The sequence below is a fragment of the Phytohabitans aurantiacus genome (assembly GCF_027923225.1).
Classification (GTDB): domain Bacteria; phylum Actinomycetota; class Actinomycetes; order Mycobacteriales; family Micromonosporaceae; genus Phytohabitans; species Phytohabitans aurantiacus.
Genome location: NZ_BSDI01000007.1, coordinates 1 through 56795 on the forward strand (window position 1 = coordinate 1; position 56795 = coordinate 56795).

Annotated in this window: 52 protein-coding genes and 1 pseudogene (1 of these 53 running past the window's edge); 25 read left to right on the top strand and 28 right to left on the bottom strand. The window is 70.5% G+C overall.

Annotated elements, in window-relative coordinates; all coding sequences use genetic code 11:
- Positions 1-507 (top strand): serine hydrolase (locus tag QMG73_RS07695; protein WP_281893389.1); only part of this gene is annotated, 507 nt, incomplete at its 5' end.
- A 67-nt stretch (positions 508-574) separates the two neighbouring features.
- Here QMG73_RS07695 and QMG73_RS07700 read toward each other — a convergent pair.
- Positions 575-895 (bottom strand): hypothetical protein, encoded by a 321-nt coding sequence (locus QMG73_RS07700; protein WP_281893391.1) that lies wholly within the window; start codon positions 893-895, stop codon positions 575-577.
- Between the two features lie 571 nt (positions 896-1466).
- Complete coding sequence (map, locus tag QMG73_RS07705; protein WP_281893393.1) at positions 1467-2240, bottom strand: type I methionyl aminopeptidase; 774 nt, start codon at positions 2238-2240, stop codon at positions 1467-1469.
- 35 nt (positions 2241-2275) lie between these two features.
- On the opposite strand from map, the gene QMG73_RS07710 reads away from it, so the two are divergent.
- The gene (locus tag QMG73_RS07710; RefSeq protein WP_281893395.1) at positions 2276-2545 is read left to right on the top strand and encodes a helix-turn-helix domain-containing protein; all 270 of its coding nucleotides are present in this window, start codon (positions 2276-2278) and stop codon (positions 2543-2545) included.
- 7 nt (positions 2546-2552) lie between these two features.
- Here QMG73_RS07710 and QMG73_RS07715 read toward each other — a convergent pair whose 3' ends face one another.
- From QMG73_RS07715 to QMG73_RS07730, 4 genes are read right to left on the bottom strand one after another with little or no spacing between them, the layout of a single operon-like run.
- On the bottom strand, positions 2553-3599 hold the full coding sequence (locus QMG73_RS07715; RefSeq protein WP_281893396.1) for an ABC transporter permease: 1047 nt from the start codon (positions 3597-3599) through the stop codon (positions 2553-2555).
- Complete coding sequence (locus tag QMG73_RS07720) at positions 3592-5124, bottom strand: sugar ABC transporter ATP-binding protein (RefSeq protein WP_281893397.1); 1533 nt, start codon at positions 5122-5124, stop codon at positions 3592-3594. The genes QMG73_RS07715 and QMG73_RS07720 overlap by 8 nt, the downstream gene beginning before the upstream one ends.
- 40 nt (positions 5125-5164) lie before the next feature.
- A complete protein-coding gene (locus QMG73_RS07725; RefSeq protein WP_281893398.1) occupies positions 5165-6229 on the bottom strand; it encodes a sugar ABC transporter substrate-binding protein in 1065 nt (354 codons plus the stop codon).
- Positions 6229-7536: an enolase C-terminal domain-like protein gene (locus QMG73_RS07730; protein WP_281893399.1), complete on the bottom strand. Its 1308-nt coding sequence runs from the start codon at positions 7534-7536 to the stop codon at positions 6229-6231. Before QMG73_RS07730 ends, QMG73_RS07725 begins: the two co-directional genes overlap by 1 nt.
- A gap of 230 nt (positions 7537-7766) precedes the next feature.
- Between QMG73_RS07730 and QMG73_RS07735 the strand changes: the two genes are divergently transcribed.
- Genes QMG73_RS07735 through QMG73_RS07750 form a run of 4 tightly spaced genes read left to right on the top strand, consistent with a single transcriptional unit; the run spans position 7767 to position 11247 of the window.
- Positions 7767-8471 (top strand): FadR/GntR family transcriptional regulator, encoded by a 705-nt coding sequence (locus tag QMG73_RS07735; RefSeq protein WP_281893400.1) that lies wholly within the window; start codon positions 7767-7769, stop codon positions 8469-8471.
- A gap of 15 nt (positions 8472-8486) precedes the next feature.
- A complete protein-coding gene (locus QMG73_RS07740; protein WP_281893401.1) occupies positions 8487-9512 on the top strand; it encodes a zinc-dependent alcohol dehydrogenase in 1026 nt (341 codons plus the stop codon).
- Complete coding sequence (locus tag QMG73_RS07745) at positions 9509-10270, top strand: SDR family oxidoreductase (RefSeq protein ID WP_281893402.1); 762 nt, start codon at positions 9509-9511, stop codon at positions 10268-10270. The genes QMG73_RS07740 and QMG73_RS07745 overlap by 4 nt, the downstream gene beginning before the upstream one ends.
- 2 nt (positions 10271-10272) lie before the next feature.
- The gene (locus tag QMG73_RS07750; RefSeq protein WP_281893403.1) at positions 10273-11247 is read left to right on the top strand and encodes an aldo/keto reductase; all 975 of its coding nucleotides are present in this window, start codon (positions 10273-10275) and stop codon (positions 11245-11247) included.
- Between the two features lie 3 nt (positions 11248-11250).
- Here the strand turns inward: QMG73_RS07750 and QMG73_RS07755 are convergent, their stop codons facing one another.
- Both QMG73_RS07755 and QMG73_RS07760 read right to left on the bottom strand, forming a co-directional pair.
- On the bottom strand, positions 11251-12819 hold the full coding sequence (locus tag QMG73_RS07755; RefSeq protein WP_281893404.1) for a sigma-70 family RNA polymerase sigma factor: 1569 nt from the start codon (positions 12817-12819) through the stop codon (positions 11251-11253).
- A gap of 38 nt (positions 12820-12857) precedes the next feature.
- Positions 12858-13553, bottom strand: a complete 696-nt coding sequence (locus QMG73_RS07760; RefSeq protein WP_281893406.1) for a FadR/GntR family transcriptional regulator — start codon at positions 13551-13553, stop codon at positions 12858-12860.
- Between the two features lie 117 nt (positions 13554-13670).
- Here QMG73_RS07760 and QMG73_RS07765 point away from each other — a divergent pair, with 117 nt between their 5' ends.
- Genes QMG73_RS07765 through QMG73_RS07780 form a run of 4 tightly spaced genes read left to right on the top strand, consistent with a single transcriptional unit; the run spans position 13671 to position 16887 of the window.
- The gene (locus QMG73_RS07765) at positions 13671-14339 is read left to right on the top strand and encodes a response regulator transcription factor (RefSeq protein ID WP_281893408.1); all 669 of its coding nucleotides are present in this window, start codon (positions 13671-13673) and stop codon (positions 14337-14339) included.
- On the top strand, positions 14332-15414 hold the full coding sequence (locus tag QMG73_RS07770) for a sensor histidine kinase (protein ID WP_281893410.1): 1083 nt from the start codon (positions 14332-14334) through the stop codon (positions 15412-15414). Before QMG73_RS07765 ends, QMG73_RS07770 begins: the two co-directional genes overlap by 8 nt.
- 2 nt (positions 15415-15416) lie before the next feature.
- Entirely contained in the window at positions 15417-15860 is a 444-nt protein-coding gene (locus tag QMG73_RS07775; protein ID WP_281893412.1) for a GNAT family N-acetyltransferase, read from the top strand.
- Positions 15861-15897: 37 nt separating this feature from the next.
- Positions 15898-16887 (top strand): hypothetical protein, encoded by a 990-nt coding sequence (locus QMG73_RS07780; protein WP_281893413.1) that lies wholly within the window; start codon positions 15898-15900, stop codon positions 16885-16887.
- On the opposite strand, the gene QMG73_RS07785 is transcribed toward QMG73_RS07780, so the two are convergent.
- Together QMG73_RS07785 and QMG73_RS07790 are read right to left on the bottom strand one after the other, a co-directional pair.
- Positions 16869-17603, bottom strand: coding sequence for a class I SAM-dependent methyltransferase (locus QMG73_RS07785; protein WP_281893414.1), 735 nt, complete (start codon positions 17601-17603; stop codon positions 16869-16871). The genes QMG73_RS07780 and QMG73_RS07785 overlap by 19 nt on opposite strands.
- Positions 17604-17622: 19 nt before the next feature.
- Positions 17623-17955: pseudogene (locus QMG73_RS07790) on the bottom strand (mycothiol transferase); the annotation flags it as partial.
- Positions 17956-17999: 44 nt separating this feature from the next.
- On the opposite strand from QMG73_RS07790, the gene QMG73_RS07795 reads away from it, so the two are divergent.
- Positions 18000-18659 carry a phosphatase PAP2 family protein gene (locus tag QMG73_RS07795; protein ID WP_281893416.1) on the top strand — a complete coding sequence of 220 codons (660 nt, stop codon included), beginning with the start codon at positions 18000-18002 and terminating at the stop codon, positions 18657-18659.
- Positions 18660-18711: 52 nt separating this feature from the next.
- On the opposite strand, the gene QMG73_RS07800 is transcribed toward QMG73_RS07795, so the two are convergent.
- Positions 18712-20472 carry a cellulose-binding domain-containing protein gene (locus QMG73_RS07800; protein WP_281893417.1) on the bottom strand — a complete coding sequence of 587 codons (1761 nt, stop codon included), beginning with the start codon at positions 20470-20472 and terminating at the stop codon, positions 18712-18714.
- A 134-nt stretch (positions 20473-20606) separates the two neighbouring features.
- On the opposite strand from QMG73_RS07800, the gene QMG73_RS07805 reads away from it, so the two are divergent.
- Both QMG73_RS07805 and QMG73_RS07810 read left to right on the top strand, forming a co-directional pair.
- Positions 20607-21260, top strand: a complete 654-nt coding sequence (locus QMG73_RS07805) for a rhamnogalacturonan acetylesterase (protein ID WP_281893418.1) — start codon at positions 20607-20609, stop codon at positions 21258-21260.
- Between the two features lie 20 nt (positions 21261-21280).
- Positions 21281-22036 (top strand): AbfB domain-containing protein, encoded by a 756-nt coding sequence (locus tag QMG73_RS07810; protein WP_281893420.1) that lies wholly within the window; start codon positions 21281-21283, stop codon positions 22034-22036.
- 4 nt (positions 22037-22040) lie between these two features.
- On the opposite strand, the gene QMG73_RS07815 is transcribed toward QMG73_RS07810, so the two are convergent.
- Complete coding sequence (locus QMG73_RS07815) at positions 22041-22448, bottom strand: hypothetical protein (protein ID WP_281893422.1); 408 nt, start codon at positions 22446-22448, stop codon at positions 22041-22043.
- Between the two features lie 39 nt (positions 22449-22487).
- Positions 22488-23510, bottom strand: a complete 1023-nt coding sequence (locus tag QMG73_RS07820) for a LacI family DNA-binding transcriptional regulator (RefSeq protein WP_281893424.1) — start codon at positions 23508-23510, stop codon at positions 22488-22490.
- 134 nt (positions 23511-23644) lie between these two features.
- Here QMG73_RS07820 and QMG73_RS07825 point away from each other — a divergent pair, with 134 nt between their 5' ends.
- The 4 genes from QMG73_RS07825 to QMG73_RS07840 are packed head-to-tail and all read left to right on the top strand — an operon-like array spanning position 23645 to position 28713.
- A complete protein-coding gene (locus QMG73_RS07825; protein WP_281893426.1) occupies positions 23645-25648 on the top strand; it encodes a beta-galactosidase in 2004 nt (667 codons plus the stop codon).
- Positions 25645-26526 carry a carbohydrate ABC transporter permease gene (locus tag QMG73_RS07830; protein WP_281893428.1) on the top strand — a complete coding sequence of 294 codons (882 nt, stop codon included), beginning with the start codon at positions 25645-25647 and terminating at the stop codon, positions 26524-26526. The genes QMG73_RS07825 and QMG73_RS07830 overlap by 4 nt, the downstream gene beginning before the upstream one ends.
- Positions 26523-27368: a carbohydrate ABC transporter permease gene (locus QMG73_RS07835; protein WP_309299443.1), complete on the top strand. Its 846-nt coding sequence runs from the start codon at positions 26523-26525 to the stop codon at positions 27366-27368. Before QMG73_RS07830 ends, QMG73_RS07835 begins: the two co-directional genes overlap by 4 nt.
- 46 nt (positions 27369-27414) lie before the next feature.
- Complete coding sequence (locus QMG73_RS07840) at positions 27415-28713, top strand: ABC transporter substrate-binding protein (protein WP_281893430.1); 1299 nt, start codon at positions 27415-27417, stop codon at positions 28711-28713.
- Here the strand turns inward: QMG73_RS07840 and QMG73_RS07845 are convergent.
- Genes QMG73_RS07845 through QMG73_RS07865 form a run of 5 tightly spaced genes read right to left on the bottom strand, consistent with a single transcriptional unit; the run spans position 28703 to position 33159 of the window.
- Positions 28703-29773 carry an amidohydrolase family protein gene (locus QMG73_RS07845; RefSeq protein WP_281893432.1) on the bottom strand — a complete coding sequence of 357 codons (1071 nt, stop codon included), beginning with the start codon at positions 29771-29773 and terminating at the stop codon, positions 28703-28705. The genes QMG73_RS07840 and QMG73_RS07845 overlap by 11 nt on opposite strands.
- Positions 29770-30585, bottom strand: coding sequence for an ABC transporter permease (locus QMG73_RS07850; protein WP_281893433.1), 816 nt, complete (start codon positions 30583-30585; stop codon positions 29770-29772). The genes QMG73_RS07845 and QMG73_RS07850 overlap by 4 nt, the downstream gene beginning before the upstream one ends.
- Positions 30582-31376, bottom strand: coding sequence for an ABC transporter ATP-binding protein (locus QMG73_RS07855; protein ID WP_281893435.1), 795 nt, complete (start codon positions 31374-31376; stop codon positions 30582-30584). Before QMG73_RS07855 ends, QMG73_RS07850 begins: the two co-directional genes overlap by 4 nt.
- Complete coding sequence (locus tag QMG73_RS07860; protein WP_281893436.1) at positions 31373-32176, bottom strand: ABC transporter permease; 804 nt, start codon at positions 32174-32176, stop codon at positions 31373-31375. The genes QMG73_RS07855 and QMG73_RS07860 overlap by 4 nt, the downstream gene beginning before the upstream one ends.
- Positions 32173-33159 carry an ABC transporter substrate-binding protein gene (locus QMG73_RS07865; RefSeq protein ID WP_281893438.1) on the bottom strand — a complete coding sequence of 329 codons (987 nt, stop codon included), beginning with the start codon at positions 33157-33159 and terminating at the stop codon, positions 32173-32175. The genes QMG73_RS07860 and QMG73_RS07865 overlap by 4 nt, the downstream gene beginning before the upstream one ends.
- A gap of 193 nt (positions 33160-33352) precedes the next feature.
- Between QMG73_RS07865 and QMG73_RS07870 the strand changes: the two genes are divergently transcribed.
- Positions 33353-34369 (top strand): LacI family DNA-binding transcriptional regulator, encoded by a 1017-nt coding sequence (locus QMG73_RS07870; protein WP_281893439.1) that lies wholly within the window; start codon positions 33353-33355, stop codon positions 34367-34369.
- 55 nt (positions 34370-34424) lie between these two features.
- The gene (locus tag QMG73_RS07875; RefSeq protein WP_281893440.1) at positions 34425-35030 is read left to right on the top strand and encodes a response regulator transcription factor; all 606 of its coding nucleotides are present in this window, start codon (positions 34425-34427) and stop codon (positions 35028-35030) included.
- Between the two features lie 10 nt (positions 35031-35040).
- Here QMG73_RS07875 and QMG73_RS07880 read toward each other — a convergent pair whose 3' ends face one another.
- The gene (locus QMG73_RS07880) at positions 35041-35682 is read right to left on the bottom strand and encodes an FMN-dependent NADH-azoreductase (protein WP_281893441.1); all 642 of its coding nucleotides are present in this window, start codon (positions 35680-35682) and stop codon (positions 35041-35043) included.
- A 95-nt stretch (positions 35683-35777) separates the two neighbouring features.
- On the opposite strand from QMG73_RS07880, the gene QMG73_RS07885 reads away from it, so the two are divergent.
- On the top strand, positions 35778-36305 hold the full coding sequence (locus QMG73_RS07885; protein WP_281893443.1) for a MarR family winged helix-turn-helix transcriptional regulator: 528 nt from the start codon (positions 35778-35780) through the stop codon (positions 36303-36305).
- Between the two features lie 7 nt (positions 36306-36312).
- Here the strand turns inward: QMG73_RS07885 and QMG73_RS07890 are convergent, their stop codons facing one another.
- On the bottom strand, positions 36313-38610 hold the full coding sequence (locus QMG73_RS07890; protein WP_281893446.1) for a sensor histidine kinase: 2298 nt from the start codon (positions 38608-38610) through the stop codon (positions 36313-36315).
- Positions 38611-38752: 142 nt separating this feature from the next.
- Between QMG73_RS07890 and QMG73_RS07895 the strand changes: the two genes are divergently transcribed.
- Positions 38753-39913, top strand: coding sequence for an epoxide hydrolase family protein (locus tag QMG73_RS07895; RefSeq protein ID WP_281893447.1), 1161 nt, complete (start codon positions 38753-38755; stop codon positions 39911-39913).
- Between the two features lie 19 nt (positions 39914-39932).
- Entirely contained in the window at positions 39933-40523 is a 591-nt protein-coding gene (locus QMG73_RS07900; protein WP_281893448.1) for a TIGR03086 family metal-binding protein, read from the top strand.
- A 36-nt stretch (positions 40524-40559) separates the two neighbouring features.
- Here the strand turns inward: QMG73_RS07900 and QMG73_RS07905 are convergent, their stop codons facing one another.
- The 5 genes from QMG73_RS07905 to QMG73_RS07925 all read right to left on the bottom strand — a co-directional run bounded on the left by QMG73_RS07905 (position 40560) and on the right by QMG73_RS07925 (position 50868).
- Positions 40560-42203, bottom strand: a complete 1644-nt coding sequence (locus QMG73_RS07905; RefSeq protein ID WP_281893449.1) for a glycoside hydrolase family 99-like domain-containing protein — start codon at positions 42201-42203, stop codon at positions 40560-40562.
- On the bottom strand, positions 42200-43360 hold the full coding sequence (locus QMG73_RS07910; RefSeq protein WP_281893451.1) for a hypothetical protein: 1161 nt from the start codon (positions 43358-43360) through the stop codon (positions 42200-42202). Before QMG73_RS07910 ends, QMG73_RS07905 begins: the two co-directional genes overlap by 4 nt.
- Positions 43361-43484: 124 nt before the next feature.
- Positions 43485-46493, bottom strand: coding sequence for a family 16 glycoside hydrolase (locus QMG73_RS07915; RefSeq protein WP_281893452.1), 3009 nt, complete (start codon positions 46491-46493; stop codon positions 43485-43487).
- A gap of 873 nt (positions 46494-47366) precedes the next feature.
- A complete protein-coding gene (locus tag QMG73_RS07920) occupies positions 47367-49454 on the bottom strand; it encodes a family 43 glycosylhydrolase (protein ID WP_281893453.1) in 2088 nt (695 codons plus the stop codon).
- Between the two features lie 25 nt (positions 49455-49479).
- Positions 49480-50868, bottom strand: coding sequence for an aminotransferase-like domain-containing protein (locus QMG73_RS07925; protein ID WP_281893454.1), 1389 nt, complete (start codon positions 50866-50868; stop codon positions 49480-49482).
- Between QMG73_RS07925 and QMG73_RS07930 the strand changes: the two genes are divergently transcribed.
- The gene (locus tag QMG73_RS07930; RefSeq protein ID WP_281893456.1) at positions 50867-52096 is read left to right on the top strand and encodes an aminotransferase class V-fold PLP-dependent enzyme; all 1230 of its coding nucleotides are present in this window, start codon (positions 50867-50869) and stop codon (positions 52094-52096) included. The two genes, QMG73_RS07925 and QMG73_RS07930, sit on opposite strands and share 2 nt — an antisense overlap.
- A 75-nt stretch (positions 52097-52171) precedes the next feature.
- Positions 52172-52882 (top strand): peptidylprolyl isomerase, encoded by a 711-nt coding sequence (locus tag QMG73_RS07935; RefSeq protein WP_281893457.1) that lies wholly within the window; start codon positions 52172-52174, stop codon positions 52880-52882.
- 429 nt (positions 52883-53311) lie between these two features.
- Here QMG73_RS07935 and QMG73_RS07940 read toward each other — a convergent pair whose 3' ends face one another.
- Positions 53312-54376, bottom strand: coding sequence for a bifunctional NAD(P)H-dependent oxidoreductase/GNAT family N-acetyltransferase (locus QMG73_RS07940; RefSeq protein WP_281893458.1), 1065 nt, complete (start codon positions 54374-54376; stop codon positions 53312-53314).
- A gap of 31 nt (positions 54377-54407) precedes the next feature.
- Between QMG73_RS07940 and QMG73_RS07945 the strand changes: the two genes are divergently transcribed.
- Positions 54408-54869, top strand: a complete 462-nt coding sequence (locus QMG73_RS07945; protein ID WP_281893460.1) for a MarR family winged helix-turn-helix transcriptional regulator — start codon at positions 54408-54410, stop codon at positions 54867-54869.
- On the opposite strand, the gene QMG73_RS07950 is transcribed toward QMG73_RS07945, so the two are convergent.
- Complete coding sequence (locus QMG73_RS07950) at positions 54811-56187, bottom strand: metallophosphoesterase (RefSeq protein WP_281893461.1); 1377 nt, start codon at positions 56185-56187, stop codon at positions 54811-54813. The genes QMG73_RS07945 and QMG73_RS07950 overlap by 59 nt on opposite strands.
- A gap of 34 nt (positions 56188-56221) precedes the next feature.
- On the bottom strand, positions 56222-56795 hold the 3' portion of the coding sequence (locus tag QMG73_RS07955) for a hypothetical protein (protein ID WP_281893462.1). It continues 20 nt past the right edge of the window; the window shows 574 of its 594 coding nt (coding positions 21-594); its start codon lies beyond the right edge, outside the window; the stop codon is at positions 56222-56224.

A 56795-nucleotide genomic window follows, 5' to 3' on the forward strand; every position in this document is an offset into this window, starting at 1 on the left:
GACCCGGCCACCGGCGAATACCACGTCTGGGACGAACCCGCCAACGGCCGCTGGAGCCTACAACCGCCACCATTCCCCGGCGGCGGCGGAGGACTCGTCTCCACAGTGGACGACTACCACGCCTACTTCCGCATGCTCCTGAGCGGCGGCACCCACAACGGCGAGCGGATCCTGTCCCGACCCGCCGTCGAACTGATGACCGCCAACAGCCTCACCCCGGAACAGACCGCGGCCCGCACCGCCATGGCCCGCGACAACGTCCACATCTCCCACGGCCAAGGCCAACACGGCGGCTGGGGCTACGGCATGGCCGTACGCACCTACCACGGCGACTACGCACCCATCGGCCAATACGGCTGGGACGGCGGCAGCGGCACCTCCACCTACGCCGACCCCCACCACCAACTCATCGGCATCCTGCTCACCCAGGTCGGCGCCTCCGCCCCCTACTCCATCCAAGTCATGCACGACTTCTGGACCACCATCTACCAAGCGATCGAAGACTGACACCAGCTAGGGCGGGCGTCCCTCAGGTCATCGCCACGACCTGAGGGACGCCAAACGCCGGCACAGGTCAGGCCGACGGGTCGCGCGTCTCGTCACCGGCGAGCCAGCGCCGCCACGGCTCGCCCTCCTCCGGGACAAGCACGTCAAAGATCGGATGCCAGCGGCCGTCCGGCCCGTACGACCCCAACGTGTAGAAGCCGTCATCGCTCGGTTCGATCACGATCTCGGTGGTCCCGGTCACCTGGCCGGCGACCCGGTCGGCCCGATTGAGTTCGTGCACGCGCTGCTGCGCCTCGCGCGGACTCGTGCAGTTGCCCTCGACGTGCCAGACCCCGTCCGTATCGACGTGCCCAACCTCGAGCCCGTCGGACCACCGGTAGACGTACATCAGCCGATCCTATGCAGAAACATCCGGGCTACCGCGACGTGCGTCGCGGTCGATACCGTCGCTCCCGCGGCCTCACCCGCCGCGTGTGGTCGCGCTCTGCGCCTGTCGGCGCCTCGCCGTCCGGCCGTGGCCGAGGCGGCAGGAACCCTGTTTTTGTTGCCTCGGCGGCAGCCGGAAGCCGCGATATCAGGGTTTTGTTGGCTCGCCCACGCTGGGTTGTGGGTGCGCGGTGGGTGAGGCCGCGGGAGCTGCGGTCTTGTGCGCGGCGGGCGTCGCGGTAGCTCGGATGTCGGTTCTGGTTTTGGGCTTGTCCTTGTTCCGCGAAGGGTCGTCGATCAAGGCCATGTGCGTGGATCAAGGGCGTATGCACGCGGTTTTGAGATCGAACCGCGTGTGTTTGCCCTTGATCGGCGCGGCCCGGCGCGGCCGGGCGCGGCCGGGCGCGGCCTCACCCGCCGCCGTCGCACGACCAAACCCGACCGGCGTGAGGTTGTGCGGACGCGCGGGGTGAGGCCGCGGGAGCAACGGGCATCGCGCACGGCGGGCGTCGCGGTAGCTCAAAATCTCCGAACTAGTTTTCGGCGCGGCGGGTGAGGACCAGCGGGCCGTCGTGGGTGATGGCGACCGTGTGCTCGGAGTGGGCGGTGCGCGAGCCGTCGGCCGACCGGATGGTCCAGCCGTCCTTGTCGTAGACGATCCGGTCGGTGGTGCGGGCGAGCCAGGGTTCGAGCGCGAGGGTCAGGCCCGGCCGGAGCGTGAGGCCGCGGCCCGGCCGGCCCTTGTTGGAGACGTGTGGCTCCTCGTGCATGGTGCGGCCGAGGCCGTGGCCGCCGAACTCGGTGTTGACCGGATAGCCGTAGCTGTCGGCCACCGCCCAGATGGCGGCCGAGATGTCACCCAGGCGGTTGCCCGGCCGCGCCACCGCGATCGCCGCCTCCAGCGCTTCCTCGGTGGCGCGGATGAGCCGCAGGTCCTCTTCGGCGGCGGTGCCGACGACGACGGTGCGCGCCGAGTCGGCCACCCAGCCGTCGATGCTGACCGCGAGGTCAGCGCTGAGCACGTCGCCGTCGCGCAGCGTGTAGTCGTGGGGCAGGCCGTGCAGGACGGCGTCGTTGACCGACAGGCAGATGACGTTGCGGAACGGGCCGCGCCCGAAGGACGGTTCGTAGTCCCAGTAGCACGACTCCGCGCCGCGTTGTTTGATCATCGCGCGCACGTGGTGTTCCAGGTCCAGGAGGTTGACGCCCACGTCGGCGAGCCGGCCGACCTCAGTGAGCGCCTCGGCGACGAAACGCCCGGCCACGTGCATGCGTTCGATCTCCGCAGGCGTCTTCAACTCGATCACCCCGGTATAGTAATACCAACCGTAAGCTGGGAGCCATGGTCCGCCAACCGCTCACACCCGAGCAGATCGAAGCCGGCAGGCGTCTCGGCGCGCTGCTGCGCCACGCGCGCGCGGGACGTGACCTGGCGGAGGTGGCGCACGCGGCCGGCATCTCGCCGGAGACCCTGCGCAAGATCGAGACCGGACGGCTACCCTCCCCCGGATTCGGCACGATCATCTGCCTGGGAGAGGCGCTCGGCCTGCCGCTGCAGGATCTGGCGGCCGCCTGGCGCGGCAGCGGCCTACCGCTGCGAGCGGTCTCCTAGCCCCTGGCTATTCCTGGGCCTTGCCTCCGGTGATGCGCGAGACGACGAGGGCGATGAGGATGATCGCGCCGTTGAGCGCGCCGATCCACTGTGCCGGTACGCCGGCGAGCGTGAGCACATTTTGGATCATGAAGAGCAGCAGGATGCCCGTGAACGCGCCGAACATCGTGCCCTTGCCGCCATTGAGGCTCACGCCACCGATGACGGCGGCCGCGAAGACGGTGAAGATGGCGCCGTTGCCCTGCGACGCGGCGACCGAGGCGAGCCGGCCGGAGAGCAGGAGCCCACCCAGCGCGGCGAGGACGCTGGCGCCGATGAGGGCCGTCCACAGTACACGGTCGGTACGGATACCCGCGGCCTTGGCGGCGTCGATGTTGCCGCCGATCGCGTACAGGGACCGCCCGAACGCGGTGTAGCCGAGCAGCACGATACCGGCCGCGAAGAGCGCGACGCAGATCCAGATCGACGCCGGGACACCGAGCCAGACCGCCGTGCCCAGGTACATCATCGACTCGGGCAGGTTGAAGAACGTCTGACCGCCGGAGATGCCGGTCAGCAGGCCGCGCAGGACGATGAGCATGCCCAGCGTCACGATGAACCCGTGCAGTCCAAACCGGACGATCAGTGCCGCGTTGGCGACGCCGATGAGGGCGCCGACCGCCAGCGTGATCGGTATCGCCCAGCCACCGGGTAACAGGCCGGTGCCGTGCCCCGCGCCCACGGCGACGGTCATCCAGGCGGCGACGCCTGGAGCGAGGCCGAAGGTCGACTCCAGCGACAGGTCCATCTTGCCGGCGACCAGCACGATGGTCTGTGCCAGCACGAGCAGCGCGACCTCCGCCATGGTCTGACCGATGTTGATGAGGTTGTCCGCCTGGAGGAAGACCGGGCTGATGATCTGCCCGACGATGGCGATGAGCACGATCGCGGGCACGAGGGCCAGATCGCGCAGCCGGGCGAGCGCCAGCCTCGCGGCCGGGCGGCGCGGCGCGGCGGTGGAGGTGACGGATGAGCCGTCGGGCGCCGCGTGCGCCGGTGTCATGATCTCAGGCATCGATGCTCAGTCCTTCCATCGCGGCCACGAGGTCGTGGTCACGCCAGCCGCTTGGCAGATCAGCGACGATCCGGCCCTGGAACATCACCAGGACGCGATCGCAGATTCGAAGGTCGTCGAGTTCGTCGGAGGCGACGATCACGCCGGTGCCACGCGCGGCGACCTGGTCGACCTTGTCGAGCAGGAACTCCTTGGAGCGCACGTCCACACCGGCCGTGGGTGTGATGAGGACGAGCACCTTGGGATCGTTGGCGAGCGCGCGTGCCATGACGACCTTCTGCTGGTTGCCTCCGGAGAGCCCGGATACCGGCAGGTCCGGACCGGGTGTCTTGATGGCCAGTTCGTCGATCATCGACCTGGCGACGGCGTCGCGGCGGCGGCCGCTGAGGAAACCGGCCGGCCCGAGCCGCTCCGGGATCGTCAGGGTCGCGTTGTCGGCGATCGACATGTTGGCGACCAGGCCCTGCTGATGACGGTCCTGGGGGACGAAACCGATCCCGCTGGCCAGTGCCGCGTTGACGTCTCCGGCGCGGGGGCGTGCGCCGGCCACCGTGATAGTGCCCGCGCCGGCGGTTCGCAGGCCGACGATGGTCTCGGCCACCTCGGTCTTGCCGCTGCCGCCGGAGCCGGCGAGTCCGACGATCTCGCCCGGCCGCACCCGCAGGGACACGTCGTCGAAGACGCCGCTGGTGGACAGGCCGGACACGTCGAGTACCAGATCGGTGGTGGCCGCGGGCGCGGTGCGTGAACGGGCGGCCGCGAGCGCGGTGGCCTCGCCGGTCATGGCGGCGATCAGCTCGCCGCGCGGCAGGTCGGCGACCCGGGCCGTGACGATGTGCCGGGCGTCGCGAAAGACCGTCACCATGTCGCAGATCTCATAGATCTCCTGCAGGTGGTGGCTGATGAACAGGAACGTCACGCCCTGGCCCTGCAGGTCGCGGATGTGGCCGAACAGCCGGGCGATCGCGCCGGCGTCCAGCTGGGCGGTGGGCTCGTCCAGGATGATGAACCGGGCGCCGAACGACAGCGCCCGGGCGATCTCGACGAACTGGCGCTGCTCGACGCTCAGTTCGTGCGCCTTGGCGTCGACGTCCACGTCGACGGACCAGTCGGCCAGCAGGCTCCGGGCCTCGCGCCGCAGCGAACGCCAGCTGATCAGCCCGCCACGGTTGCGGTGGTACCGGTTGAGCAGCAGGTTCTCGGCCACGGTCAACTCGGGGATGATGGTGGATTTCTGGTACACGCAGGCGACGTGCCGCCGCCACGCGTCCCGTTCCGATAACCGGGGCGCCGCCTGCCCGTTGAAAAGGACCTGCCCGGTGTCCGGTGCCTGTAGACCGGTCAGGATCGACACCAAGGTGGACTTGCCGGCACCGTTCCGGCCGACGAGAGCGTGGGTCTCCCCCGGCCGTACCTGGATGTGGGCCCGGTCGAGCGCCACCGTCGACCCGTACCGCTTGCTGATGTTGGTTGCCTCGGCCACGGGCGGGCCCGCCTGGGCCCACCCGTTCTCGTCGCCGCTCATGTGCCCGTGCTCTCCTGCCCGTGCTCTCCTTCGCGGCTGGTCAGCCGATGTTGTTGCCCCACAACGACTTGTCGTCCGGTTTGAGGCTCGCGACCCCGCCGTAGCTGCCGCCGTCGAGGGTCACCAGAGGGGCGGAGAGCTGGTCTTCGAGTACGCCGTCGCGGACCTGGATGATGGTGCTGTCATGGTCGGTCGGGCCGGGCTGGAACGTCTTGCCGTCGATGGCCGCCTTCAGGTAGAAGAGGGCGTACTTGGCGTACAGGTCGGCCGGCTGGGAGACGGTGGCGTCGATGTTGCCGCCGGCGATGTCCTGCAGTTCCTTGGGAATGCCGTCGTTGGAGACGACGAACACGTGCTTGGGGTCGTCCGGTGGCACGGCGAGGCCGCGCTGCTTGAGCAGCTGGAGCGTGCCGGCCAGGGCGAAGCTGGACTGCATGTAGACGCCCTTGATGTCGGGGTGCTCGGTCAGGCGGATCTGCAGCTTCTGCGAGGCGATCGCGCCGTCCCAGTTCGTGGCCTCGCCGAAGACGGTGATGCCCGGGTAGTTCTTCTTCATGCAGTCGTTGAACGCCTCGGTGCGGTCGCGGCCGTTGATGGAGGCCAGGTCGCCCTGGAGCATCACGACCTTCCCGGTGCCCTTGAGCTTGGTGCCGAGGAACTGGCACGCCTTCTCGCCGTAGGCGCGGTTGTCGGCGCGTACGACCATGAACACGTCACCCTGGTCGGGGCGGGTGTCGATGGTCACGACGGGGATCTTCTTGGACGCCAGGGTCTGCAGCGTGGGGGCGATCGCGGCGGTGTCCTGCGGTGCCATGGCGATGCCCTTGACGCCCTGGCTGATGAACGACTGGACGTTGGAGGTCAGCTTCGCCACGTCGTTCTGGGAGTTTGTCGTCTTCAGGTCCAGCCCGAGCTCGGTGGCGTACTGGGGCGTGTACTTGATGTACGAGTTCCAGAAGTCGGTGTCCGAACGCGGGTAGTCGACGCCGACCACCGCCGACTTGGCGCCACCGTCTCCGGTCGACGCGTCGTCGCCGCACGCGCTCAGCAGCGCGGCGGCGGAGATCAGGACAGCCGCTGCCGCGGCGATACGTCTTGGGTGCATCACGACTCCTCTGATGAGTTCCACTGTGGACCGTTGGGAAAGCTGTACGCGGCGACCGATTCCGGGTGCATGCGCGCACCGGTACCGGGCAGCTCGGGCGCGACGTAGCGCCCTTCGCGGATGACGACGGGATCGGCGAAGTGTTGGTGCAGGTGGTCGACGTACTCGATGAGCCGGTCGTCGGTGCTGCCACTGACCGCGACGTAGTCGAACATCGCCAGGTGCTGCACCATCTCGCACAGCCCCACACCACCGGCGTGCGGGCAGACCGGTACGCCGAACTTGGCCGCCAGGAGCAGGATCGCGATGTTCTCGTTGACACCCGCCACCCGAGTGGCGTCCATCTGCAGCACGTCGATCGCCTGCGCCTGGAGCAGTTGCTTGAACATGACCTGGTTGTGGCAGTGTTCGCCGGTGGCGACCTTGATCGGCGCGATGGCGCCCCGGATCGCGGCGTGTCCCAGTACGTCGTCCGGCGAGGTCGGTTCCTCGATCCAGTACGGGTCGTACTCGGCCAGCGGCCCCAGCCAGTCGATCGCCTGCCGCACTCCCCAGGCCTGGTTGGCGTCGATCGCGATCCGGATGTCCGGGCCCACCGCCTCGCGGGCCAGGGCCATCCGCCGGACGTCGGCGTCGTTGTCCGCGCCGACCTTGAGCTTGATCAGGTCGAAGCCGTCGGCGACTGCTTCCCTGGCCAGGCGGACCAATTTCTCGTCGGTGTAGCCCAGCCAGCCGGGTGTCGTGGTGTACGCCGGATAGCCGAGCGCCAGAAGGTCTTTCTGCCGCTGCTCGCGTCCGGGCTGCGCCCGCTGGAGGATGTCCAGCGCCTCTTCCGGTGTGAGCGCGTCGCGCAGGTACCGGAAGTCGACGAGGCCGACCAGTTGGGCCGGTGACATCTCGGCCAGCAGCCGCCACAGCGGCTTGCCCTCGCGCCGGGCGTACAGGTCCCAGGCGGCGTTGACGATCGCGCCGGCCGCCATGTGGATGGCGCCCTTGTGCGGGCCGAGCCAGCGCAGCTGGCTGTCGCCGGTCAGCGTCTGCGAGAACGATCCGAGGTCGGCCAGGACGTCCGCCACGGGCAACCCCACGACCAGCGGCGCGAGCGCGCGGATCGCGGCGACCTGGACCTCGTTGCCCCGCCCGACCGTGAAGGCGAGCCCGAACCCCTCCTCGCCGCCGCTGGTGCGGATCGTCACGTAGGCGGCCGAGTAGTCCGGCTCGGGGTTCATCGCGTCCGACCCGTCCAGCTCACGGGAGGTCGGGAATCGGACGTCGATCGCGTCGACCGCCGTGATCACCTCAGACATCGCCATCCGCCCCTGCCGCAACTCGCTCGAAACACCCCTGTGCCATGGGATGTCTTTATAGCCGCCGGCCACGCCGCCGTCTAGCCGCAGGCCGAAAAAGTTGTTGTCCAGCCGCATATTCGGATCCGGTCACCGCCCTGGCCAGCACTCGGGTGAGAACACAGGGTTACGAGACATGGGATCACCTGCTAGTGTTCGGGCTCGCGTAACCGAACCTCAGAGGGGCCCGAATGTCGCTGACCGACAAGGCGATGACACGCCTCCGCGAGATGATCCAATCCGGCGAACTGCCCGCCGGCTCGCGACTGCCACCCGAGCAGCAGCTCGCCGCGGAGCTGGGCGTAGGGCGCAACATCATGCGCGAGGCGGTACGGGCGCTGGTGGCCGGCCGGGTGCTCGAAGTACGGCGCGGCAACGGCACCTTCGTGACCAGCCTCGAACCGCGCGTGTTGCTGGAAGGCATCAGCGGCGCGGTCGAGTTGCTGCGCGGCGACACCCTGCTCGAGCTCACCGAGGTGCGGCGGCTGTTCGAGTCGGCGGCCACCGCACTGGCCGCCACCCGCATCTCCGCGCGGCAGCTCGCCGAGGTGAAGGACCACCTCGACGCCATGCGCGCGGCGGCCGACGACGTCGAGCTGCTCAACCAGCACGACGCGGCCTTCCACCGCGCGGTCGTGGCCGCCACCGGCAACGAGACCCTGTCGACGGTCCTCGAGGGCATCTCCAGCCGGACCCTGCGCGCACGCGTGTGGCGAGGGCTCGTCGACGCCGACGCCGCCGGACGGACACTGCGCGAGCACGAGGCGATCTACGCCGCACTGGCCACGGGCGACGCCATCCAGGCACAGGCCGCGGCCCTCATGCACATCACCACCACCGAGACGTGGCTGCGCGCCCACCTCCACGAAGACGAGGACGCGCCGGCCGCCGCCTGACCGAAGAGGGTTCCTATGCGTTCAGCCCTGTACACCGGCAACTCGACCATCGAGGTGGCGGACCGCCCGCCCGTCCCGCCGGCCTCCGGCGAGGTGCAGATCGAGGTCGCCTACACCGGCATCTGCGGCACCGACCTGCACATCCTGCACGGCACGATGGACCATCGCGTGCGGGTTCCCCAGACGATCGGGCACGAGATGTCCGGCCGCGTCGCCGCCGTCGGCACCGGCGTGACCGGCCTGCCCGTCGGGACACCCGTCACCGTCATGCCGTTGCGCTGGTGTGGCGCCTGTCCGGCGTGCGCGGCCGGCCACCAGCACATCTGCCACCGGCTGAACTTCATCGGCATCGACTCCGTCGGCGCCATGCAGCAACGCTGGACGGTACCGGCCAGCGTGGTGATCCCGCTGCCCGCCGACCTGCCCCTCACCCACGGAGCCCTGGTCGAACCCACCGCGGTCGCGGTACACGACGTGCGCCGCGCCGCCCTGACGGCGCACGACAAGGCGCTGGTGATCGGCGGCGGCCCCGTCGGCCTGCTGATCGCCCTCGTCGCACGCTCCGTCGACGCCGATGTCGTCCTCGTCGAGCTCGACCCGCACCGGCGCGCGATCGCCGACCGGCTGGGGTTCCGCACCCTGGACCCCGCACACGACGACCTCGCCGCCGAGGTGGGCGCGTGGACCGGCGACGCCGGCCCGTCCGTCGCCTTCGAGGTGTCCGGCTCCGCCGCCGGCATCACCGCGGCCGTCGACCTCCTCGCGGTACGGGGCCGTCTCGTGGTCGTCGGCATCCACAGCCAGCCCCGCGAGATCGACGTCTTCCGGTTCTTCTGGCGCGAGCTCACCATGGTCGGCGCCCGCGTCTACCAGCGCGACGACTACGACACCGCCATCGAGCTGCTGCGCGCCGGCAAGGTCGCCGCCGAAACCCTCATCACCCACGTCGAGCCGCTGACCAACGCCGCCGCGGCCTTCGAGGCGCTGCGCGCCGGCGGTGACGTCATGAAGGTACTGATCAACTGCCAGGAGACCTCGTGAACCCGTTCGACCTGTCCGGCCGGCTCGCCGTCGTCACCGGAGCCCGCCGGGGCATCGGCCTCGCCATCGCCGACGCGCTGGCGGCCGCCGGTGCCGACATCGTCGCCGTCAGCGCACACCTCGAACCCACCGGCAGCGAGGTCGAGAAGCGCGTGCGCAGCCACGGGCGTGACTTCACCGGATACCAGGTGGACTTCACCGACCGCGCCGCCGTGACCGACCTGGCCGCCCGGCTCGAAGCCCGCGACCGGGCCGTGGACATCCTGGTCAACAACGCGGGCACGATCAAACGCGCGCCGGCCGCCGAGCACACCGACGCGATGTGGGACGAGGTCCTGGCGGTCAACCTGTCCGCACAGTTCGTCCTGAGCCGGGAACTCGGCCGGGCCATGGTGGCCCGCGGCCACGGGAAGATCATCTTCACGGCCTCGCTGCTGAGCTTCCAGGGCGGGGTCAACGTGCCCGGCTACACGGCGGCCAAGTCCGGGCTCGTCGGTCTCACCCGCGCGCTGGCCAACGAGTGGGCCGCCCGCGGTGTCAACGTCAACGCCATCGTCCCCGGCTACATCGCCACCGACAACACCCAGGCCCTGCGCGACGACCCGAGCCGCAACGCCGCCATCCTCGACCGCATCCCCGCCGGCCGCTGGGGCCGGGCCGACGACCTCGCCGGCGCCGCGGTGTTCCTGGCCTCGCCAGCGGCCGACTACGTGCACGGAGCCGTCATCCCCGTCGACGGCGGCTGGCTGGGACGGTAGGCATGAGATCGACGCCCTTGCGGCGCCGGCCCGCCGTCGCGCTCACCGCGCTCGGCTTCGGCGCCTCCCAGGCCGGCAACCTGTACCGGGCCCGCAGCGACGAGGAGTTCGCGGGCGCCATCGACGCCGGCTGGGATGCCGGCATCCGGTACTTCGACACCGCCCCCCACTACGGCCTCGGACTGTCCGAACGGCGCCTCGGCGCCGCCCTGCGGTCACGGCCACGCGACCAGTACGTGGTCTCGACCAAGGTGGGACGCCTGCTCGTACCGTCGCCCGAGACCGCGCACCTCGTCGACACCGAGGGTTTCGCGGTCGCCGCCGACCATCGCCGCGTCTGGGACTTCAGCCGCGACGGTGTGCTGCGCTCGCTGGAGGCGAGCCTGGCGCGCACCGGTCTGGACCGGATCGACATCGTCTACCTGCACGACCCGGACGACCACTGGCAGCAGGCGGCCACCGAGGCGGTACCGGCCCTGGTCGAGCTGCGCGACCAGGGCGTCGTCGGTGCCATCGGCGCCGGCATGAACCAGTCCCGGATGCTCACCCGCTTCGTGCGTGAGACCGACATCGACCTGGTGATGTGCGCCGGCCGGTACACCCTGCTCGAACAGGGCGCGCTGGACGACCTGCTACCCGCCGCCGACGAGCACGGCGTGTCCGTGGTCGTCGCCGGCGTGTACAACTCCGGCCTGCTGGCGCGCGACCGACCCGCGGCCGACGCTACCTACAACTACCAGCAGGCCCCGGCCGAGCTCATCGAGCGGGTGGTCCGCATGGCGCGCATCTGCGAGAGCTACGGCACCACCCTTCCGGAGGCGGCGCTGGCGTATGTGCGCACCCACCCGGCGGTCGCGTGCACGGTCGTGGGAATGGGCACGGCCGCCCAGGTGACCGAGACCGTCCGCCGCGCGAACGCCCGCGTGCCGGCCGCGCTGTGGCCCGCGTTGGAGTCCGCCGGACGGCATTCCGCGTAACGACTACCCGGCCAGCGCCGGTCGCGGCCGGAATGAGGCGGCGGCCAGGAAGGCGGCGTCGTCCTGGCCCGAGTCCACCCACAACTCCGTGCCGCGGCGATGCACGAACGCGCCGGGATAGTTCTGGGACCGCAGCGACACCGACCCCGCGACCGACCCCTGGCGCACGCAGAACGTCGCGTCGCCGCGGAACAGCGCGTTGCCCTCGTCCTCGCTGAGGCGCAACCGCCATGACGAATGCCGCAGGTACCGCCCGTCCTCGGCGCGGAACGAGAAGCAGTCGCCGTCCGCGAGGCCGCGGACCACCTCGAATGTCGCTCGGGTCCGGGCCGGCCCGGTACTGCTCGCGTCCACCCGTTCCAGTACCCCGAAGCCGTCCGCGGTCGTGACCACCAGTCCGGCTTGGTCGACCGACTCCAGGGACACCGGACCGTACCGCAGCGCCGCGGCCGGGCTGCTCGGGCCGGCCGGTACCGGATCGGCGCCAGCCGGGGCCGGCGGGGCCGACGCGGACGCCGACCTCGTCGGCGCCGCCGTGGGGGTCGACGCCGGCGGCGGTGACGCGGGTGCCGATGTCGGCGCCGCGATGACCGCCGGCGCCGACGGCAGCGGCGGCAGGGCCGCCGTGACGATCGCCGCACCGATGGCCAGCGCCCCCGCGGCGACCGTCGTCGCGACCGGGTGCGCTCCGACCGCCTGGGCGAGCTGGCCGAGAAGCCCTTCGGCCTTGGCACCGCCCGCGCCGGCGACGGCGGAACCGCCGGCCGTCCCGGCCAGCGTGCTGTTGGCCAGTACGGCGGCGGACAGCGCGAGGGGAACGGGCAGAAGCGCGAACCCGACCAGCAGCCGCTCGGCGGGGACCATCCCCTCGGCCGCGCGGGCGCACACCGGGCAGTTCTTGGTATGCCGGGCGAGGCGCTTGCGCCACAGCGGGCTCGGTACGCCGTCCCAGTCGGCCGACGCGGCCGCCAGCCGATCGCACCCGGGCCGGGCCTCCAGCGCCGCGACCAGCGACCGGCATACGTCGAGCTGGTTGCGCATCCGCTGGAGGCGCACGCCCGCGTGCAGTACGCCCATCCCCTGTGCCGCGGCCAGCTCGGCTCTGGTGAGCATGCCCGCCACCTCCAGCCACCACAGTGACAGCAGCGCCCGGTCGTCCGGGTCGAGCCAGTGGCTGGCGCGCGTCACCTGCTTGCGCTGCCCCGACAGCTCCAGGCGCAGCAGCGCCGGACCTTCGAAGTCGGCGCCGGCCAGCTCGGTGGCCTCGTCGAGCGGCGCGGCGCGGTCGGCGGACACGTCGCGCCGGTAGAGGTGCGTGCTCAGCTGGCGCGTCGCGATCGCCACCAGCCAGGACCGGAACCGCTCCGGCGAGCGCAACGCCGGCAGCTCGCGCAAGGCGCGCAGCATGGTCTCCTGCACGACGTCGTCGACGTCGGCGGAGTCGCCCAGCGCCCGGCGCACGATGGTGTAGACCAGCGGCAGGTTCGCCGTGGCAAGCGCCTCGAGCGCCCGGTCGTCACCGGCTTGCGCGGCGACCACCAGGCTCGCTTCATTGGTACTGATTACCCGCATCGCCGATGCAGCGTACTCGCCAATCAGATTCAGTCTCGTCAGCGCTGCGGCTGTTCGTCGCGCAGGTTGGCGCGCAGCCACGTCTCGATGCTGGTGATGTGCATCAGCGCCGCCGCCTGTGCCTGGATGGCGTCTCCGGCGACCAGCGCCAGGTAGATGGCCTCGTGCTCGCGCAGCGTGCGTTCGGCGGCGTCGGCGTCGACCAGGCCGCGCCACACCCGGGCGCGGACCGTCCGGCTGGAGATGCCCTCCACCACCGCCGACAGCGTCTCGTTGCCGGTGGCCGCCACGACCGCGTGGTGGAAGGCGGCGTCGTGCTGGTTGAGCAGCTCCACGTCGTCGGCCGCCGACCGCATCGCCTCCAGGTGCGTGCGGACCTCGGCGAGCTGCGCGGGCGTGATCCGGGTGGCGGCGAGCCCGGTGGCGACGCTCTCGAAGAGCCGGCGTACCTCGGTGAGCTCCAGCATCGCGTCGACCGGCAGCAGCTCGATGGCGCCGCCGATGCCCTCCAGCAGGACCCGTGGCTGCAGGCTGGTGACGAAGGTGCCGTTGCCCCGGCGCACCTCCAGCACCCGGGCGGTCACCAGCGCCCGCACCGCCTCGCGCATGATGTTTCGCCCGACACCCAGGTCGGCCGCGAGTTGCTGCTCCGGCGGCAGTCGGGAGCCGGGCGGCAGCTCGCCGGACCGGATGAGCTCGCGGATGCGGGTCATGGCCTTTTCGGTCAGCGACATGGCGCGGTCCCTTGCTGGTTTCCGCCCCGACGGGTCGGCGCGGCGTCGCGGTGATCAACGCTTACCCTAACGGTTTCGATATGCCGGCGATATGCGCCAGTTCGTAGCATCGGGATCATGCGTGTGTTGATCGTCGAGGACGAACCCTTCATGGCCGAAGCCATCCGCGACGGCCTGCGCCTGGAGGCGATCGCCGCCGACATCGCCGGAGACGGCGACACCGCGCTCGAACTCCTGAGCGTCAACGCCTACGACATCGCCGTCCTGGACCGCGACATCCCCGGACCCACCGGCGACGAGATCGCCAGAAACATCATCGCCACCGGCACCGGTACGCCCATCCTCATGCTCACCGCCGCCGACCGGCTCGACGACAAGGTGTCCGGCTTCGAACTCGGCGCCGACGACTACCTCACGAAACCGTTCGAACTCCGGGAGCTCGTCCTCAGGCTCAGGGCACTCAACCGCAGGCGCGCCCACAACCGGCCGCCGGTGCGGGAAATCGCCGGCCTGCGGCTCGACCCGTTCCGCCGCGAGGTCTACCGCGACGGCAACTACGTCGCGCTCACCCGTAAACAGTTCGCCGTGCTCGAAGTACTCGTCGCGGCCGAAGGCGGTGTCGTGAGCGCCGAAGAACTCCTGGCGCGGGCGTGGGACGAAAACGCCGACCCCTTCACCAACGCCGTACGCATCACCGTCTCGGCACTGCGCAAACGCCTGGGCGAGCCGTGGATCATCGCTACCGTGGCCGGTGTCGGCTACCGCATCGGAGGAGACCGTGGATAGGGAACCCGGGTTGAGTGTGCGCCTCAAACTCACCCTCAGCTATGCCGGGTTCCTCATGGTCGCCGGTGCCATGCTGCTCGCCGCGGTGTGGCTGTTCCTGCTCCGTTATGTGCCCGAGGTGATCTACACGCCGGGTGGGATCCAGACCCTCAAGTACGACCTGGTGCGCGCATTCACCCCGAAAGCGGTCGCGGTACTGGCCTTCCTGCTCGTGTTCGGCCTCGTGGGCGGATGGATCCTCGCCGGCAGCATGCTCGTGCCCCTGACCCGCATCACGAACGCCACCCGCCTCGCCGCGAACGGCAAACTGTCGCACCGGATCCACCTCGAAGGCCGCATCGACGAATTCCGCGAACTCGCCGACGCTTTCGACACCATGCTCACGCGGCTCGAAGCGCACAACGCCGAGCAGCAGAGGTTCGCGGCCAACGCCTCGCACGAGCTGCGCACGCCACTGGCGATCACACAGACGCTCCTGGACGTGGCCCGCAACGACCTGAACCGCGACACCACCGCGCTCGTCGACCGCCTCCACTTCATCAACAGCCGCGCGATCGACCTCATCGAGGCGTTACTGTTGCTCAGCCGCGCCGACCAACGGTCCTTCGCCCGGGAGCACGTCGACCTGTCGCTCATAGCGGAGGAGGCGGCCGAAACGCTCCTGCCGCTCGCGGAGAAACGCGGCCTCACCATCGAGACCTCCGGTGACATCACACCCACCATCGGCTCACACGCGCTGCTCCTGCAGATAACCACGAACCTCGTACACAACGCGATCGTCCACAACCTGCCCGCGGACGGCACCGTGTGGGTCACGACCAGCGTCCACCCCAAGTCCGCGGTGCTCACCGTCGAGAACACCGGCGCGAAGCTCAGCCCGCAGGTGGTTTCCACGCTCGTGGAGCCGTTTCAGCGCGGCACCGAACGGATACGCAACGGCCACTCGGGTGTCGGCCTCGGCCTGGCAATCGTCAAAAGCATCACCCAGGCACACGACGGAACCCTCAACCTCACCCCGCGCCCCGCCGGCGGCCTGCGCGTCACCGTGCGACTCCCCGCGGGCTGCGGAGTGTGACAATGATGATTCGCGACTGCCGCCCGCAGGACGGCCCCGACATCGCGCCCCTGCTGACCCAGCTCGGCTACCCGACCTCACCGGAGCAAGCCACTCGAAGAGTCCACCAGTGGGCGGCGGATCCCGAACGGCACCTGCTCGTGGCGCACGTCGAGCAGACCGTGGCCGGACTCGCGGCGCTCTGCCTCATCCCTCTCATTCACCGGGACCAGCCCCTTGCCCGGCTCGTCGCGCTCGTCGTCGACGATCGCCACCGCGGCACCGAAATCGGCCACGCATTGCTGGACCGGGCCGAACAGCTCGCCCGGCAATCCGGCTGCGACGAAATGGAGATCACCAGCAACCGTGGCCGTGACAGGGCGCACCGGTTCTACCGGTCCCACGGTTACGACGACTGGTGCGAGCAATCGGCACGCTTCCGCAAGCACCTCAGCGGGACGCGGTGAAACAGTTGTGAAAGGTGCCCGCCGTATCGTCGCGGGTGTGCGAAGTGGACGGAGTATCGCCGCAGGCGCCGCGGCGCTGATCATGATCTCGGGTACGCCGGCGGCCGCCTCGCCGCCCGTTGGCGAGCCCTGTGTCTACCGCGAGATGCGTACCGTCGAGGGCGGCGACACCACCGTCTTGGCCATCGACCGGTCGGGGCGGTACCAGGTGGGCGGCACCGGGCGCCGGGAATCACCGGACGTCATCAAGGCACGCGTGGTTCTGTGGCGCGACGGCACCCCGCACGTCGGCCCGGAGGTGGACCCGTACGGCGGCTTCGCCGCGGTCAGTACCACGGGCGTCGCGGTCGGCTGGGCCCACGAAAACTGGCAGCGGCACGCCGTCATGTACGCGTACGGGCAGATCATCAAGCTGGCGACCCCGCCGGACGCCACGCAGGCGGAGGCCTCGGCCGTCAACGCCAACGGCACCGTCGCGGGCACCGCCTACGGCGAACCCGACATCCAACGCGCGGTCGCCTGGTCGCCCGACGGCGAGGTGCGCGTACTGGCCACTCCCCCGGGCTTCAGCCACGCCTCCGCCACGCACATCGACACCGACGGCACCGTACTGGGCTACGCCGCCAGCGGTTCGTCCATGCCCGACCGGGTACGGCTCGTGGTCTGGGCGCCCGACGGCACACCGCGCGTGCTGCCGGTGGCCGGTGCCGCCGACCCGGAGCCGCGGATGTGGCCGGTCGACTTCCGGGACGGCATCGTGTACGGGCAGCATGACAACACGTACGTCCGCTGGGACCTGGAGCAGGACACAGCCACGGTCATCGACACCGAGGGCGGCTCGCTCATGTTCGCGAACTCGCGCGGCTCGATGGTGTCGTTCGGCGGCTTCGGGCTGCACGAGACCGTGTTCGTGGGCGGCGGCGTCGTCCGCAAGCTCCACAACGGACATGTCGGGGTCTCCCCGCTCGGCCTGACCGACAACGACCTGGTGTTCGGCCGCAGCCTCGCCTACATGGACTGCCGCTGATCCTTGACCGGCTTGCGCGCGAGGACGAGCCGGCACTGCGGGCTGCCGTCCCGGCGCCGGCCCAGGGCGGTCAGGTCGGCGGTCGTCACGGTGAAGCCGGCCGCGGTCAGGTCGTCGCGGACCGCCGGCAGCGGCGTCGTGCGGTAGTACATGACGAACCGGGGGCGCCACACGGCGTTGCGAACCCGCATGGTCACGTCGAATCCGAGCGCGGCCCAATGCGAAACCGACATGAACGGTGGCGGCGCCCCGATCGGGAAGGCGAAGAGCCCGCCGGGGCGCAGCGCGCGGTACACCCCCGCGAACACCGCGGGCCGTTCGCTGGGCAGGAAGTGCCCGAGCGCCCCGAAGGTGACGGCGAGGTCGAAGCCTTCGGCGAACGGCAGGTGCCGGGCGTCGGCCCGCGTCCAGGTGGCGTCCGGGTACGCGCTCCGCGCCTGTGCGAGCATGCCGGTGCTGAAGTCGACACCCGTGACGCCTCCCCGGCACAGCGGCCTGAGCACCAGCATGCCGGCGCCGGTGCCGCAGCACACGTCCAGCCCGTCGCCGAACGGCCCGAGCTCGGACAGCGCGCCGGCGGTCGCGTCGAGAATGCTCCGCGGTGTGCGAAACGGCGTGTGGTCGAACTTCGGCGCCAGCAGGTCGTAGCCGCGCTCGACCGAGGACAGCGCCTGGACGCACAGCTCACGCAGGGACGGGCCGCGGGGCGAGAACACCGGCCGAGGGTACCCGTTTCTACTCGCTGAGCAGCTGCTCTCGAAGGATGTCCGCGTGCCCGCAGTGCTGGGCGAGCTCGCGCAGCACGTGGAGGTACACCCACCGCAGCCGGAGCGGGCCGCGCCGGTTGCCGTGGACCATGTCGTCCAGGTCGAACGAAGCCGTCGCACGGCGTGACGCCTCGCACGCCTCGCGGTGTGCCCGCTGGACGGTGGCGATGGTGTCGTGGTCATCGAGGACGAACGACTCGTCCGGCGTCTCGGGGATGCCGATCTCGGCGCGCGACCGGCAGGTGACGGCGGCGCGACGCGGTGCTGGTTCAGGAACCCCTCGAACTGGGCCCGAAGCGGCTGGTCGATGACGTCTTCGGCGGACGCCGCCGGCATGCTGGACATGTGCGAAAGCATTCCAAGATCGCCGCCCAGGAGCAAACCGACACCGCGTGGTGGGTGGTCGCGGTCTCGGCCGCCGCCTTCGCGGCGCTCACCGCGGCCCTGGCCGCTGGCGCGTTCCTCGATATCGACATCGCGGTCCGCGACTGGTGCGACACCCACCGCCCGGAGCCGCTCCGGCTGGCCGCGAAGGCGGCCTACTTCCTCGGATCGGCCAACCTCATCGCGCCCGCGCTGCTCGCCCTGGCCGTGCCGATCGCGGTCCGGGACCGCACACCCGGCCCGGTCCTGCGGGTACTCGTGACGGCGGCGGCCAGCTACGTCGTGGTCGTCCCGCTCAAGATCCTCACCGACCGGTCGGCGCCGCACGCGCCGTGGCACGACGCCGTCGAGATCTTCGCCAACGACGCCGGCTGGTCGTACCCGTCCGGGCACGTGGTCAACACCGTCATCTGGTACCCCGTGCTCGTCCTGCTGCTCGAGCGCCTGCGACGCCGCCCGCTGTCGGCGAGGGTCCGGTACGGGATCCTCGTGTCGCCGGTCGTGATCGTGTTCGTGGCGGTGACGTACCTGGGCTTCCACTGGCTCACCGACTGCGTCGCCGGCCTTCTGCTCGGCCTCGCCCTGAGCCCGGTGATCAGTAGCGGGCGCGGATCCGGGTGACGGGAGCCCGCGGCGGGTCACCGGCCGCGGGCTCCCTGGATATTCGAGTCGATCAGTTCGGGGCGTGGATCCCATCGGCCGCGTTGCTGCCGTAGTCCTTGATCGAGCCGCGGACGTACAGCGCGGTCCCGCTGTTACCCGCGAAATACTGCTTGATCGAGCCGGCGAACGGCGTGCTGGAGGCGTTGCGGCCGTACACGTCGGTGTAGACCGTGGTCGAGCCGCTGTTCTGTACCGAGAAGGTGCCCGGCCGGAACTCCCGGTGGGTGCCCTTGAACGGCGAGCGCGGGTCGTCCCAGGCGACCTGTTGCCCGGTCTGCTGGGTGATCTGCTTGACCTGGTCGCAGGATGGGCCGCCGCGCAGGTCGGTGTAGCACAGCTCGACGATCCGGCCGTTGTTGTTCGGCTTGGTCGGGTCGTAGTAGCGCGACGGGTTGACCACGTAGAACAGCGGCGCGATCCGGAAGTTCAGCCCCGAACCGGTCACCGAGATGTCGGAGAACCAGAAGTCGTCCATGTCGGACACCGTGAACGGCACCGGGTTGGGGTAGAGCGGGTCCTGGTGGGTACGGCCTTCCCGGATCGCCTGCACGCAGCCCGGCTCGGTGATCAGCCGGCCCAGCGACCGGGTGTCCGAGGGCGAGTCCGCCGGCACGGCGGGCTTGACGTTGATGAACGGGCGGCCGAAGCCCGGGCACTCGCTGGGGCTGAATCCACCGGCCCGGCCGAGCGGAATCATCGCGTTGTATCTGGCCTCGGTGACCTGGCCGTTGGTCGCGTTGCAGCGCTGGTTGAAAAGCAACTCGTGGACGTTGTTGCTGAACGCGTCCGGCGAGTGGGTGCCCTGGTGGAACTTGAGCAGGACGTCGCAGGTGGCGATGGTGGGTCCCTGCGGCGGGAAGAAGCTGCTGCCGTTGTCACCCTGGATCACGTTGGAGTTGTTGACGACGAGCACCTTGTGCCCGACGTGGTCCTCGTGCCGGTGGCTGGACTGCGGCATGCTGTCCAGCATCACCTCGCTGGTGTAGCCGAATGGCGGCCAGCCCGAGGCGTTGAACAGGTCCGAGGTGCGCGGGTCGTCGCCGTGCTCGTGCCCGAACGAACAGCCGCTCGCGTCGCGCGCCGGGTGCCACGTCGGGTAGACCTTGCCGTCCGGTCCATAGGTCCAGTACCGCGCGTGAATCTCGCGCGAGCACTCGTTCGCCCGTGGCGTGTATCCGGTGCCGTCGACGGCGGCGATGATGTGGTACGCGTGGCTGTGCACCGCGTCGGCCGGCGGCAATCCGCGTCCCCAGCCGGGGCTGCCCGTGGGCGGTGGCGACGACGGCGGCACAGACGGTGACGTGTTCGGGGTGCTCGGTCCGGTCGTGGGGTTACTGGTGACCGGGGCACCCGTACAGGCCGTGCCGTTGAGGGAGAAGCTGGTGGGCGAGGAGTTGGTGCCGCTCCACGACCCGTTGAACCCGAACGAGGCCGTCGCGCCGGTGCCGAGCGAGCCGTTGTAGGTGGCGTTTCGCGCGGTGACCTGGCCACCGCTCTGGGTCACCATAGCGTTCCATGCCTGGGTGACCTGCTGGCCGTTGGCGAAGCTCCAGGACAGCGTCCAGGAAGTGAGCGGATCGCCGAGATTCGTCACGTTGACGTTGGCGGTGAAGCCGTTGGTCCACTGGGACGCGACCGTGTAGGTGGCTCCGCAGCCGGCGGCGGCCGCTGCCGGCTGGCCCGTGATCGCGGTGACGATGCCGGCTCCGGCGACTACGGTGGTGGCGGCGACGGCGGTCATCACCCTGGACCGGTAATGATGAGAACGCATGGGCAGTCCTCCAGAAGGGACGGATGGGACGGTGACACCTCGGCGGAGGCTGCCCAGAACCCTCTACCGATCCCGAAGTATTGATTAGCATCTATTAGAGTGTTGATTTTCGCAACCCCCGAAGGGACGATGTGGTGCGCGTATTGCTGGTGGGCGACTCGACGGTGACCGACGACGCCGGGTGGGGCCCAGGCTTCCGGGCCCGCGCGTCGGCCGGTACCGAATGCCTCAACCACGCGATGAGCGGCCGCAGTTCGAAGAGCTACCGCGACGAGGGTCTCTGGGAGCCGGCTCTGGCGACCCGGGCCGACTACGTGCTCATCCAGTTCGGCCACAACGACCAACCCGGCAAGGGCCCCGAGCGTGAAACCGACCCGGATGGCGGTTTCGCCGCGAACCTGGCCCGGTACGTGACCGAGGCCCGCGCGGCGGCGACGCAGCCGGTACTCGTCACCTCGCTCACCCGGCGCCAGTTCGACGCCTCCGGACGCCTGAACGACACGCTCGGCCCGTATGTGGCGGCCACCCGGCGAGTGGCCACGGACCTGGACGTCCCCCTCGTCGACCTGTACGCGGCCAGCACCCGCCTCTGCGAGGCGTTGGGCCGGGCCGGCTGCGAGTTGCTCTCGCCCCGCGAGCCCGACGGCAGCGTGGACACCACACATCTCAACGCCGAAGGCGGCCTGCGGTTCGGCGGCCTCGTCGCCGACCTCGCCCGCGAAGCGGTACCCGGCCTGGAGCCCTTCCTGCCCCCCGGCGCAGGTGACCGGGCGGCCGTTCACGGTTAGCATCCCGACGTGACAGCACGATGAGCACGGACCCGCACGCACCCCGTCCGGAGCCGAAACGCTCGGCGCCGGCACCGACCGGAACCGTCTACGGCCGCGGCGGCGCCCCGACACGCGACCAGGAACTGGGGCTGCTCGAGCGCCTGCACCCAGCCGTCACCGCCGGCGTCGCCGCCGCCGTCATCGGTGTATTCGCCCTTGGCTACCTGGCGTGGCGAGCCGCCAGTGGCACCGAGTCATCCGCCGCCGCGCCGGCGACCGCCGCCCCGACCGCCCCGCAAACGGCTCAGGAGCCGGCGGTGTCACCGAGCCCGTCACCGTCGCCAACCGGCGCGACGTTGAGTGCCGGCCTGTGGTCCCTGGAGTCCGCGGACCGATCCGGTTCGTACGTCCGCCGGGACGACGGCCGGGCGGTGATTGACACGGTCACCCCCGAAAGCGACACAGCGGACCGGCGGGAGGCCTCGCTCATCGTGGTGGCCGGTCTGGCGGACCCGTCCTGCTTCACTTTCCGGACCAATGATGGCCGGTTTCTTCGCCATTTCGACTATCGGCTGAGGTTCGACGAGCAGGACGACTCAGACCTGTTCCGCGAGGACGCCACGTTCTGCGCGCGAACGGGCGCGACCGCCGATTCGGTGACGCTGCGTTCGCACAACTACCCGGACCGCGTCATCCACCATCGGCAGTCCGAGCTCTGGATCGACCAACCCGACGGTTCGGAAGGCTTCACCGGCGCCAGTTCCTTCGTCGTCCGGTCCGCGCTGATCTCCTGATTCGCTATCCCCTGCCGCGCTCGTGGCCGGCCAGACCAGGCGTACGCCGCTGCTCCTTGAGCGATGCCTCGTAGCTGTGCCGGCGGCCACCGGTCAATCGCCGGGCCTCCACGACGAACTCGCGGAACACGTCGTAGTAGGTGTCGTCGTACTCCTCAACGACCTGAAACGTCCACCGGCCGGGCAGGACATTGCGACCGAGAAGCTCCGTGGTCAGCCGCTGGCTCAAATCGGTGTGGCCGGCGGCCCACAGTTGGTCTATCGCCTCCTCCAGGCACAGGTCGGCGCCGCCGGTCAGCTGGTGAAAGGCGTAGAGATGGCCACGGGCGCGCTCGATGGTCTCGAACGCCTCACTCAGCTTGCCGACCGCCCGCACGGTGGCGTCGTCAAACCGCGATGTCCTGTCATCCATCGGGTCGACATACCCGACAAACCGCCGACCTAACACCCGTCAGGCTGAGGCGCGCCACACAATCGGGGTGGGCAGGAGGATGCCCCCCGGCTCCGGGGTCTTGCCGCCCAGCTGCCGCAGCACCAGGTCTGCCGCCTGGGCCCCGATCTCCTTGGCCGGCTGGTGCACTGTGGACAGAGCCGGATCCGTGCGCTGGGCCCACGGGCTGTCGTCGAAGCCGACGACTCCCACGTCGCCGGGGACAGACCGTCCGAGCTCGCGCAGCACCTGCAACGCACCGGCGGCCACCGCGTCGGAGGCGGCGAAGACGCCGTCGAGGCGCGGCTCGCGCTGGAGCAGCTGTCGCATGCCTTCCATGCCGGAGGCGTAATCGTAGAACGGGACGTGGGCCACCAGGTTCGGCTTGAACCTGCGCCCGAGCGCCTGCCGGAAGCCGGTGAGCCGGTCGGCGCCGGAGTCTCGGTCGACGGCCGCCGCGATCATGCCGATGCGCTTGCGGCCGGTGGCGGCCAGCCGCTCGGTGATCGCCCGCGCGGAGCCGACGTTGTCGATGCCGATGAACGGAATGCCCTGTTTCAGGTCGGCTGGGTGGCCGACGAAGGTGGCGGGCAGCGCCAGGTCGGTCACGACGCGGGTGATCGGGTCGTTGGCCCGGGCGGAGACGATGACCGCGCCGTCGACGAACCCGCCGCTGAGGTACTTGGTGATGCGCTCGGTGTCGCGCGCCGAATCGACGACCAGGTTGACCAACTGGTAGTCGGCCGAGGACAGGACCGCGTTGGCGCCGAGCATGATGGCGCCGATGTTCGGGTCTTCCAGGATCAGGCTGGGCGGCTCGAGTACGAGAAAGGCCACGGCCTGGGAGCGCTGCATGACGAGGTTGCGCGCGGCGGTGTTGGGCACGTAGCCGACCTCGGCGATGGCCGCCTCGATCGCCGCACGGGCCGCCCCGGAGACGTACCCGCCGTTGATGACCCGGCTGACGGTGCCGCGCGAGACGCCGGCCGCCGCCGCGACATCGTGCACGGTCGCGCGCCGAACCGCCCCTTTCCGCCGTTTCACGCCGTCACTGTAGTCGCGGGGCTTGACCGGGGCGAGGACCCGTACCTAGTGTGTGCACGTTCACACATCGTTGACCTCGTCGAAACGCACCGAACTGTGTGCACGTGCACACAGACACAGTTGGGAGGACGCCCATGCCCGTCGCCGGCATCGGCCTGGGCTGTGACTACAACCCGGAGCAGTGGTCGCCCGACGTCTGGCGGGAGGATGTCCGCCTGATGCGGCAGGCGGGCGTCGATCTCGTCGCCATCAACATCTTCGGCTGGTCCTACCTCGAACCGCGGCCGGGCCAGTACGACTTCGACGCGCTCGACAGCATCGTCGAACTGCTGCACCAGCACGACATCAAGATCAACCTTGGTACCGGTACCGCGTCGCCGCCGCCGTGGCTGACGACCCTGCACCCGGAGATCCTGCCGACCGCTCCGGACGGCACCAAGCGATACGCGGGCGGGCGCCAGGCATGGTGCCCGAGTTCCCCGGTCTTCCGGCGGCGCGCCCTCGCCCTCGTCGAGCAGGTCGCGCGGCGATACGGCAAGCACCCCGCCGTGGCGCTCTGGCACGTCTCCAACGAACTCGGGTGCCACAACGCACACTGCTACGACGAGGAGACCGCCGAGGCGTTCCGCCGCTGGCTGCGCAAGCGCTACGGCACCGTCGACGCGCTGAACGACGGCTGGGGCACGTCGTTTTGGAGCCAGCGATATGGGGACTGGACCGAGGTGCAGCCGCCCCGGCAGGCGCTGTCGGCCCGCAACCCCGGCCAGATCCTCGACTTCCATCGGTTCAGCTCGGACGAGTTGCTCGACTACTACCGCGACGAGGTCGAGGTGCTGCGCCGGCACTCGGCCATACCCATCACCACGAACTTCATGGTGACCGCCCACATCCGCAATCTGGACTACTGGACGTGGGCGCCCGAGGTGGACGTCGTCGCCAACGACCACTACCTCGATCACCGCCTCGACGAACCGACCGCGGAGCTCGCCTTCGCCGCCGACCTCACCCGCGGCCTCGCCGGCGGGCGCCCCTGGATGCTGATGGAGCAGTCAGTCAGCGCGGTGAGCTGGCAGCCGCACAACCTGGCCAAGGCGCCCGGCGAGATGATCCGCAACTCGCTCACTCACGTCGCGCGGGGCGCCGACTCGGTGTGCTTCTTCCAGTGGCGGGCCTCCGCGCAGGGCGCGGAGAAGTTCCACTCCGCTCTGGTACCGCACGCTGGCACCGACACCGAGGCGTGGCGGGAGGTGCTGCGGCTCTCCGAGACCCTGGACCGGTTGGACGAGGTCGCGGGGACCACAGTGGACACCGACGTGGCGCTGCTGTTCAGCTGGCAGTCCTGGTGGTCGTGCGACGGCGAGAGCCGCCCATCGCAGTCCGTCCGGTACCTGGACCAGGTGCACCTGGCGTACAACGCCTTGCGCCAGACGGGCGTGACGACCGACGTGGTCGCGCCGACCGCCGACCTGAGCCGGTACCGGCTGGTCGTCGTGCCGTGCCTGCACCTGGTATCGGACCAGGAGGCGGCCGCCATCGACGCGTACGTGGCGGCCGGCGGTCACGTGCTCGTCACCTTCTACAGTGGCATCGTCGACCAGGACGACCGGGTACGCCTCGGCGGGTACCCCGGAGCGTTCCGCGACCTGCTGGGCGTGACGGTCGAGGAGTTCGCGCCGCTGCCGCCGGACGTCGAGGTGACCCTGGACAACGGCGCCACGTGTCGACTGTGGACCGAGCGGCTGCGCACGACGACGGCCGAGCCGGTGGCCCGGTACGTCGACGGGCCGCTGCCCGGTGTTCCGGCGGTCACCCGCAACGCATACGGCTCGGGCGGCTCCGGCCCGTGTGGCACTGCGTGGTACGTGGCCACCGAACTGCGGGCCGGCGCGCTGCGCGACGTGGTCCGCGAGGCGACCCGGGCGGCCGGTGTGCGCCCGCTCGGGCCGGAAGGAGACGGCTCGGTCGAGGTGGTACGCCGCCGCGACGCGAACCGCGGCTACCTGTTCGTCGTCAACCACGGCGCGTGCGACATCGAGTACGCCGCGACCGGCACCGAGTTGGTGACCGGAACCGCCGTGGATGGCCTGCTGAGGGTTCCCGCCGGGGAAGTCCGGGTCGTGCGCGAGGAGCCACTATGAAGGCGAGAAAAGCAAGGACCGCTCACAAGGGCGCCATCGCCTTCTTCGTCCTACCCTTCGGGGTACTGTTCGCGCTGTTCTTCGTCCTGCCCGTCGGATACGCCGTCGTGCAGTCGCTGTACGTCGTCGAGCGCGCCGACATGTTCGCACCGGCGAAGGAGGTCTTCGGCGGCCTGACGCAGTACGGATACGTCTTCTCCGATGGGCCGTTCTGGCGCTCGGTCGGGCGGGTGCTGCTGTTCGGCGTCGTACAGGTGCCGGTGATGCTGGGGCTGGCCCTGTTGACCGCGCTGCTTCTCGATTCGGGGCTGGTGAAGGCCGGACGCTTCTTCCGGCTGGCCTTCTTCATGCCGTACGCGGTCCCCGGTGTGGTCGCGGCCATCATGTGGGGCTTTCTCTACTCGCCGAACCTGTCGCCCTTCACCTCCCTGACCCAGAGCGTCGACCTGCTCTCGGCCGACGTCGTGCTGTGGGCGATGGCGAATGTCGTGACGTGGGTCTACGTCGGATACAACATGATCATCATCTACTCGTACCTCCTGTCGATCCCGACGGAGATCTACGAGGCCGCGCGGCTCGACGGCGCGGGACCGGTGCGGATCGCCTGGTCCATCAAGATCCCCCTGGTGATGCCGGCACTGGTGCTGACCACCGTGTTCTCCATCATCGGCACGCTGCAACTGCTCGCCGAACCACAGGTGTTCCGCAGTTTCAGCTCAGCGGTGTCCAGCACCTACACGCCCAACCTGACCGTCTACTCCACCTCGTCCATCCCGAACTTCAACCTGGCCGCCGCCTTCTCGGTGGTACTCGCGCTGGCGACGTTCGCGCTGTCGTTCGGCTTCCTCAAGCTCACCCAGCGGAAGGGGCTCCGGTGAGATCTCGCGAAAGCCTCTTCAGCCGCACCGCGGCCATGCTCGTCATGGGCGTGTTCGCGTTCTACATCCTGCTGCCCGTCTGGTGGCTGATCGTCGCGGCCACCAAGGACCGTGAACAGTTCACCGGCACCAACCCGTTGTGGTTCGCCGACTTCGCGTTCGTCGACAACGTCCGCGAGCTGTTGACGTACCGCGACGGCGTGTTCCTGCGCTGGATGGGCAACAGCATCGCGTACACCGGCGGGGCGGCGCTGTGCGGCACGCTGCTCGCGGCCATGTGCGGGTACGCCCTGTCCAAGTACCGGTTTCCCGGCCGGGAGACCCTGTTCAACATCGTGCTCGGCGGTGTGCTCGTGCCGGCCACGGCACTGGCCCTGCCACTGTTTCTCATCTTCAGCTATGTCGGCGCGACGAACACGTTCTGGGCGGTGTTCCTGCCCAGCATCGTCAACCCGTTCGGTGTCTACCTCGCACAGATCTACGCCGGCGCCAGCGTGCCGGACGAACTCCTGGAAGCCGCCCGCATCGACGGCTCCGGCGAGGTGCGCACGTTCTTCACGGTGTCGAGCCGGTTGATGTTTCCGGGCCTCGTCACCATCTTCCTGTTTCACTTCGTCGCGGTGTGGAACAGCTTCCTGCTGCCGCTGATCATGCTGGGCGACGAACGGCTCTTCCCGGTCACGCTCGGCCTCTACACCTGGAACACGCAGGTGAACCAGCTACCGGAGCTGCGCGGGCTGGTGCTCGTCGGCTCGCTGCTGTCGATCGCTCCGCTGATCGTCGCATTCCTGCTCTTGCAGCGCTTCTGGCGCAACGGTCTCGGCACCGGCGCTATTAAGTAGTAACCCTGAAAGGAAACTCCCTATGAGAAGAATCGCCGTAGTTGTCATGACATCAGTACTAGCTCTCGCCGGCTGCTCCTCGGGCGGTGACGACGCCGCCTCCGGTGACACCGCCGCCAGCGCCTGCGCGCCGTCCACCGGAAAGGTCGACCTCACCTTCACCTCCTGGATCCCCGGGATCGAAGAGGTTGTCAAGGTGTGGAACGACAAGAACCCCAACATCCAGGTCAAGGTGCAGACCGGTCCCAACGGCAACGGCGGTACGTACCAGAACTTCTTCAACCAGCTCAAGGCCGGCAACGCGCCGGACCTCGGCCAGATCGAGTACGACACGCTGCCCAGCTTCCGGGTGCAGGACGGCCTGGCGAACCTGGCGGCCTGCGACATCGTCACCGGCGCCAAGGACAAGTTCGTCGACTGGACGTGGAACCAGGTCACGTTCGGTGGCCAGGACACCGTGTACGGCATCCCGCAGGACGCCGGCCCGATGGCCCTGTTCTACCGCGCGGACCTGTTCAAGCAGAACGGCATCGCCGTCCCCACCACGTGGGCCGAGTACGCCGCGGCGGCCGAGAAGGTGAAGGCCGCCGGCGGGTACATCACGAACTTCTCGCAGAGCGACGTCAACCAGTTCGCCGGGCTGGCGTGGCAGGCCGGTGGCCGCTGGTTCGGCAACGACGGTTCACAGTGGACTGTCGACTTCTCGGATGCGAAGACCACCCAGGTCGCCGACTACTGGCAGGACCTGATCAGCCGCAAGCTCGTCTCCACCGTGCCGCCGTGGACCACCGAGTGGGACAACGCCTACAACACCGGCCAGGCGTGGACGTGGGTCTCGGCCGTGTGGGGCGCCAACTCCATCGCGACCGGCGCCCCCACCACCAAGGGCAAGTGGGCGGTCGCGCCGATGCCACAGTGGAGCGCCGGCGACAAGTCCGCCGGCAACTGGGGCGGCTCGTCGACCGCCGTCTTCAAGAGCTCGAAGCACCCGTACGAGGCCGCCCAGTTCGCGCTGTGGCTCAACTCCTCGGACGAGGCTCTGACGCTGCTGAACCAGAAGGCCAACCTGTACCCCGCGACCAAGTCCGGCGCCACGCTGCCCGCGCTGACCACCGGCGTGGACTTCTACGGCGGCCAGAAGATCTACGAGGTCTTCGCCGAGGCGTCGACGCAGGTGTCACCGGACTTCGTGTGGGGCCCGCTGATGACGAAGACCTACGCCGACGCCGCCGACGGGTTCAAGGCGGCCGTCTCCGGCCAGGGCACCCTCGCGGAGGCGTTGAAGACCGCGCAGAGCTCCACCATCCAGGCGATGAAGTCCCAGGCAATCCCGGTCAAGGGTTAGTCGTGAGGGCGCGCCGCGGGTACCGCCCGTGGCGCGCCTCGGCATCGCCGGCCGCCCGGCCGATGAGCCGGCGCAGGTTTCCGTGGTAGATCTGCTCGCGCTCGGCCTCGGTGATGTCGAGCCCGTCGATGACCCGGATGGTCTCCCGCACGTACATCGGGCCGCCCTCCGGGTCGAACGGGCAGTCGGTACCGAACAGCACATGGTCGACGCCGAAGAAGTCGAGCCCGCACCGGGTACCGATGTCCGAACCGGACAGTGCGGTGTCGGCGTAGAAGCGGCGGAAGTACTCCAGCGGCCGCTCCGCCAGTCCTTGACGCAGCCGGCCGTACTCCTCGCCGTCGGTGCGGCTGCCGAACTGGTCACTCCAGCCAAGCCCGATCCGCCCCTCCAGGTACGGGATCATCGCTCCCATGTGGTGGGTGACGATGCTGATGCCGGGGTGCCGGTCGAAGAGTCCGGAGAACACCAGCCGGGCCATCGCCGCGCTGGTCTCGTACGGCCAGCCCAGCGCCCACCAGATCTCGTACTTGGAGCTCTGCTCGGTGGTGTAGTCGGCGAACCCGGCACCGCGCGCCGGGTGCATCCAGATCGGCAGGTCCCGCCGGGCCATCTCGTCGAAGACGCCCGCGAAGTCCGGGTCGTCCAAGGGCCGGCCGTTGACGTTGGTGAAGACCTGTACCCCGCTGGCGCCGAGCCCGTCGATGGCGAAGGCGATCTCGTCGAGCGAGGCGTCCGGGTTGTTCATCGGCAGCGACGCCACGAACGCCGGGAACCGGTCGGGGTGCTCGTCGCACAGCTCGCGCATCGTCTCGTTGGCAAGCCGTGCCAGCGCGGGCGACTCGGCCGGGCCGGCGAGGAGCTCGATCGGCGGCGACGAGAGCGTGAGCACCTGCTGGTACCCGTCGCCGAACTCGTCCATCATGGACAGCCGCGCGTCGAGGTCGTGCAGGGCGGGCAGTTCCAGCCAGCGCTTGAGGGCCTTGGGGTCCACGGCGAGCTCGCGCATCCGCTCGAAGTAGCGGGCCGGCAGGATATGGCTGTAGGCATCGATCTTCATAGACCGTCCTTCGTTGTCTTGGGTACCCAGCGGGTGATCCGCCGGTCCACGGCCTGGACGAGCGCGACCGCGCCGAGCGCGACGGCGATGATGACCAGCAGGACGGCGAGCACGCTGGCGCCGTCGAAGCGGCCGCCGGCCTGCGTGACGATCCGCCCGAGCCCGACGACGGCGATGAACATCTCGCCGTTGATCATCCCGGTGACCGCGCGCCCGACACCGAGCCGGACACCGGCCATGATCATCGGAGCGGCGGCGGGCAGGATGACCCGCAGCAGCACCTGCGTCTCGCGGGCGCCGTAGGAGCGGGCCATCTCGACCAGGTGCCCGGGCACGGTCCGGATCGCCGAGGCGGTGTTGATGATGACGATGAAGACCGTGTACATGACCACGACCGCGACGATCGAGCCTCGGCCCTCCCCCAGCAGCGAGAAGAAGATCGGCGCGAAGACCAGCGACGGCGCGGTCAGCAACGCGTACACGTAGACGCCGAGCGCCGCCTCCACCTTGCGGTACCGGCCCATGGCCACGCCGACGGCGAGCCCGGCGGCCAGCGAGATGCCGAAGCCGAGCGCCAGGTTGAGCAGGCTGTCGCCGAGGCTGCCGATGATCTGTCCACTGGAGACCATGTCGGCCAGGCGCCCGAGCACGGTGGTCAGCGGCGGGAAGAACGGCACGTCCGCGACGCGGCCGATCAGCTCCCAGAGCACCGCGCCGGCCGCGAGGCTGACCGGGGCGGCCGGCAGGCGACGCCAGGAGAGCCGCCGCCGGCGTACCGCGGTCGCGCCGCGCCGCTCGACGAGCGCGCTCATCCGGCCACCTTGGACGGACGGTGCTCGGTGTGCATGTCCCGCAGCCGATCCCACAGGTACGCGGTCACCTCGACGTAGTCGCTGGAGCGTTCGATGGCGCCCACGTCGCTGGATCGGGGCCGCGGCAGCGGCACCGGCACGATCTCGGCGATCTGTCCGGGCCGCGCGCTCATCAGCACCACGCGGTCGCCGAGCAGCACCGCCTCCTCCATGCTGTGGGTGATGAACACGACGGTCATCCGGCGCCGCTCCCATATGGACAGGAGTTCCTCCTGCAGCAGCCGCCGGGTCTGCTCGTCGACGGCGCCGAACGGCTCGTCCATGAGCAGTACCCGCGGCTCGACCGCGAGCGCGCGGGCGATGCCGACGCGCTGCTGCATGCCGCCGGACAGTTCGCCGGGGCGCTTTGTCTCGAACCCCGACAGCCCGACCATCTCGATGAGCGCGCGGGCGCGTTCGTCGCGTTCGGCCCGGCCGATGCCGCGCATCCGCAGGCCGAAACCGACATTGTCGAGCACGGTGGCCCACGGCAGCAGCGCGAAGTTCTGGAAGACCATGCTGCGCTCCGGCCCGGGCCCCCGCACCGCTGAGCCGTCGATCAGGATGTCCCCGTCGTTCCAGGGGATCAGCCCGGCGACCGCCTTCAGCAGCGTCGTCTTGCCGCAGCCGCTGGGCCCGAGAATGGTCAGGAACTCGTTCTCGTCGATGTCTAGGTCGACGTCGCGCAGCGCGTGCACGACGCTGCCGTCCTGACCGACGAAGCTCTTGCTCAGCCCACGAATCTGGATCATGCGGACCCCGCCCATCTTGTCAGCTTGCGTTCGCACCACCGCGCGGCGGAGATCAGCAGCAGCGCCTCCGCCAAAATGATCACGATGGTGCCGTACAGCAGTGGCGCCTTGAACAGGCCGCGGTACTCCAGGATCAGCCCGCCCAGCGCGGTGGAGACCATCAGCAGCTCGACGATGACCATGCCGGTGACCGCCCGGCCCAGGCCCAGCCGGATGCCCGTCATGATCGCCGGCAGCGCGCCGGGCAGCAGTACCCGCGTCCACACCTGCCGCTCGCTCGCGCCGAACGAGCGCGCCATCTCGATCAGCGCCGGGTCGACCTGGCGCACGCCGGTGCGGCTGTTCACCACGATCATCACGATCGAGAAGATCGTGACCAGGATGACCCGGGACGCCAGCCCGAACCCGACCGACATCACCAGCAGCGGGATGATCGCCGCCATCGGCGTGACCAGCAGGATGTTCAGGTACACGTCGGCGAGCCGCTCCGCCAGCCGGAACCGGCCCAGCAGGATGCCCGCCGGCACGCCGGCGAGGACCGCGATCCCGAAGCCGAGCACCAGGGCCTGGTTGCTGACCCACATCGCTCGCCACAGTTCGGCGCTGCCCAGCAGTTCGGCGGTCGCCTCGACGGTCTCGGTGAACGACGGGATCAGCAGGCCGCCCCACTCCCGCGCGTACACCTCCCAGACGCCGGCGAAGACCGCGAACGCCAGCAGCTGGTACGGCAGGTTCGCGTCCAGCACGCGGCGCGCGAGGCCGGGGCGCCGCGCCGGCCGCGGCCCGGCAGTGGCCGTCACGCGGCCGCCTTCACGAACGACAGGTCGGCCGCGTCGGACGCCTTCAGGCCCTTTTCGAGTACGCCGGCGCGCGCGAAGAAATCGATGGTGCCCTGCATGTTCTGATCCGTCAGGGCCGCCGCGTCGAACAGCTTCGCGTCCACGTACCGCTTGGCGACCTCCGCCACGCTGCCCGCCTCCTCGTCCGGCAGGTACTTGGCGACCAGCCCAACCAGGTACCGCGGGTCGGCGTTGATCTTCTTGTGCTCCTGTACCAGCGCGGTCACGAACGCCTGCGTCACGTCCTTGTGCTCGCCGATGAACTCGGCGTTGGCGTACACGGTCTGCGGGTGCACGTCGGGCAGGCTCTTACCGAAGTCGACGACCTGGGTGAACCCGGTCTTGCCCGACGCCTCCAGCGTCACCACGTCGGAGATCTCCAGCGGCGTCGCGTCGATCTCGCCGGCGAGCAGCGCCTGCGCCCGTACGTCAGAGCCGCCGATGGTCAGGTAGTTCGGCTTCTTGCCGGCGCCGCACTGCGCGCCCACCCACTCCTTGACCATCGCGGTGGCCACCGCGCCCTCGCTGAAGATGCCGAACGGGCGCCCGTTCAGGTCGTCGCAGCCGGCGATGCCGGACTTGCCGTAGACCGCCCACTGGTTGCCGATGACATCCGCGATGATCTTGATCGGCGCGTCCTGCTGGATGGCGATCAGCGCCGGGCTGGTCGCCTCCGCCGAGATCGCGTAGTCGCCCTTGGCCAGCCCCTCGATGGCCAGTTCCGGCTCCGCGAGCTCGACGACCTTGACCTCGTGGCCGGCCTGCCGCACCGCGTCGATCGCGGCCAGGATCGGCACCGTCGTGATGTCGGGCTCGATGACGGCGACGGTGAACGAAACCGTCCCGTCCGCGTTCGTTTCGGTGCCGCCGCCACCGCAGGCGGCCAGGGTGAACGCGGCAGCCAGCGCCGCGGCGAGCAGTCTGGTGTGGGTACCGGCGTGCATGGCCATCCCTTTCGGCCGAGGTCATGGGTTAGGCAAGCGTTTGCCTGCCGGGCATGTTAGTGACCATCACCGCCCCGGCGTCAAGGGGTTGTTGCAGGTGAGTTACAACGTGGCACGCGTGGTGGCGTTGCGAAGGCGGCCCGGCCATGCCAGAGTTAGGCAAACGTTCTCCGCACCCATCGGGAAGGTGGCAGTGAGCTCACTGGCCGAGGTCAGCCGGCTCGCCGGCGTGTCCGTGTCCACGGCGTCCCGGGTCCTGACCGGCTCCAGCCACCCCATCTCCGAGAAGACCCGCCAGCGGGTCATCGCGGTCGCCCAGCAGCTCGGCTACTCCCCCAGCGCCCTGGCCCGCGCCCTCGTGTCGCGCAGCAGCCAGCTCATCGGCGTACTGGTCAGCGACATCGTCAACCCGTACTTCTCGGTCATCGCCCGCGGCGTCGACGACATCGCCAGCCGCGCCGGCTACGCCACCATGCTGTCCAACGTGGACCGCCGCACCAGCACCGAGATCGCGCGCGTGCAGACCATGCGCGACTACCGCGCCGCCGGCGTCATCTTCGCCGGCAGCGGCTACGTCGACGACCCGCAGACCCCCGACCTGCTCAAAGCCGTCCGGCAGGCGCAGGAGCAGGGCATGCACGCCGTCTCACTCACCGACCGCGACATCGGCTGCCCGGTCATCACCCCCGACAACCGGGCCGCCGCGTACGACATCACCGACCACCTGATCTCGCTGGGGCACCGCCGGATCGCGTTCATCGACGGGCCGGCCGGCATGGTCGCCTCCCAGCAGCGCCGCGACGGGTTCCTGGCCTGCATGAGCGACGCCGACCTGGCCGGCGGCGCCGAATGCCACCCCGGCGGCTTCGACTACGAGGCCGGGCACGCCGTCGCCATGCGCCTGATCGCCCGCCGCCCCCTGCCCGACGCCATCCTCGCCGCCAACGACGAGGCGGCCGTCGGCGCGCTCAACGCCCTGCGCCAGGCACACATCGACGTGCCGGGCGAGGTGTCGGTCGCCGGCATCGACGACCTGCGGGTGGCCCAGTTCGTCGGGCTCACCACGGTCAGCCTGCCGCTGTACGAGCTTGGAGCGATGGCCGCCCGATACATCATCAACACCCCGCCCGACACCGACGCCGACCCGCCCCCCACCACCATCCTCAGCCACCGGCTCATCCCCCGCGAAACCACCGCCCGGCGGGCCTGAGCGCGCGCAAGCGCGCTGTCAGCGGCACGAAAGCGGGCGCACGTATGCTGCGCCCGTGATCCGGGTGCTGCTCGCCGAAGACATGCGCCTCCTGCGGGAGGCGCTGGTCGGCGTGCTCAGCCTCGCCGGCGACATCGAGGTGGTCGGTGCGGTCGAGGCCGGTGACGCGATCGTCACCACCGCGCTGCAGGCCCGCCCCGACGTGGCCGTGATCGACGTCGAGCTGCCCGGCCTCGACGGGATCAGCGCGGCCGCCCAACTGCACCAGTGGCTGCCGGACTGCCGGACCTTGATCCTGACCGGCGTTGGCCGCCCCGGCACCCTGCGCCGCGCGCTGGCGGCCAAGGTCGCCGGCTTCATGGGCAAGGACGCCGCACCGGACGACCTGGTCGACGCGGTGCGCACGATCGCGGCCGGCGGCAAGGTCCTCGATCCGCAGCTGGCGTTCGCGGCGCTCGACATCGCCGGCAACCCGCTGACCGAGCGCGAGTGCGACGTGCTGCGCCTGACCGCGTCCGGCGCCGACCCTACCGAGGTCGCGACGCGGCTGGGCCTGTCGTACGGCACGGTACGCAACTACCTGGCCACCGCGGTCACCAAGCTGAGCGCCCGCAACCGGGTCGACGCGATCCGGATCGCGAGCGAGGCCGGCTGGCTGTAACTCCGGGCGGTCAGACCCTGCTCAACCCGGCGATCCGCAGCCCGTGCTCCGCGGCCTCCTCGTGCCCTGCTTTCAGCGACTGCTCGGCCAGCCCTCGCAGCGACGCCATCTCCGGATTCCAGAACGCGTGGGTCAGCTCCGCCTCGGCGATGTGCAGGTCGAGGCCGAAGACGTCGGCCAGGATCCTGCGCAGGTAGGGCGTGGCGTGGTCCCAGCCCTCCTTCGGGGTCCCGGGCCCGTAGCCGCCGCCCCGGCTCAACACCAGGACCGCCGGCTTGCCCTTGAGCGGCCAGTCACCGTGCACCCCGAGCCGGGGGTGGTTCAGGATCAGGTCGAGCCAGGTCTTGACCTGTGCCGGGACGTTCCAGTTGTACAGCGGCACCGCGAACAGGAACGCGTCGGCGCCGAGGAGTTCCGCGCCGAGACGGTCGAGGAGCCCGCGCGCCTCGGCCGGGGCTGGTGAGGCCGGGTCGACGACGGCGCGGGCGAGCGCGGTCCACGCGTCACCGGGCAGTGGCTGGAGCCCGAGGTCGCGCCGGGTCACGACGGCGCCGGGGTGCTCCGCGAGCCACGCCCGCTCGGCGGTGTCCGCGAGGGCGCGGCTCACCGATCCTTCGGTACGGATGCTCGCGTCGAGACGGAACAGGTTCATGCTGCCTACCTCCCACGTACTTATGCTGTGACGAAGATAGTCTGCAACCAAGAAGATATTCTGGCAAGAATGAGTGATCCGCCTATCATTACGGCATGACACCGGTGCCGGAATCGCGCGACGACCTCCAGTCGGACCTGGGCTGGGCGCTGGGAGCCGTGCTGCGCGCCTACGCCAAGGCGGGCGGGCCCCTCCTCGCCGGCGTCCCCGGCGCCCACCGCGGCTACCAGGTCCTCGCCGCCGCCTGCGGCGCCGAAGACACCCAGCTGGCCCTGGCCAACAAGCTCGGTGTCGACCGCACCGTCATGACGTACCTCCTCGACGACCTGGAGCGGGCCGGCCTGGTCGAGCGCAAGCCCGACCCCGCCGACCGCCGCGCCCGGCGCATCGTCGTCACCGACTCCGGCCGCACCACGCTGCGCGAGCTGCGGGGCAAGCTGGCGCACGTCGAAACCGGCGTCCTGAGCGCCCTCGCCGAGCCCGAGCGCGCGGTCTTCCGCGATCTGCTGCGCACGGTCGCCACGCGCGTCGGCCTGCACGACCCCCAGGGGGACGCCTGTGCCGTCGTGGAGCAGTGCACCGACCCCGCCCCGGCCACCAAAACCCGCCGCCGAAAGGCGTAGACGTGGGCTAGGCGGCTGCCGGTAGTGGAGGGTGGCTGATCACGGCGACCAGGGTGAAGTGGTCGCCCTGGCGGTGGATGTTCAGGTGGCCGCCGGCCTCGCGGGCCCGTACCAGAAGGTTGGCCAGCCCGTTGCCGGTCGCCACGTCCGCGGTACCGGATGGAACGCCGTCGTTGGTGACCCGCAGCCGGATGCCACCGGGCGCCGGGCTGGTTTCGATCTCGCAGGTCGTGGCTTGCGAGTGGCGCACCACGTTCGTGACGGCCTCGCGCAGGACGATCGCGAGCGGCGATTCGGCGGTGGGCGCGGGCGTGGCGCGCAGCTCGACCGCGACCTCGGTGCCCGCGGCGGCGAGCATCGAGCGCGCGCTCTCCACCTCCTCGGCGAACGAAAGCTCCTCTACGAACGAGAGCGCGGTCGGCTCCGCGGTGATCGAGCGCAGCGAGTTCAGCGCCTCCTCGGCGACCTGACCCGCCTCGGCCAGCTCGGTGCGGGCGGTGGCGGGGTCGGTGCCGGCCAGCCGCCCGGCGAGCTCGGCCTTGAGCGCGATCGCGGAGAGCTGGAAGCCGAGCACGTCGTGGGTGTCACGGGCGATCCGCAGGCGCTCGCGCAGCACCGCGAACCGGGTCAGCTCCTGGCGGGCCGCGACCAGCTGCTCGGCCGCGAGGGGCAGCCGGCACAGCGCCGCGACGCCGACCATGGCCAGCAGCGTCCACGGCAGCGACAGGAGCAGCCAGTACGCCACCTGCGACAGGTCGGCCAGCAGGTCGACGTCCCAGGTGTGCAGCTGCCACAGCGTCGTGCCCAGCACCAGCGTGGCCGCGATGCCCCACGACCACGGCCGGCGGACGTGGAAGAGCACGACGCCGGCGACCGGGCCCGCGTACTGCGGCGCCGGAACCGTGGGGCTCCCGATGGCGGCGAGGACGCAGACGAGCACGATCTGCAGGGCGACAGTCCAGCGCCAGCCCGGCGGCGCGCTGCCCGAGCGCGGCCGGACGTGGTGCAGCTGCAGCAGGCTCAGCGGCACGACCAGCGCGATGACGCCCGCCAGCAGCGGCGGTGGGAGGGCGTCGTAGTAGACCCATCCGCCGCTCACCCGGGAGAGCAGGGTGATGAAGAGGTCGACTTCGAGTACGGCCATGATCCCGAAGGCCAGCCATGGCGCGGCGGCGACCGGTCGCGGCGTTCCCGTGCCGATCGCCCGCCGCGGCTGGACCGGAATCCGCACGTCGACCCGGCTGGTGCCGTCGGGACCGGGCCCGGCCTGGATCCGGCCACCGAGCCGCTGGACCTGCTCGGCGAGCGCGTCGGGAGCCAGCGTGCCCGGTTCGTCGCCGGTGAAGCTCACGCGCATCCACGCCGAGCCGTCCAGCTCGATCCGGCACCGGCGCGGTGGTGCCACTCGCAGCGCCGTGACCACCGCGCGCCGCAGGATCGATCCCAGCACGGCGTCGACCGGCCCGGGCAGCCGGTCCGGCACGGCTCCGGCGATCACCTCGACCCCGGCGGCCGCGAGCACGGTGCGTGCGGCGGCGACCTCGCCAGCCAGCGAGCGGTCGCGGTAGTCGTCGGCCACCGTCCGGACCTGGGCCAGCGCCCGCCGGGCCTCGGCCGCCGCCACCTCGGCCTGCTCGCCGGTCGGGCTGGCTCCGCCGCCGGTACGCCGGAACAGCGCGATGATGGACACCAGCCGCGCGCCCACCGCGTCCTGTAGCCGGCGGGCGATGCGCAGGCGCTCGCGCGCCACCTCCACCGAGGCACTGGCGGCTCGCGTGGCGTGCAGATCCCGGACCAGCTCGCTCAGGCGGGACATGCCGAACAGCAGCAACCCGTTGGCGGCCGCCACGATGGCGGCGTAGGCCACGCGCAGGATGACGACGTCGCCGCCGCCGTCGGTCAGGCCCGGCTCGACCGCGATCCCGAAGGCGACGTCGCCGAGCACCGCGAGAGCCGCCAGCGCCCAGGAGTACCGGCCGGTGAAGGTGAGCAGCACCGCGGCGACGACGAACGCCGCTGGCGGGTCCCAGACACCGTCGATCACGAGGTACGGCCCGTAGGCGAGCAGGACCTGTGCCGCCAGCAGCACGCCGGCGCGGGAGCGGGACGGGTGGCGGAACGCGAACTGGAGCTGCACGGCGCCGAGCCCCACGATCGCGGCGGCGGCCACCATCTGCTCGACGGGGTTCAGGCCCGGGTCGTAGCCCGCCCACGGGATGATGTCGGTGAGGCGGTACCCGCAGTAGATGACGACGCACAGCACGACCGGGATCGTGGCGAGCCGCATCGGCTTAGCGCCGGGCACGATCCCTCCTCGACCGATGTGCAATCTGCATGGGCGGCCGTGCATTGTGCGCCGACGAGATCGTGCGCCAGACACTACCGCTCGCCGTTCGACTCTGTGAACGTTTGTGCAGGTCGAACACGTTCATCAGGAGGCGACCACCGTGCATGATCCCACCATCACCCCGTTTCGCATCGCCATACCGCAAGCGGACCTCGACGACCTGGCCGACCGGCTGGCCCGGACACGATGGACGGACGAACTGCCCGAGAAGGAGGTCGTCGCCGGCGGGTCCGGCACCCCCGCTCCGCCCGGCTGGGAGTACGGCGTCCCGCTCTCGTACGTGCGCGACCTGGTCGAGCGCTGGCGCACGTCGTTCGACTGGCGGGCCCGGGAGGCCGAGCTGAACGAGTACCCGCAGTACGTCACCGAGATCGACGGGCAGCGTATCCACTTCGTGCACGTGCGCTCGGCCCGGCCGGACGCCACCCCGCTGATCCTGACGCACGGGTGGCCCAACAGCTTCGTGGAGTACCTGGGTCTGGTGGGGCCGCTGACCGACCCGGACGCGCACGGCCGCCCGGGTGCCCCGGCCTTCCACGTGGTGATCCCGTCGCTGCCCGGCCACACCTTCTCCGGGCCGACGCGGGAGCACGGCTGGAGCGCGTGGCGGACCGCCGCCGCGTGGGCGGAGCTGATGCGCCGCCTGGGCTACGAGCGGTACGGCGCGCACGGCAACGACGCCGGGTCGATCGTCTCGCCGCTGCTGGGTGAGCTCGACCGGGAACACGTCATCGGGGTACACGTCACGCAGATCTTCTCGTTCCCGCGCGGTGACGAGGGCGAGTTCGACGGGCTGACCGGGGAGGAGTTCGGCGCTCTGCAGTTCGGGCAGGCGTTCGTCGAGCACGCGATCCACGACCGGTCCCAGCAGGCCCAGCCGCAGACCCTGGCGCACGCCCTGGCGGACTCGCCGGCCGGGCAGGTGGCCTGGAGTGGGCAGCTGTTCGGCACCGCGCTCAGCCCGGAGGACATCCTGACCAACGTGGCGCTGTACTGGCTGACGAACACCGCCGCGTCGGCCGCCCGCTTCTACTACGAGAACCGCCGCGCCGCGCAGACCGCGTCCGGCGAGCCCACCACGGTGCCGATCGGCCTGGCCGCCTTCGCCTTCGACTTCCAGGCCGTGCGCAAGTTCGCTGACCGCGATCATCACAACATCGTCAGCTGGAACACGTACGACCGAGGCGGGCACTGGGCCACGCACGACGCACCGGACCTGCTCGTCGAGGACATCCGCCAGTTCTTCGCCGCCCTCACCTGACCCACTGAGAGGAAACGCCGTGACCTTCACCGTGCTCACCACCTCCCTCGACGCGCTGCGCCGCGTCACCACCGTCGCCGTCGACGCCGACCGGCTCGACGACCCGACCCCGTGCTCGGCCTGGACAGTGGCCCAGGTGCTGTTCCACGCCGCCGGCGACCAGCACGCCTGGGCGTCCACGGTCGGGGCGGGCTCGCCGCCGTCCTACAACCCGTTCGATCCGCCGCGCCAGCTCGACGGCGGTGTCGAGGACACGGTCGCCAAGGCGATCGAGGCGGCCACCGGCGCCTGGGCCGGTGTCGACCCGGCCGCGGCGTCGGTGTCCACACCGCTGCCACCGGTACCGCAGCTGGCGCCGGCGCTCGCGGCGGCCGCCTGCGCGCTGGACGCCGCTGTCCACGCCTGGGACGTCGCCGTCGCCACCGGGCAGCCGTCACCGCTGACCGCCGCGCTGGCCGAGCAGCTGCTGCCGGCCGCCCGCGCGACGGCCGAACCGCTGCGCGGCTTCGCCTACGCCGACGCCCTGCCCGTCGAGGACGGCGACGACCCCGCCGCCACCCTCCTGCGGTACCTGGGCCGGAACCCGAACTGGACCCCGGAAGGCAACTGACCCGGCTGGCTAGGGCCTGTCTCCGGGAGGCAGGCCCTACGGTCTCGCGACACAGCCTGAGCCGCCGCTCAGCATCAGCTCCTGGCGGAGGATGTCGAGATAGCGGCAGCCGTCGCGGGCGTTGGGCTCGACGTAGCCGCCCTCGTGCCACTCGTTCCAGGCGTACACGAGCACGAGGTTGTCCACCACCGAGGTGCGGCTGGACTGGGCGATGTCGACCGCCGCGTTCCGCGCCGCCTGGGTGAACAGGTCGAAGGTCTGGTCCGGCATCCAGGTGACGTCGGCGACGTTCGGCACGAGTATCGGGTACCGGGGGCGTTCGTCGAAGTCGGACATGACACATCGGACGTACGTGGCCGCGCCCCGCTGGAAGGTGGCCCGCTGACCCTGTACGTAGGCCGCGTAGCTGCCCGCCTGCACAGCCGCGTACGGCGCGGCGCAGTAGTTGCCGTCCGCCCCGACGTTGCCGAGCACCAGGCCGAGGTCCTGGTGAGCGAGCACGAGCAGCTCCGTGCCGAGGGTGGCGCGAGCCCGCACGCGCACCGTGTCGACGAAAGCCTTTACGTCCGCGGCGGTACCCGCGCCCATGCCGCGCGTGTCGCAGAGCCAGAGGATCGGCCGCCCGTCGTTCGCCCGCAGGTAGTTCGGCTGCGCCAGGTAGTCGTCGACGAGCACGCCGGCCACCAGCCCGTACTGGTCGGTCGGGATCTTCAGGATGCCGCCGTCCCAACTGTGTGCGCAGACGCTGAGGCCGAAGTCGAGGGCGTCCCGGTTGCCGGCCCGCAGGAACGAACGCAGCCCGGCGGCGTGCCGCTCCGTCCGCTCGGCCTGGTTCCAGTACCAGTAGAAGGTGAAGTAGTCCAGGCCGGCCGAGGACGCCTGCGTGATGTGCTTTTCCACAGTGGACACCTGGGCGTCGTCGTAGAAGCCGATCGCCGGCTCCCGGTCGGAGAAGTCGTCGTCCGGCCACTGGCCCCGGTACACGGGCACCGACGGATCGCCGCCTGAGTAGTCCCGCACGCCCGCCCACCAGTCGGGGTAGGTGCGCTTGTAGAAGTCGTACCCGCCATGGATGGTCCGGGCGTTGGAGCCGGCGTTCCAGGTGCCGAAGTACAGCGCGCCAACCCGGTTCCACTGTGGATGCACGTAGCCGAGGGGGCCGTCCCGCTTGAACCCCTTGGCGAGCAACTCGTCCGGGTTGCCGTGCGGCGCCTCCAGCGACACGCGCCAGCCGGCCGGACCGGAGAAGCGGGACAGCAGCGCCAGCCCGGCCGCCGGACGCGCCGCCGCGTGCCCGACGACCCCCTCGTACCGGAAGCGCCCGGACGCCGCGAGCGCGTCCCGTTCCGAGGTGGAAGCGGTCAGCAGCCAGCCTTCGGCGCCGACCCGGGTGAGCCGGTAGACCGGCTGCGAGCCGCTGAACGCCGCGTCCCGCAGGTAACCAAGCCGGTTGGGCAGCAGCCGGAACCCGTGCCGCGCCACCGCGGCGTCCGCCTCGGCGCGCGAGAGCGTCCACAGTGGTGTACCCGCGCCGTTCTCCAGTTGCAGCAACGGCAGCGGATCCCGGCGGACTTCCGCCGCCATCCCGGTCGTCGCTTCGGCCCGCGGCCAGTACAGCTGGGCGCCCACGACGAGGAGCACCATGCTGGCGGCGACCGCCAGCCTCCCCGTCATCCTCATGGCGCGACCCGCCGGTGCACCTCGCCCAGGGTGCCCGTCACCCGGTCGAGGTCTCCGACCACAAGGTAGTTGTCGTAGCGCAGGCGGGTCTTCGCCCCCTCACCGACGCGCGAGGTGGGAGCGGTCATCTGGACGGTGTGTTCGCCGAGGAACGCGTTGTAGGCGAACGGCTCGCGGGTCATGGTGTAGTAGTAGGCGCCCGGGTGGTTCGCGGCCGGGAAGTACATTCCCAGGCAGTACGCCCCGTCGGCGGTGCACCGGATCGACGGCAGGAGGGTGGTCAGGTCTCCGGTGAACCGATTGACCGCCCCGGTCGCCGGGTCGTATGTGTAGGTGGCGGTGAAGTCGCGTTGCAGATACGCCACCAGGACCGCGCTGAAGTGCTCGTGGTACTCGTCCTCCGAGTCCAGCACCGCGGACAGCTTGATCACGTTCTCCAGCCCGGCGAGCCCGTGGTCGGGCGCCATCCGCACCTCGGTGCTCAACCAGTACGGGGACAGGCCGGCCGAGTACGGCTGCCGGTTGGGCTGGTGGTCGGCGGCCGCGCACGAGTTCCAGCCCAGCGTCTTGTCGCCGCGCTCCATGTACATGGCCGGCCGCACCGCGGTCCGGATGGTGGTGCCGGTGGTGGCCAGCCGGTACAGCGCGCTGGTGCTCGGACCGTGGAAAGGCGGTTCGAATCCCATGTCGTCAAGGCGGCTGCCGGCCTGGGTCGGGTTGTAGCACTCGGTCGCCTGTTCGCCGGCCTGCCACGCGTGGAACGCGTACTGCAGGGAGGCGCCGTGCCCGCCGCTGGCGATGTACTCCTTGTCGCCGACCTTCAGCGAGGCGAGCGCGCCGGCCAGCGCCACCGAGGCGGTGACCGAGACCCGGATCCGCCCGTCGACGGTCGCCGAGGCGGTCGCGTCCGAGAAGACCCGGTCCCAGTTCTCCCGGCTCGCGCAGGCGGAGCGGTACGAGCTGACGAAGTCGTAGTACACCGGGTCGGCGGGGTCCTGGTTGGCCGGTACCGGTGGGCAGGTCTTCGAGCCGCCGGGCACCCAGGTGACCGCCGAATCCGTCGCGTTGGCCACCGGCAGCAGGCCGGCCATCGTGACCGTCAAGGCGGTCAACGACACCGCCACGATGACGCGGCGATGCGCGGATCGTAAGAACATCAGAATCCCCCGGTGAGTGGCGCCAAGCACAACTCGCCGAGGGTAGGAGGCGCTCCTTTCACCATCCTTACACGCCGCTGACGGCGGCCGGGCCGGACACCGCGGCCCGGCCCGGCCGCCCGGGTCAGCTCAGCGGTTCGATCCAGATGTTGCGGTACTGCACAGGGTTTCCGTGATCCTGCAGGCGGATCGACCCGGTCGCGGGTCCCTCCGGGATGTTCCCGCCGGTCGGGCCGGTGATGGCGACGTCGTCGTGCACGCGCACACCGTTCCAGACCACGGTGACGCGGGCGTTCTCGGTCTTGTTGCCCGCGCTGTCGTACCGGGCGGCACGGTACTCGATGTCGTAGCTCTGCCACGTCTCCGGCGGCGTCGCGGCGTTGACGTCGGGTGCCTTGCGCAGGTAGATGGCGCCGGCCTCGTTGGTGTCGAGGGTCGGGTCGCCGTACGAGTCCAGGACCTGGATCTCGTACCGTTCCTGCAGGTAGACGCCGCTGTTGCCGCGGTCCTGGCCGGTGACGTCCGGTGGGAGCAGCGGCACCTTGAACTCGGCGTGCAGCCGGAAGTCGCCGAACGCCTGCTTGGTACGCAGGTCGCCGTTGCGGACCTGCATCGCGCCGCCGTCCACCCGCAGCCAGCTCGCCATCCGACCGTCGGTGTGCTGCCACTCGGAGAGGTCGCCGCCGTCGAACAGCACCACCCGCTCCCCCGGCTTGCGCACCGAGACCAGGTCCAGGTTGACGTGGCCGGTGTCGGCGGCGTCCACCCGGTACTGGATCGCGTTGACGCCCCGGCGCAGGGTGAGGCGCTCGGTCTTGGTCGCCCACTCGTCCCAGGTGACCGTCGTCGGCAGTACGCTCTGGCGCACCTTGCGGCCGTTGACGTAGACGCTGACGGTCTTGTCACCCTGGAACGGGTTGGGCCCGTTGCTGTACCGGAGCCCCACCTCGTACTCGCCGGCCCGCGCCACGTCGACGTGGACGGTGGTGGAGGCGTTCAACGCGCCGTACCCGGCGACGAAGCCGACCCCGGAGTAGCCGCGGTGGTCGGTGGCGATCTGGGCGCCACCCTCCCGGTTGCCCTCCTCGGCCTCGTAGAAGACCTGATCCGGCTGCGGCCCGGGAATGTTGTTGAGCGTGTACCAGGCCTCCGTGCTCCACAGCTGCTCGCCGTTGGCGGCGGTGAACGGTCGCGGCGAACGCAGGTACACGACGCGGTCACGCTGAAGGCCGTCGACGGTCAGCGTTACCGTCTTGCGGTCCGCGGAGACCTTGACCGCGGTGACCTTCAGAGCCTCCTCGTCCACCTTCGGCCCGCCGTACGCGGGGGTCGGTGCGTACCGCCACTGCGAGATTTTGTAGCTCTTCGCGATGTTCTGGATCGTGGCTGTCGACAGTGGACGGGTGTACTCGATCGCGAAGCCGTCCCGGGTGGCGCTCATCGACTTCATGTCGAACGCGTTGGTACCGTTCGGCGTCAGCTTCTGCAGGCCGTGACCCAGCTTCCCGGGCTGGCCCCAGTTGCCGGTCGAGCCCAGGCCGCCGGCGTAGATGGCGCCGTCGGGCCCGATGCTGACCCGGTTGACGCCGGCCTCCAACCCCTGGGTGTGCCGGAACACGGCGCCCTGGTATTCGCCGTGCACCTTTTCGAGGTACGCCCGCTGCAGCCCGCCGTACGTCACGTCGCCGATGAGCAGCTGCCCGCGGAACGGTCCCTTCTTGAGCAGCACCGGCGTGCTCGGCGAGTTGGCGATATCGTTCTGCGGCAGCCACAGCACCGGCTTGGTGACCGGGTTCGCGTCGAACGGGCCGTCCGGATTGGTGTAGTGGTTGAAGAAGCGGTCCTGCTGGATGTGGACGAGCTTCGACGAGGGCAGCCAGCCGCCCTGGTTGTCGGTGACGAACAGGTCGCCGTCCGGGCCCCAGCCGATGCCGTTCGGCGTACGCAGGCCACCGGCCACATAGGACACCTTGCCGGTGCGGCGGTTGACCACGATGCTGGTGCCGCGGTTGCCGGCCGGCTGCGGGTCGGTCGTCGCGCCACCGAGGTTGATCGCGACCGACAGGTTGAGGTAGAAGTTGCCGCCCTTGTAGAGCAGGCCGAACGCGAACTCGTGGAAGTTGCCGCCGAACGGCCAGGTCGCCACCGTCCGGTACTCGTCGACCACCTCGTCGCCGTCGACGTCCCGCAGCTCGGTGAGCTCGTGTTTCTGCGACACGTAGATGGTGCCGTCGACCACCGCCAGGCCCATCGGTTCCTTCAGCCCGCTGGCGACCTTCTTGTACGTGACCCGCCCCGGGCCCGTCTCACCCGTCACGTTGTCCACTATGTACACTTCGCCGAGCACCTTGCCGCTGCCGCCCCAGGTGGCGACGACCAGCCGGCCGTCGGCGGTCCAGTCCAGCGCGGACACCTGCGGCTCGAAGCCGGCGGGGCGCAGGTCGGTCAGCGTATAGTTCGGGTGCACCGAATCCAGCGGGAGGCCGTCTCCCGGCTCGTCGGACACCCCTTGGCACGCCTTGTATCCCGGCGCCGTCACCCGCACGACACCGGCGTCCGTGCTCAGCGCCGAGGCGGGCACGACCGCGAAGCCGGTGGCGCCCGGCGGCTGCCACGACAGGGTGAGCTGCTGCCCGCCGCCGGCCTCGAAGTGCTCGATCCGCAGGGCGTGGTAGCCCTCGGTCAGCGTGACCGCGCCATCCTTCGACGTGGCGCCGTGCAGCCCGTCATGGTCGATCACCTGCGCCCCGTCGATGTAGAGCCGGGAGCCGTCGTCGCTGGTCAGCCGGAACGTGTACGCCCCAGCGGCCGGCACGTCGACATTGCCGATGACGTGGGTGAGAAAATTGTCTTCGAAGCCGAAGTCGGCCGCGCTGGTCCAGTCGACGACCGGCATCAGCTTGTCGACGTTCGGGGTCTGTCCGGGCTTGAGCGTGCAGATGGTGGAGAGCGGCACCCGCACGTCGTACGTGCGCAGCGTGACGCCCGGTTCCTGCGGTGGCAGGTCAGCGGCCTGGGCCGCGGCGGACGGCGTGGCTATGGCGGCCAATGGGACGAAGGCGGTCAGTGGGGCGAGGAGCGCGTGGCCGAGGAGCCTGGCCAGGCGTCTCGCTCGTGGGCGGCGAGTGGGCATTCCCTTCCTCCTTGGACAGTGCTGGTAGGAAACGCCGTCGAGACCCGCGCCGAGGGTGCCTGCCCGGGACGGAGGGATGATCCTCGATCATGGCGACACGAGACATCATCGACCACATTCGTCGACATCGCCAGACCTTTTGATCGCCAGATCTAAACTTTTACCTCAATCAGCAAAACCCTGCCGCCCACTACCCGCGCGCACCGCCGCGCACACCGCCGTGCCCCGCGCGCCGCCCCGCGCACCGCGCCGCGCCGCGCCGCGCCGATCAAGGGCAATCGCATCGATCAAGGGCAAATACACGCGAAAAAGAGATCCAACCACGTGCGTTCGCCCTTGATCGGCGCGCAGGGGGCGTGCCGACCCCCCGGGGTGTGAGCGGCGCGCGCCGCGCGCCCCGCCCGCCGCCCCCCGCGCGCCGCCGCGGCGCGCGGGGCGCGCCGATCAAGGGCAATCGCATGGATCAAGGGCGAATGCACGCGAAAAGAGATCCAACAGCGTGCATTCGCCCTTGATCGGCGGGTCGGGCGTGGCGACACGCCGTGCCGGGCCGGCCTGGGGGCGGACGCACGCCGAGAAAAGATCCAACCGCGTGCATTCGCCCTTGATCGGCGGGAGGCGGGCACGGCGGGGCGGGGCGGCGCGCGTGCGGGGCGGGGCGGGGCGGCGCGCGGGGCGGGGCGACGCGGCGCGCGGGGCGGGGCGGGGCGGCGCGCGGGGCGGGGCGGCGCGCGGGGCGGGGCGGGGCGGCGCGGGCGGGGGCGGGCGGGGCGGCGGGGAGCGTGAGTGGGTGCGGAGGGTGAGGCCGCGGGAGCAGCGGTATGGACCGCGGCGGACGTCGCGGTAGCTCGAAATCTCTTGGTCTGGAGGCTTCTACGAGCGGGTGAAGCTCCAGGAGTCGACCTCGAAGAGGTCGGCGCCGTCGGGGCCGGTGTAGGTGAAGTAGACGTCGTGCACGCCCGTGACGCCGCCGAGCGCGGCGGTCACCGACGTCCACTCGCCCACCGGCGCGTCGACGGGGATGGTCGCGACCACCGGGGCGGCGCGGTCGTCGAGGCGCAGCTGGATCTGTCCACCTTGGACGAGCGGGAGCACCTTGGCGGTGACGCCGCCGGCGCCGCGCCGGAAGTCGACCGACGCGAGCGAGGTCCAGTCGCCGTTGTCGACGTCGTGCACCACGAGGTTTGGCGCTCGCGCGCCGAACTCCTCCGAGGCGCCGGTGGTCTTCTTCGTCGCGATGCCCTGCTGCCACGCGACGGTCTCGGCCTCGATCACACGGTACGGGTTGACGTCGCGCACCTTGTCGACGCCGGCGTAAGAGCCGATCACCTCTTGGATCGTGCCGTCTTCGTTGAACGCCAGCTTGGCGATGTGCGGGCTGCGGAAGCCCTGGCCGGTGCCGCCCGTGGCGCGCGTGTTGAGCGTCTGGGCGTGGTAGGTGAAGTAGTATTCGCCCTTGAACTTGAAGACCGACTGGTGGTTGTTTCCGCCGACTCCAAAGTAGACACCCGGGTTGCGGAAGATCACGCCGGCGTACTTGTCGGGCGTCCACGGGCCCATCGGGTCGTCGGCCATGAGGTAGGCGATCGCCCCGGTCGGCGGGCCGTTGGGGTCGACCGGGCCGGAGAACCCGAAGTTCGTCGAGTACGAGTAGTAGTACTTGCCACGACGCTTGAACACGTGGCTGGCCTCGAACGTCAACGGCGCGTCGATGACCTCGGCCGAACCGACGGTGCTGATCATGTCGTCGCCGAGCCTGATCACGCGCGTGGACTTCGGGTGGTTCGTGTTTTCGTAGCTGCCCGAGCGGTCGTCGCCGCCACCACCGAAGTACAGGTAGCTCTGCCCGTCGTTGTCGATCAGCACACCCGGGTCGAAGAGCCAGTTCCGGCCGTTGGAGGCGCCCGGCGTCGCGCTGGTGATCAGGAGGCTGCCGCGCTCGTCGCGCCACGGGCCGAGCGGTGAGTCGCCGACGATGACGCCCGTGGAGCCGCCGTTGTTGGCGAAGTACAGGAAGAACTTCTCCTTGCCGTCGATGACCTTACGCGCCATCGCCGGAGCCCAGGACTGGTTGGCATACCGGGCGATCCCGTCTGGCCCGGCGACCGGGATCTCACCGTGGTCGACCCAGTTGACGAGGTCGTTGGAGGAGATGACGGTGATCGTGTTGATGCCACCGTAGGTGTTCGTCGGGGAGATCCCGTCGGGGCCCGGGTAGTAGACCTGGGTGTCGTTGGTCATGTAGAGGTACACCCGGCCGCCGTGGACGAACGCGTTGGCGTCGGCCCCGAACTTGTGCGAGATGATCGGGTTTCCCTCACCGGGGAGCTTGCCGAGCACCTCGAACGTCCGCGACCTCGTGTACTCCTCCAGCGCCACGTCGTCGACCGTGAAGTCCATGAGGTGCGCCTCGGGCGGGGTCGGCGTCGCCGTCCACTGTGTCTCGACGAAGATCCGCGCGGTGGTGACGTTTTGCGCCATGGGCACCGCGAACGTGCCCCGGATCAGCCCCCACTGCCCACGCGGCACCGTCACTGAGCCGAGATTGGTGTAGGACGAGCCGCCGTAGTGCATGGTGACGACGAAGTTCTTGGTCGCCGGGCTGGCCGGGTTCTCGTACTTCACGCGCGCCGATACCGTGTAGATTTTGCCGGCCTGCACCTTGCCGGACAGGTCCTGCATGGGGCCGGAGCTGGTGTTGGTCCGGTTCGTGACGAGCACGGCACCGGAGCCCGTGAAGGCGTCGGTCGTGGGCGACAGCGTGGCGCTGCCGGCCGTGTTGGAGAACCAGCCGGCGAGGCCGTCTTCGAACCCGCCGTTGACGACGAGGTTCGCGTCGGCCGCCCGCACCGGGGTGGTGACCAGTCCCGCGGCCAGCATGACGCCTGTCGCCACGAGCGCGACCCGGCGCCGCATCGTCATTCGCTCCACGAGCCAGCCCCTTACATCGACATCGGTCATCGCCCCGCAACGGTAGAGTACCCGGTCAGATCAGCGCCAGCCGGCGTGCCGCCACGGTCAGCTCCGCCGCGTCGACGGTGGCGGCGAACGCCAGGCGCAGGTACGCACCGGGAGGCTCGGCGGCGAAGAAGCGGCGGCCGGCTCCCACCGATACACCATGCTCGCGCGCGGTGGCCGCGACGCGCGCGTCGTCCGTGCCGGGCGGCAGCTCGACCCACAGGTGCAGCCCGCCGGCGGGCTGGCGGGTGATCGTCCAGTCTGGACGTTCGCGGGCGATCGCGGTGGCCAGGGCCTGGCTGCGCTCCCGCAACGAGGAGGCCAGCGCGCGCAGGTGCCGGTCCCAGGACGGGGAGCCGATCACGTCCAGCGCCGCCTCCTGCAACGGCCGGGCGACGAAGAAGTCATCGACGAGGCGTACCGCGCGGATCCGCTCCATCACCGGCCCGCGGGCGATGACGGCGCCGATGCGAAGGCTCGGCGCGGCGGGCTTGGTCAGCGACGTCAGGTAGACGACGGTGCCGTCCCGGTCGTCGGTGAGCAGCGGGCGCGGCACGGCCGCACCGTGACCGAGGCTGCGGGCGAAGTCGTCTTCGACAACGAACGCGCCGTAGGCCCGCGCGACGTCGATGACCTGGCTCCGGCGTTCCGGCGCCAGGACGGCGCCGGTGGGATTGTGGTAGGTGGGCTGGCAGTAGAGCACCCGGGCGCCGGTCATGGCGAACGCGTCGGCGAGCAGGTCCGGCCGCACGCCGTCCAGGTCGGTGGGGACCGGTGTGGGCCGCAGCCCGGCCGCGCGTGCGGCGGCGAGCGCGCCGGGATAGGTCGGCGACTCGACGAGTACCGGGCTGCCCGGGCCGGCGATCGCGCGAAACGTCATCGACAGCGCGCTCTGGCCGCCCGAGGTGATCAGCACGTCCTCGGCGGTGACGGCGCCCCGGGCGATACCGGCGAACGCGGCTCGCAGCTCGGGCAGCCCGCTGGCGGGGGCGCGATCCCAGGCGTCCGGGCGGCGGGCGGCCCGGGCCAGCGCGGCGCTCAGTGCCTTGGTCGGTTGCAGGGACCGGTCCAGGTAGCCGCCGTCGAGGGCGATCATCCCAGCGGGCGCCGGCCCGAGCGCGTCGACGACCGCCCGGGTGTCCACGGCGCGGTCGGTGAGCGCGACCGTCTGCCAGCCGGTGTCCGCGAGGTCGCTGGCGTTCCGGGTACGCGGAGCGACGTACGTGCCGCTCCCTGGCCGGGTGAGGATGGCGCCCTCGGCTGCCAGCAACGCCATCGCGCGCGCCACGGTGACCGGGCTGACCCGGTAGCGCGCGGTCAGATCGCGGCTGCTCGGCAGCCGGTCCCCCGGCGAGAGCCGGCCGATCAGCTCGCGCAGCGTGGCTGCGAGATCCGCAGAAGTGCTACTGTCAGACATGAGAGAACACGATAGCGCTATCGCGACCGCGCAGAAACCGCTACCGCTCGACGTAGCCGCGCTGCGAGCCGACACACCGGGCTGCGAGCGCGTCATCCACTTCAACAACGCCGGCTGCGGGCTGGTGGCGAAGCCGGTACTGGCGGCCGTGGTCGACCACCTGAACCTCGAAGCCACCATCGGAGGGTACGAGGCGTCCGCCGCTCGCGCCACGGAGGTTCGGGACTTCTACCTGCAGGTGGCGGCTCTGATCAACACCACGCCCGGCAACATCGCGTTCGCGGGCAGCGCCACCCACGCCTATGCCAACGCGCTGTCGGCGATCCCGTTCGAGCGGGACGACGTCATCCTCACCACCCGCGACGACTTCATCTCCAACCAGATCGCATTCCTGTCCCTGCGCAAGCGGTTCGGGGTACGCCTGGTCCACGCGCCCGACCTGCCCGGCGGCGGTGTCGACGTCGAGGCGATGGCCGCCCTGATGCGCCACCACCGCCCCCGGCTGGTGGCCGCCACCCACGTCCCGACCAACTCGGGCCTCGTCCAGCCGATCGCCGAGATCGGCCGGCACTGCCGCGAACTGGACCTGCTCTACCTCGTCGACGCCTGCCAGTCGGTCGGCCAGCTTCCGATCGACGTCGCCGAGATCGGCTGCGACCTGCTCGCCGCCACCTGCCGCAAGTTCCTGCGCGGCCCGCGCGCGACGGGCTTTCTCTACGTCTCCGACAGGGTCCTGCGCGCCGGGTACGAGCCGCTCTTCATCGACATGCACGGTGCCCGCTGGACGGGGACGGACCGGTACGAGCCCGTCGAGACGGCGGCGCGGTTCGAGGAGTGGGAGTTCCCGTACGCCGCCGTGCTCGGCAGCGCCGCCGCCGTGCGGTACGCCCGGCAGGTCGGGATCGACGCCATCTCCGCGCGCACCCCGGCGCTGGCAGCGCGGCTGCGCGGCCATCTGGAGCAGATCCCCGGTGTACGGGTGCTCGACCGCGGCCGGCAATTGGCCGGCCTGGTCACGTTCGCGATCGCGGGCTGGCAGCCGCAGCCGTTCAAGGCGGCCATGGACGCTCGCGGTGTCAACTCGGCGCTCAGCTTCCGCGAGTTCGCCCAGTTCGACTTCGCCGACAAGAATGTCGACTGGTGCCTGCGCCTGTCGCCGCACTACTACAACACCGAGGACGAGGTCGACCAGGTCGCCGCCGCGGTGAAGGAGCTCAGCGCGGGGTAGGGGCCGGGCTTGACGGGATACATCGATGTCGGTTAGACCGTTGGGGGCAACGCCTACCGGTCATAGGAGGACATCGTGGTCCCACGCCGCATCGCTGTCACCGTGCTCGCCGCCGGCCTGCTCCTCGGCGCCGCCGCGGCACCGGCACACGCCAGCGCGCCGCCGGAGGTGACGAAGGGACCGTGTGGCTACACGGAGACTCCGGACGAACCGGCGGCGCGCCCGGTCCCGCTGCCGCCCGATCCCCGGCACACACCCGACCGCGGCACGGTCACCACGACTCTGATCACCAACGTCGGTCTCATCCCGCTCACCCTCGACCGTGCCAAGGCGCCCTGCACCGTGCAAAGCTTCCTGCATCTGGTGCGGCACCGGTTCTACAACAAGACCATCTGTCACCGGCTCACCACCTACCCGACGCTGAAGGTGCTGCAGTGCGGCGACCCGTCGGGCACGGGCGAGGGCGGCCCGGGATACCGGTACAAGGACGAGTTGCCCACCGACCTGCCGCCGGCACCCACCGACCCGACCGGCGCGCGCAGGGTCTACGCCCGCGGCGTGCTCGCCATGGCCAACGCCGGGCCGGACACGAACGGCAGCCAGTTCTTCCTGGTCTTCGCCGACTCCGCACTCCGGCCGAACTACACGATCTTCGGCAGCGTGCGGCCACTGGGCCTGCGCACCCTCGACCGGATCGCCGCGGGTGGCGTGGCACCGACAGCCGAAGACCCAGCCCCAGTCGACGGCCCCCCAGCCATACGCACCGAGATCTGCCTAGCCCTCTAACCCTCCGCCCGGCGACGACGGCGACGGCGCGCCCCGCCCGCCGATCAAGGGCGAATACACGTGATTGGATCGCTAAACCGCGTGCATTCGCCCTTGATCGACGGGCTTGGCCTTGATCGACGAGGCTTGGGGCACGATCGACACCAGGACTGAGCTCTGAGCTACCGCGACGTCCGCCGTGCGCCAGACCGTTGCTCCCGCGGCCTCGCCCTCCGCGATCCACAATCAACCCCGGCCGCGTCGGTCTTGAGGGCGCGAAGGGTGAGGCCGCGGGAGCAACGGCATCGCCCGCGACGGACGTCGCGGCAGCTCAAATCCCTAGATCCTGGCGAAGTTGCCTGGTCGCGGGAACTCGACGAGTGCTGTCATCGACGGCAGATGGCGGCCGATGGTCGGCTCTAGATCAGCCGGGACGCGATCGCCCGCGGACTAATCACGGCGCTTGGCGAGGCAGACGGTGCCGTCGGGGCTTGCGAGTGACACGGGCTGATAGCCCTCGCTCTGGTAGAGGTCGATGTTTCGCAGGCTTTTGGCGCCGGTGCACAACAGGATGCGGCGGAAGTCTGCTCCGGCGGCGGCCTCGGCGGTGCGCAACAGCCAACGGCCCAGCCCGCGCCCCCGCAGGTCGGGCACGACAGCGAGCCGGCCCAGGTGCCAGTCGGTGCCGTCGGGACGGGTCCGGACCATTCCCAGCAGCCGGCCGTCGAGCCAGACGCCTATGGTGTGCCAGGTTCCGAGCCACTCACGCACCTGTTCCAGCGACTCGTGCAGGGCCGGTATGGCCATGGTGTCGTTGGCCAGTGCCTCATCCATCCAACAGCAGCGCTGCACCACGGTGACCTGCGCGGCGTCGTCCGGGGTCAGCCGCCTCGCGTAGGAGCCTGGGAGCGGACCGGATGACGTTTCGGGTCGCGCCCGCTCGCGCATCGGCCGCAGGGCGTGAGCGGCCCGGACCAGTTCGTCCAGCAGGGCGAGGCCCGCCGCGTCGCGGCCGGGGTCCGGCCGCAGCCGGCCCTCCCGCACCGAATCACCGATCCGGATGGCGACCGTGGCGCCCAAGGGGACCATGCGCAGCGTGGTTACCACCTGCTTGGTGTGCTGGACGGATCGGGTGCCGGCCGACGTGTTGCCGTAACTGACGAAGCCGATCGGCTTCCACGCCCACTCCCGGCCGAGGTAGTCCAGCGCGTTCTTCAGGGTCGCCGGCATCCCGTAGTTGTACTCCGGTGTGACGGCGATGAATCCGTCCGCGGCGTCGACGATCGCGCTCCACCGGCGGGTGTGCTCATGCCGGTAGACGCCCGAGGACGGATGGTCCTCCTCGTCGAGGAAGGGCAGGTTCAGCTCGCCCAGGGCCACCGGTACGACCTCGACGTCGAGCTCCGCCGCGCGGGGTGTGACCGTGTCGGTCAGCCACCGAGCCACGATGGGTCCGAGCGCGCCGGGGCGGGTGCTGCACGTCAGAGCGAGGACCCGAAGCGATTTCGTTGACATGGAAACGAAGCGTACATGCTAAGTTGTTTACATGTCAACGAAGCCGCCGGTAGAGGCCGTACCCTGGCTGAAGCCGGACGAGGAGCGGGCCTGGCGGGCCTTCCTGCGGATCATGGTCGCCGTCCAGGCCGGCACGGCACGCGACCTGGCCACGGTCGGCCTTTCCGAACCCGACTACGAGGTGCTCAGCACACTGTCCGAGCGTCCCGCGCACACCAGCACCCTTGGGGAGCAGGCCGACAAGATGGGCTGGTCACGCAGCCGCTTGTCCCGTCACGCGACCCGCATGGAAACGCGCGGTCTACTGCGGCGCGCGCCAGACCCGGCTGACGGCAGGGGTTGTCTCCTGGTCCTCACCGAGCAGGGCTTGGACGCCCTTGAGAACGCCGCACCCGCGCATGTCGAGTCGGTGCGGCACCACTTCATCGACCGGCTCACTCCGTCAGACCTCGCCGCGATCGAACGGATCGCCCGGAGGCTGGAACAACCGTGATCGGCTCGTCGGTCACCGTGCCGTCGGGCCGGCGGCGGGCGATGGGGGCCGGCTGGGCTCCCGGCGCCGTCGGCCCGTACGGGGTGACGACCATCCGGTCCGGCTTCACCTGTACCAGCAGGCAGTGTGGCTCGGCGGCCCAGGACAGCGTGCCGGCCTCGGCGAAGCGGTCCGGGGTTCGCTCGTCGAGCTTCGCGGCGGCGCCGGAGACCACGTACTGGAGATCGTCGGCCCGACCGTGCTGGAAGTTGTGCTCGTGGCCGTGCAGGAGCAGCCGGACGCCGTGACGCCGGTACAGCGGCACCAGCCGTTCCATCTGCTCCGGCATGCACGCGTGGGCGGGCCCAGCCGAGTACGCGGGGTGGTGGGAGAACGGCACCCGCCACGCCGCGTCACTGCCGGCGAGGGCCCGCTCCAGCCACCCGCGGTGCCCGGGCTCGTCGAACCAGTGCAGCCCCCGCTCGGCTCCCCACGTGGTGTCGACGCAGACAAGTTCCAGCAGCGCGCCGACCCGCAGCTGGTAGAACAGCCCCGGGTCGATCGACGCCCGCCCGACCTCCTGGCGCGGCGCGAACCGGATACGCAGATAGAGGTTGTCTTCGAGCTGTTCCCGGTCGTCGCTGGCCTCGGTGTCCGAGCTGTCGTGGTTGCCGGCGGTCGGATAGAACGGCAGGTGGTCGAACAGGTACCGGTACGGCTGGAAGAACGTGAGCCACCAGTCCTCGTCGAAGGCGCCGCTGGCGTCCTGGGGACCACCGGGCCCGTGGTAGATCGAGTCGCCGAGACCGACCACGAACCGGATGTCGACCGCGTCCGCCAGCCGCTGCATCGTGCGGGCGACCGCGATCTGCCGGGCCCCGTCGGCACCGGAGGCGATCCCGACGCCGAAGTCGCCGATGGCCAGGAACGTCACGGGGTCCGGATCGGAGCCGCCGGCGTGGGTCCGCAGCCGCTGGTCGGGCGGCCGCCAGGCGGCACCGAGGCTCCCCGACACCCAGTCGAACCGCTCCCCCGCGCCCCACGGCTCGCCGTCGACCAGTACCCGGTACCGGTACGTCGTCGCGGGCCGCAGCCCTTGTACCCAGGCGTGGTTGGCCTCGTCCGTGACCGTCCTGCCGACGATCGCCCCTTCGCCGTCGAGTACCTCCACGGCCGCCCGGCCGCGCGGCTCGGACCGGGCGCCGAACGTCTCCCCGCCGCGCTCGGCACGCCACCGGCCCGCGTGCTCACCCAGCCGGAAGCCGCCCCAAGCGATCAGCGCCGCGTCGTCGGTGACGTCGACGAGCTGCACGTACGGCTCGAAGTGGGCTTCCACCACCGCCCGGTACCCACGGGAGCGACCGGAGGAAACCTCATAGCGCGGCCGCGCGCCGGGCCGGCCCCGCCGCCGCGTACGCGACCAGCCCGCCCAGCGCGAGCAACACGGCTGTCACCGCCGCGGCCTCGCTGCCGGGCGCCTGCGACTGCCACGTCAGGATCTGCCCGTAGACCCGTTCCGGCAGGGGGAACACGATCGCGGCCAGCGTCCAGCCCAGCGGCAGGAACCACGAGCGGGCGGCGCCGATCGTGGCCGCGCCCAGGGCTGTCAGCCCCAGCAGGCCGGCCGCGTCGCGGATCACCACCTCGGCCGGGCCGAACCGGGTGCCGGTGAGCAGGGTCGCCAGCAGCGGCACGAGTACCACGGCCGAGGCCGCCAGCAGGTGTGCGGCACGCCGCCTCGGCCAGGGCAGCGCCGCGGTGCGCTCCAGGGCGTCGTCGGGGCCGCCGAGGGTGGCCGTGACCGCCGCGACCATCAGCAGGACGGTCAGGATGACCATCGGTACGCCCACGTCGCGGCTGTTCGAGAACACCGTCCACAGTGACCACATCACCGCCGCGCAGCCGCCGGTCGCGGCCAGCGCCGCTGGTACCCGCCGGGAGCGCGCG

Bases quoted from the DNA above. Each gene is read 5' to 3' on its own strand.
- QMG73_RS07920 (WP_281893453.1), bottom strand. From the start codon at position 49,454: ATGACCGATGTCGATGTAAGGGGCTGGCTCGTGGAGCGAATGACGATG.
- QMG73_RS07700 (WP_281893391.1), bottom strand. From the start codon at position 895: ATGTACGTCTACCGGTGGTCCGACGGGCTCGAGGTTGGGCACGTCGAT.
- QMG73_RS07865 (WP_281893438.1), bottom strand. From the start codon at position 33,159: ATGCACGCCGGTACCCACACCAGACTGCTCGCCGCGGCGCTGGCTGCC.
- QMG73_RS07910 (WP_281893451.1), bottom strand. From the start codon at position 43,360: ATGTTCTTACGATCCGCGCATCGCCGCGTCATCGTGGCGGTGTCGTTG.
- QMG73_RS07880 (WP_281893441.1), bottom strand. From the start codon at position 35,682: ATGAACCTGTTCCGTCTCGACGCGAGCATCCGTACCGAAGGATCGGTG.
- QMG73_RS07925 (WP_281893454.1), bottom strand. From the start codon at position 50,868: ATGTCTGACAGTAGCACTTCTGCGGATCTCGCAGCCACGCTGCGCGAG.
- QMG73_RS07750 (WP_281893403.1), top strand. From the start codon at position 10,273: ATGAGATCGACGCCCTTGCGGCGCCGGCCCGCCGTCGCGCTCACCGCG.
- QMG73_RS07755 (WP_281893404.1), bottom strand. From the start codon at position 12,819: ATGCGGGTAATCAGTACCAATGAAGCGAGCCTGGTGGTCGCCGCGCAA.
- QMG73_RS07915 (WP_281893452.1), bottom strand. From the start codon at position 46,493: ATGCCCACTCGCCGCCCACGAGCGAGACGCCTGGCCAGGCTCCTCGGC.
- QMG73_RS07840 (WP_281893430.1), top strand. From the start codon at position 27,415: ATGACATCAGTACTAGCTCTCGCCGGCTGCTCCTCGGGCGGTGACGAC.
- QMG73_RS07945 (WP_281893460.1), top strand. From the start codon at position 54,408: ATGTCAACGAAGCCGCCGGTAGAGGCCGTACCCTGGCTGAAGCCGGAC.
- QMG73_RS07710 (WP_281893395.1), top strand. From the start codon at position 2,276: ATGGTCCGCCAACCGCTCACACCCGAGCAGATCGAAGCCGGCAGGCGT.
- QMG73_RS07930 (WP_281893456.1), top strand. From the start codon at position 50,867: ATGAGAGAACACGATAGCGCTATCGCGACCGCGCAGAAACCGCTACCG.
- QMG73_RS07775 (WP_281893412.1), top strand. From the start codon at position 15,417: ATGATGATTCGCGACTGCCGCCCGCAGGACGGCCCCGACATCGCGCCC.
- QMG73_RS07905 (WP_281893449.1), bottom strand. From the start codon at position 42,203: ATGAGGATGACGGGGAGGCTGGCGGTCGCCGCCAGCATGGTGCTCCTC.
- QMG73_RS07855 (WP_281893435.1), bottom strand. From the start codon at position 31,376: ATGATCCAGATTCGTGGGCTGAGCAAGAGCTTCGTCGGTCAGGACGGC.
- QMG73_RS07810 (WP_281893420.1), top strand. From the start codon at position 21,281: ATGAGCACGGACCCGCACGCACCCCGTCCGGAGCCGAAACGCTCGGCG.
- QMG73_RS07845 (WP_281893432.1), bottom strand. From the start codon at position 29,773: ATGAAGATCGATGCCTACAGCCATATCCTGCCGGCCCGCTACTTCGAG.
- QMG73_RS07760 (WP_281893406.1), bottom strand. From the start codon at position 13,553: ATGTCGCTGACCGAAAAGGCCATGACCCGCATCCGCGAGCTCATCCGG.
- QMG73_RS07765 (WP_281893408.1), top strand. From the start codon at position 13,671: ATGCGTGTGTTGATCGTCGAGGACGAACCCTTCATGGCCGAAGCCATC.
- QMG73_RS07720 (WP_281893397.1), bottom strand. From the start codon at position 5,124: ATGAGCGGCGACGAGAACGGGTGGGCCCAGGCGGGCCCGCCCGTGGCC.
- QMG73_RS07740 (WP_281893401.1), top strand. From the start codon at position 8,487: ATGCGTTCAGCCCTGTACACCGGCAACTCGACCATCGAGGTGGCGGAC.
- QMG73_RS07735 (WP_281893400.1), top strand. From the start codon at position 7,767: ATGTCGCTGACCGACAAGGCGATGACACGCCTCCGCGAGATGATCCAA.
- QMG73_RS07725 (WP_281893398.1), bottom strand. From the start codon at position 6,229: ATGCACCCAAGACGTATCGCCGCGGCAGCGGCTGTCCTGATCTCCGCC.
- QMG73_RS07885 (WP_281893443.1), top strand. From the start codon at position 35,778: ATGACACCGGTGCCGGAATCGCGCGACGACCTCCAGTCGGACCTGGGC.
- QMG73_RS07940 (WP_281893458.1), bottom strand. From the start codon at position 54,376: ATGTCAACGAAATCGCTTCGGGTCCTCGCTCTGACGTGCAGCACCCGC.
- QMG73_RS07730 (WP_281893399.1), bottom strand. From the start codon at position 7,536: ATGTCTGAGGTGATCACGGCGGTCGACGCGATCGACGTCCGATTCCCG.
- QMG73_RS07850 (WP_281893433.1), bottom strand. From the start codon at position 30,585: ATGAGCGCGCTCGTCGAGCGGCGCGGCGCGACCGCGGTACGCCGGCGG.
- QMG73_RS07800 (WP_281893417.1), bottom strand. From the start codon at position 20,472: ATGCGTTCTCATCATTACCGGTCCAGGGTGATGACCGCCGTCGCCGCC.
- QMG73_RS07825 (WP_281893426.1), top strand. From the start codon at position 23,645: ATGCCCGTCGCCGGCATCGGCCTGGGCTGTGACTACAACCCGGAGCAG.
- QMG73_RS07815 (WP_281893422.1), bottom strand. From the start codon at position 22,448: ATGGATGACAGGACATCGCGGTTTGACGACGCCACCGTGCGGGCGGTC.
- QMG73_RS07830 (WP_281893428.1), top strand. From the start codon at position 25,645: ATGAAGGCGAGAAAAGCAAGGACCGCTCACAAGGGCGCCATCGCCTTC.
- QMG73_RS07715 (WP_281893396.1), bottom strand. From the start codon at position 3,599: ATGCCTGAGATCATGACACCGGCGCACGCGGCGCCCGACGGCTCATCC.